The organism is Blastocatellia bacterium (assembly GCA_025054955.1).
GTDB lineage: Bacteria > Acidobacteriota > Blastocatellia > HR10 > J050 > JANWZE01.
Window position 1 is genome coordinate 1 of sequence record JANWZE010000057.1, and the last position, 50278, is coordinate 50278.

Genomic DNA, 50278 nt, shown 5'->3' on the forward strand with positions numbered 1-50278 from the left:
AGGGCATACAGCAGCACATTCAAGGCCCGCACCCGCTGGCTCCGCTGAGAATGCGCCTTGATCCCCTCCGGTTGACACGTCCAGGTCCGCCCACACCGCCCACACTGCATCCGCCACTTCAGCACCCGCCCCAGCCGGATATCCACCACCCCTCGCTCCTCTCGCTGATGGATATGCCCGCTCGCTCTCTGACAGGTGGGACATCGCCGATCCACTTGCGCTTCTTCCTTTACAATGGGAATAATATATCGCCGCATTTGGTTTCCTCCGGTAAGCATTTTTCTTAAGTTTTACAGCTTGCCAGAGGAACCCCTCTCTTTCAAGCACAAAATTTGAAACGATTACCGGGTTTTGACGGGAATGCAAAAAAGAGCCGTTTCGGTTATAATCACACGCCTTTTGTGACATCGCACTGGAATGCAGAGCAGGCTGGGCTACGATTCATACGCACCATAGCTTGTGAGTTAGCATGGTGAGGCTGGGAAGATGCGATTGATACACACCGCTGCACGACAGCAACGACGAACGCCCGCGAGGACGTTGATCAGACAGTTGAGGCGTTTCCTTGCCAGCAGAGCATATCGGCGGGTTATACAAACGCCCGCAAGGACGTTGATCAAACGGTTGACACTGGCTGCGTGGCTGGCATGCATTTTCTTGCACGTGCCTGCATCGGCGAGCCAAGCGACCGGCAAGCTCAACGGCACGGTGACCTATCAATCGAAGCAGCAGTCGCTGCCTCTGGCCGGCGTTGAGGTGATCATTCGCAGCCCCGTGCTCCCAGACGGATTAACTTCTGTGATCACGGGCGAACGTGGCGAGTTTCAACTTGGCGGACTGGTTGCTGGCAACTATACCATCACCGTCGAACTAGAGGGTTTCAAACCCCTCAGTCAAACCGTCATCATCAGGCCGGACGCGACGACATCTGTTTCGTTGGTGATGGAATTGGCGCGAACGATCAGCGAAGAGGTGGTCATCGAAGCCGGAGCGACGACGATTAACACGATCGAGTCATCGCAACAGACGGAGATCAGTCAGCGTCAGATCACCTACGCGCCGCTGGTGAGCGAGAAGTTTCAGGATACGCTGCCGCTGGTGCCCGGCGTCGTGCGCGGCCCCGATGGGTTGATCAACATCAAAGGCGCTCGCTCGAACTTATCGGCATTGCTTGTTAACAACGCCAACGCCACCGACCCGGTCACCGGCGAATCCGGCATCAGCTTGCCGATTGATGCTGTGCAATCCGTCGAGGTCTTGAGCAGTCCCTATCTGGCCGAATATGGCAAGTTGGCCGGCGGCGTCACCCAGGTCGAGACCAAAGCGGGCGGCGACAAGTGGCGTGCTTCGTTCAATAATTTTATGCCGCGTTTGCGCCGGCGTCAGGACCCACTGACCGGCGACACAGCGATCGTTGGCATCGAATCGTTTACACCACGACTGCGAGTGAGCGGCCCCCTGGTCAAACAGAGACTAATCCTGGCACAAACGTTTCAGTATCGCTTTGTGCGAACCAAGGTGGATGTATTGCCCGACCCTCAAGAGCCGCCCGTGAAAGTTGACGCCCGCGGCGAAATCGAACGCGATACACAACTGGAGAGCTTCGACTCGTTCACCGAACTCGGCTATCGCATCAACGACAAACATGAATTGACGGCAACGTTGTCGCTCTTCCCGCAGAACCATCGGTTTGTCAATCTCAGCGCATTCAATCCTCCACTGGTGACGCCGAATCTGCGTCAACGCGGCTTTCAACTGGGATTGAACGAACGTGCGTTCCTCACCGCCAACCTGGTGTTGAATTCGCTGCTCACCATCCGCACATTCGACATCGAAATTTTTCCCAATGGACATCGGCCAATGATCTTCACCCCCGAAGTCAACACGGGAAGTTTCTACAATCGGCAAAATCGCAAGACGGATCGGATTGAATTGCTCGAAACGCTCAGCTACCAACCTTCGATGCGACATTTCTTCAAATTCGGGCTGAACGCGGCGCATACCAAGTTCGACGGCTTTCATCACAGCTCGTCGGTGCATATTCTCAGGGCCGATGGTACGCTGAGCCAACTCATTGAGTTTGTCGGCGACCCGTATGTGGAGCGGGATACAACCGAGATCACGCTGTTTGCGCAAGACAAATGGATGGTGCATCGTCGCGTGACCTTTGATGTCGGTTTGCGCTATGACCATGAAACAATAGCCGATGAGCATCTCCTCGCCCCTCGATATGGATTCGTCATTATGCCCACGCGCGACGCGCGCACGGCGATTCGCGGCGGCGTCGGATTGTTTTGGGGCAAGATGCCGTTGAGCGTCGGCGCGTTTGATCAACTTCAACAGCGCGTCGTCACATTGTTTGGCGCAGACGGCCGCACGCCGCTTGGGCCGGCTCGCCGGTTCACTCACGTCATCGGCGCCGGTCGCCCACGCACCCCATACAATGTTGCTTGGAACATTGAGGTGGACCGCGAGCTGACGCCGCAACTGACCCTGCGGCTGGGCTACGCGCAACGCGAGGGCCGTCGCGAGCTGATTATCAATCCATTCGACGATCCGCGCGATGGGACTCGCGGCGTGCTCCAGTTGAGTAACGGCGGACGGTCACACTACAAGGAATTTCAGGTGATCGCGCGTTACCGGTTTGGCGAAGCGAGCAATATCTTTGCCTCTTACACGCGCTCAGCAGCGACCGGCGACTTGAATGCGTTCAACGAGTTCTTTGGCAATTTCCAAAATCCGATCATCCGCCCCAACGAAGTCTCACGATTAAACTTCGACGCGCCTAGTCGGTTGCTCGTGTGGGGCAGCGTTGATCTGCCCTGGAAAATAACCGTCTTTCCGGTGCTCGATGTGCATGACGGATTCCCCTATTCGCACATTGACGAGAACCGAAACTTCATCGGGCCACGCAATCGCGCCGGACGCTTCCCGCTGTTTGTCGCTCTGGACATGCAGATCATCAAGCGATTTCAGGTGCGCGTGCGCGGCAAACTCTACAACCTACATGCCGGCGTCAAGCTATTCAACCTGACCAATCATTTCAACCCGCGCGATGTGCAAAACAACATCAACAGCCTGACGTTCGGCCGCTTCCATAACAGCGTTGGCACATTGTTGCGGGGATCGTTCAACATTGACTTCTAGCCGCGCTCCATGCCGCATGCAGCATGATCGTCCGATCCATCATCCTTCATTTCGTGCGTCGTTCATCACGGATCGTTCAGTGTGGGTCATCCTGCTGCTGATTCTGCCCTACTGGATCAATTTGACCGGCCCTTCGTTGTGGGATTCGACCGAAGCGTTCTACACAGAAACGCCGCGCGAGATGATTGAACTGAAGAGTTACCTCGTTCCGTTCTTCAACTATCAGCCAAGGCTAAATAAGCCGCCGCTGGTTTACTGGTTGGTGATTCCGTTTTATCACCTGTTCGGCGCTGAGCATCTCATCGCTCGCGCTGTCAATGCACTGGGCGCGTCGTTGCTGGTGGTGGTGACCTGGGCGATGGCTCGCCGATTGTTCAGTGAGCGCGCCGGATTGCTGGCCGCTGCGATGATGGCAACAACGCCGCGAATGCTATTGATCGCGCAGAAGTCACTCATTGACACGTACTTTACTTTGTTCGTGGTGGCTGCGCTGTTCTTCTTTTGGCTGAGTGTCGAGCGGGAGACCTCGACGAGAACGACACTCATGTTCTATGCCATTGTTGGTCTGGCCGTGCTGACCAAAGGACCGCTGGCGCTGGTATTGACCGGCGGCATCGGGTTCTTGTTTTTGCTGGCGACCGGACGTTGGGCGCTGATTCGTCGCATGAAAATTCCTATCGGCGCGCTAATCCTCGTCAGCATCGTCGCGCCGTGGTACGTGGCCGTTTATCTGCACGTTGGTTGGGAACCCATTGCCGCATTCATTTTTCGAGATAACATCGGGCGATTCACATCAGACATTGATTGGTCTGAGCGCGGCCATTTCTTCTACGTCTCGGTGCTGCTGGCCGACTTCTTTCCGTGGTCGTTCTACCTGGTGCCGGCCGCTGTGGTCGGTTACCGACTCTACCGCGGTCGAGCAGGCGAGCATGCGCGGGTGATCTTTTTGCTCGTCTGGATAGCGTTCATGCTGACGTTCTTTTCGCTGGCGCGCAACAAGCAAGAGTATTACCTCCTGCCTCTGTATCCGGCAGCCGCGGCGCTGATCGCGCATTGGTTCGACCGATTGATGGACAGGGCCGTGAGCGTGTGGGAGCAGCGAAGCGCGCAATTGATCACGCTGCTTGTTGGCGTCAGCCTAACCATCGGGGGGGTCCTCATCGCGTTGTTCATGCAACGTGTGTTGATGCAGCCGCAGGCTGCGGCCATGATGCTCGTGCTGGTCATTGGCGCAGGATGGTTGCTGTGGCATGCGCGTCAGCAGAATCTGAAACGGATGCCGGTCGCGCTCGCCGGCGTCATGTTGTTTGGGGTTGTACTGTACCACGCTGTGTATCTTCCAGCGATTGAGCCGTTCCGTCCGACGCGGGCGCTAGCCGAGGTGATCGCGCGACGCGCCAGACCCGATGATCTGATTGGCGCCTACAACTACGCTGCGCCGAGCTTGACGTTCTACTTGCGACGCCGCACGTTTGAAGCCTTCTTGCCGGAAGTGATGAGTGAAATCCTACAGTCCAAGCAGCGCATCTTCTGTCTGGTACAGGAGCGCGATTTGCCTCAACTCGAACAGATGGCGTCGGGCCGGCTCAGGATCCTGGAACGGCGACCCCTGTTGACGTGGCGGTTGAGTGCGTTGTGGGACGCGCGCGTCCGTGAGCAGATGCCGCACGTGCTGTTGATAGTTGCTGGGGACACCGGTTCAGACTAAAGTTGTCTTCGTTTGAGTTGACCTGACATGTGACCGGTTTTTCTGCGACCTTCAGGCGGCGCACTCAGCTCGGGAAAACGTGCGGACGATTCGTCATGGATAGCGTCGCTGCCATTGCCTGCTGCCAGGATGGACGCCCTTGCTCGGCGGCGACTCGCGCTGCGACCGCCAGGTTCACCGAATGACACGGGATCAGCTCTGAGTGATGAACTTGACGCGTGCAGGCTGGCGTGGTAGCGTTCATTTCTCAACAGATGAAGACGGGACACGGGGGAGCCGGAGTGAGTCCGGCTGAGAGGGCGTCGCAGTCCGACGCCGACCCCACGAACCTGATCTGGGTAATGCCAGCGAAGGAAGCGGTTCACGAGCTAAACATTCAGGGCCGCCATCTTGATACGCTGGCGGCCCTGTTGCTTGATGGAGGAAATGACAATGACCAAACAAGCTGTAGCGCTCGGCGCTCACTATCAGTTTCCGGCCAGCCGCAAAGTCTATATTCAGGGCTCACGTGAGGACGTGCGTGTGCCGATGCGCCAAGTCACACTTTCGCCCACATCGGGACGGTACGGTCGTGAAGAGAATCCGCCAATCCAGCTCTATGACACGAGCGGCCCATACACGGACCCAGCCATACCTATTGATCTGCGACAAGGGCTAGCGCCTTTGCGCCGGAAGTGGATTCTGGAGCGCGGCGATGTCGAAGAATACGAAGGTCGAGAGGTGAAACCCATTGACGACGGCCTGACCAACGAGGCCCGTCGGACCAACACTGAGATATTTCCCGGCTTGAGCCGCAAGCCGCTACGAGCCAAGGCCGGTCGCGCTGTGACACAAATGCACTACGCGCGTCAGGGAATCATCACGCCGGAGATGGAGTTCGTCGCCATCCGTGAAGGCGTTGATCCGGAATTTGTGCGTAGCGAAGTCGCTCGCGGGCGAGCCATTATTCCCGCCAATATCAATCATCCTGAGAGCGAGCCGATGATCATCGGTCGCAATTTCCTGGTCAAGATCAATGCCAACATTGGCAATTCAGCCGTCACCTCCTCGATTGAAGAAGAAGTGGAGAAGATGATCTGGGCCATCCGCTGGGGCGCTGATACGGTCATGGACCTTTCGACCGGTAAAAATATCCACACGACGCGCGAGTGGATCATTCGGAATTCGCCGGTGCCCGTGGGCACAGTCCCCATCTATCAAGCGTTGGAAAAAGTCGGCGGTAAGGCCGAAGAACTGACCTGGGAGATTTATCGTGACACACTGATTGAGCAGGCCGAACAAGGCGTAGACTACTTCACGATTCATGCAGGCGTGCTGCTGCGCTACATTCCGCTGACCGCTCGACGTGTGACCGGCATCGTCTCGCGCGGCGGCTCGATTCTAGCGGCATGGTGTTTGGCACATCATCAGGAGAATTTCCTCTACACGCACTTTGAAGAGATTTGTGAGATCATGCGAGCTTACGACATTGCGTTCTCGCTGGGCGATGGCTTGCGTCCTGGCTCGATCGCCGATGCCAATGATGAAGCGCAATTCGCTGAACTGGAGACGTTGGGCGAGTTGACGCAAATCGCTTGGAAGCATGACGTGCAGGTGATGATCGAAGGGCCAGGCCACGTGCCGATGCACAAGATCAAAGAGAACGTGGACGTTCAAATGCAGATTTGCCACGAAGCGCCGTTCTACACGCTGGGGCCGCTGACGACCGACATAGCGCCCGGCTACGACCACATCACCTCGGCCATCGGCGCGGCGATGATCGGCATGTACGGCACCGCGATGCTCTGTTACGTCACCCCAAAGGAGCATCTGGGGCTGCCCAACAAAGAAGATGTGAAAGCCGGCGTAATTGCCTACAAGATCGCCGCTCATGCAGCAGATTTGGCCAAGGGACATCCGCGCGCCCAACAGTGGGATGACGCGCTATCGAAGGCGCGATTTGAATTTCGCTGGGAAGATCAATTCAACCTCTCGTTAGACCCGGAAACAGCCCGCGCGTTTCACGACGAGACGCTTCCGGCTGAAGGCGCCAAGCTGGCCCATTTCTGCTCGATGTGCGGGCCAAAGTTCTGCTCCATGCGCATCACACAGGACATCCGTGAGTACGCGCAGCAAAAAGGGCTGGATGAAGAACAAGCGATTCAAGTTGGCCTGGAGGAAAAGGCAAAAGAGTTCCGCCAGGCCGGCAGCGAGATTTACATCCCTGCTTAGCTGATCCGCGAATGGATGCCACTGGGCGCGAATAGGTTTCGCGTGTCTGCGCGTTCATTCGCGGTTCAAATCACCAGAGAAGTACGGCTCGACCGGCCAAACTTCTTCACATACTTGCTTCGGCGTTCACTGGCTGTTGGTGGACGCCACGTGATCCAGTACGTCGTCCAGCGCAAGAAGAATCTGCCGTCGAGGACAAAGCGCTCGTCATACTCGTATTCGGCCCGCGCCGCGCCGATCTTCATCCCGCACTCGTGGCACATCACGTCTGTTCCCGGATCAAGGTGAACCACGTCAGCAGGCGTTTCCGCTGGAGGAGTGATGCCAGACCAACTGGCCGCAGTACATGCAATGCCGATAGGCTTTCGCGTCTTTCACAAAAATCTTCGCCATACTTGCCTCAGACTTGGGCGGTGACCAACACCTCTTCGCGCGGCATGTCTACAATCTTCACGGCTATTTTTCCATTGCGCCACCTTGTCACTTTGGAAAAAGATTGCGGATTGAGCCGGCTCAAACGTCCCGACCAACTGGGCTGGGAGGGCGGTGACGTGGTGTAGCGAACGTTTGCCGACCCACGTGAGCATCGGTCACCTTTTGGCGGGTTTGATTTCCAGCTTGGCTCCGTTGGACATGTTTACACCTTCGGAGTACTACCCAGCCACTACACTTAAGTGCAATTTGAGCGACGCGAATTGCACTTTTTGTCCTCAAGGTGCAACGCCGCCCGCTTCTATTTCGCCTCCACCGATGATTCTGAGAATTTCTTGCGACTGGAAGACTCTCCCATAAGAAGTGTCACCAACCGGCTGCAAGATGCCCGCTGCCACCAGCTTCTCGACGCTCTTGCGGGCGCTATTGTAATGTCTCACACCCAAACGGCGTTGCGCCTCCGGTATGGTCAGCATAGGAGATTCAAATAGGCTGTCGGCCAACCGAAGCAGCAAGGCTGAAGCGCGGGCTTGCGTTAGCCGCTCGCGCCACTCTGATTGCAAATCCTGGAGGCGTTTGGCTCTGGTGATGGCGTCCCGCGACTGCTCGGCCACGCCGCGCAGAAAGAACAAAACCCACTCGCGCCACGTCCCGCGCTCACTCACGGCCAGCAACAAGTCATAATAGTCTTGCCGACGGCGTTCAAAAAACGCGCTCAGGTAAAGCACAGGCAGCGGCAGCAAATTCCAACTGACCAGCAACAGTGAAATCAGCAGCCGCCCGATGCGCCCATTGCCGTCCAAAAATGGATGAATCGCCTCAAACTGATAATGAATGAGCGCCAAGCGGACCAGCGGCGGGAGCTCGTTCTCGACGTGCAGGTACTTTTCGAAAGCATCCAACGCCTCGTGCATGTCCGGCACAGGAGGTGGAACATACGTCGCCTCATTCAACGTGCAGCCGGGCCGTCCAATCCAATTCTGACTACGGCGAAACTCGCCAGGCGTGGCTTGTCCACCGCGCACGCCTTCCATCAACCGTTCATGGAGTTCGCGCAGCAGGCGCAACGAAACAGGCAACGTGCTGAGTCGTTCCAGCCCATACTCTAGCGCCCGCACATAGTTCAGAACTTCTCGTACATCCGATTCGGGTGGCGATGGCTTCGCGCCGGGAAGCGGCAATTGCCCGACCTCATAAGCATAAAGATCAACAATGTCGGCCTGCGTCCCTTCAATGCGCGAGGACAACACGGCCTCACGGTGGATGAAGGGACGTACAAAGAGACGCGGGTTGGCCATCGTTCGCGCTAACCCGGACAGCTCGCCAAGCGCCCGGTCAGCCTCTGACAGCGTGCGCACAAGTTCGGCGTCAAACGGGAGCGCCGGCGGCAGCGGATGAGGCACAAACGCCCAATATGCTGTCTCCCCCTGCCCAATCCACACCAGCCGCCCCGTCGGACTTTGTTGAAAACGTTCCATGTTCATGTGTGCGCCCCTGCCCATGCCTTTCACTTGCCAAAGGTCGGTAAAGGATACGCCGTTTTCTTTTATTCTGGAAGGCCGGACCACTGGCCACGAACTCCATGACCTCTTGAATCCACTCAGAGATTGGCCGCTGGCTGCTCATGGCGCACCTTGAACCACAGGGCGCTCAGTGCTAGACTTCGCCCTCGTTTGCAACCCGACAGAGAAGGATAGGTTCTTGCTATGAGCGTGAAATCTGACCGATGGATTCGCCGTATGTGCGCTGAGTATGGCATGATTCGGCCTTATGAAGAACGCCTGATCCGCCAAGTCAACGACCGCCGTATCATCAGCGCCGGCGTCTCCAGCTACGGCTATGACATGCGCCTGGCCAAAGACGGCTTTCATGTTTTCTCGCCGATCAAAGGCAGAGAGATTGATCCGAAAAATTTCGACAATTCGAGCCTCATTGACTCGCCGCTGCGCACGGCAGAAGACGGCTCACAGTATTGGCTATTGCCGCCACTCTCTTACGCGCTGGGCGTGACCGTCGAGACGTTTAACATTCCGCGCAACGTGATAGGACTTTGCTTTGGTAAAAGCACCTACGCGCGCTCCGGTTTGATCGTCAACGCGACGCCGCTCGAACCCACGTGGCGCGGGCGACTGGTGCTGGAAATCTCCAACTCGGCGGACTTGCCCGTGCGCATTTATGCTGAAGAAGGCATCGCGCAGGTGATCTTCTTCGAGAGCGATGAGCTCTGTGAGATTGCTTACGAAGATCGCCAGGGCAAATATCAAGATCAGGCTGGCTTGGTCACGGCCAAAGTGTGACGCCGCGCCGGGCGCTCAATGCTCGGCCGTCGCTTGCGAGCGGTCCAACCGTAATTCGATACTGATTCTTTGACCAGACGTGGGCCGGCGCAGGCGTTCAACACGAACCATGAGATGGTCTGTCCGATCAAACGGGTCTCCGTTCTTGGGAAAGCGAAAATAGACAAGCCCCTGACGGCGCTCGCCCGGTTGTAGATCCTGTTCGAGCTGGAGCGCCGCTTGATCAAACTCAGCTTCAATCTCTTTGCGCGCAGCGATGCGGTAGGTGCTGATCTGATAGTAATCATACAACTGCTCAACCGCACGGCGTGGCGTCAACCATTGGAACGTTTGTCCTTGAGCATCCTTCAAACGCAATTGCAGCCCGCGAAGACGAATCGGCTCGTCTCCTTGATTGGACAAACTAACCCGCACGACAAGCAGGCGAGCCAGAATCAAATTGCCATTGAACAGGCTCATTAACTCATCTTCATCCATCAAGGCATGCGCCTGAACTGCTAACTGATGTGAGGCCGTTTGGCCTGCCAGCTCGCCCGGCACAGATTGAACCTGTGGAGAAACGCGAAACGGTTTTCCGCATCCGGCCACGATCAGGATGAGTAGAAACAGCGCTGCGCACCGGCTGATCATGGCGATTCAGCTCTCCCATCCCGGTTGGCGGTCACTGATCCAGCCGCCGCCGACGACAACATCGCCGTGATAAAACACGACCGCTTGTCCTGGCGTGAAGGCGCGTTGCGGTTGATCGAAGCGGACAGCGACGCGATCATCATCAAGCGGCTCAACTGTGGCTGGCGCTTCGTGATGCTTGTAACGGATTTTGGCTGTCACGCGTAGCGGCTCGGTCAACGCTGGGATTGAAATCCAATTCATCCGCTCGGCATGCAATGTCGAACTGAGTAACTCGCTTTCGCTGCCAACGACAATGCGCTGACGCTGGCGATCAATGCGCAATACATAGAGCGGCTGGCCGACAGCCAGATTCAATCCACGACGCTGCCCCACCGTGTAACGATGAATGCCTTGATGATAACCGATGACCTCGCCCGTGGAAGTGACGATCTCCCCTGATCCATCAAGCGATGGGAGCTCGGCGACTCGCTCGCTCAGCCCATCAGCCTTGCCGTCCACCTTCAAACCGGTACGGCGGTACTCTTCCACAAATCGCGCATACTGGCCATCGGGGACAAAGCAGATTTCCTGGCTCTCACCTTTGTGGGCAACAGGCAAGCCGGCCTCTGCGGCGATGCGCCGCACGTCTTGCTTGCACAGATGACCGAGCGGGAAGAGCGTGCGAGCCAACTGCTCTTGCGTCAGCTCGAACAGGAAATACGACTGGTCACGGCTTGCATCCACGCCTCGCTTGAGCAGGAATCGGCCGGTTTGCGAGTCTAGCTCAACGCGCGCGTAGTGCCCGGTGGCGACTCGATCAAAGCCAAGCTGGTCAGCAAACGAGAGTAATGAACGAAACTTGACGTAGGTGTTGCAGGCAATGCAAGGAATGGGCGTCCGCCCGTTAAGATACTCCTGCACAAACGGCAACACCACGCGCTGCTCGAACTCCTCCTCCATGTTCAACACGTAAAACGGAAACGCCAGGTGCGCAGCAACAGCGCGCGCGTCATACACGTCGTCCAGCGAGCAGCAACGCGATGGCAAAGGCTCACCATCGAGCCCGGCGCGACGCCGTTGGTTCCAGAGTTGTAACGTGAAACCAACAAGCTCATGGCCTTGCTGCTTCAACAGGACTGCGGCAGTGGAACTATCCACGCCGCCGCTCATGGCTACGGCGATTCTCATATCAATTGTGACCCTTCTGACAACGTGTTATTATAGCAACCTATGATTGAAACGGCAGCCGATAAGTATCGGATCACGCAAGAACCATTCTACATACCGGTCAATCACGAAGTGGAATTGTTGACGGCTGCCTACCACGCCAAGTTGCCGGTGATGCTCAAAGGGCCGACCGGTTGCGGGAAAACTCGTTTCGTGCAATATATGGCGTGGAAATTGGATCGCCCACTGATCACTGTGGCCTGTCATGAAGACCTTTCGGCTACCGATTTGGTCGGGCGTTTCTTACTCGAAGGCCAGGAAACAGTCTGGCATGATGGCCCGTTGACAACAGCCGTCAAGCACGGATGCATTTGTTACCTGGATGAAGTCGTCGAAGCTCGCAAAGATACGATTGTGGTGATTCATCCGCTCACCGATGACCGCCGCATCTTGCCAGTGGAAAAATTGGGCACGTTGATCCAAGCGCCGGATGAGTTCATGCTGATCGTCTCGTATAACCCAGGTTACCAAAGTGTGCTCAAAGACCTGAAACATTCGACGCGACAGCGCTTCATCAGCCTGGAATTTGACTATCCCTCGCCAGAGATCGAAACCCAGATACTGATGCAAGAAGGCGGCATTGATGCGCCGATGGCGCGCGACTTGGTCAGAATCGGCCAGAAGGTTCGCAACCTTAAAGGTCATGGCCTGGAAGAGGGCGTCTCCACGCGATTGCTCGTGTATGCGGCGCAGCTCATCGCCAGTGGGATTGCGCCACGCCAAGCTTGTGAAGTCGCCATCACCAATACCGTCACCGATGAGCTGGAGATTCAACGGAGCATTCACGAAATTATCACGACGATTATCTAGAGAAGTTGGTTCAACGAGCGTGTTGGAGCAGGTTGTACGGCATTCACGAAATGATCACGACGATTATCTAGAGAAGTTTGCGATGAACTGCACGTATCCATTGCAATAAGCGACACGATCAACTGTGATGGACTCGATCAAAGAGATTCTCGATCATAACCTGCCTGGCGTCGCGCCATCCAAAATCGAGATGCTGGCCGGCAAGTTGCGACGATTGCCGGTGGAGCGGGCGCGGATCATGCTCGATGCCGGATTATTGCTTGTCGGCTCGTCGGCGCGCGCGGCTATCGAATTTTTGTGGCACAGTCCTGACGTTGCGCGACAGTTACCGTTGGACGATGTGCGCGTCTGGGGCAAGATCGCGCGCCATCTGGTTCATGGTCATGCCGACGGCGCTATCCGGTTTTTCCAGAGCGCCGCGCCGGTGCTCCAGTCGCTGCCCGCGTCTGTGCGTAGCCTTGTGCTAGGCGTCTGCGAACGACAGACCACCATGTCTCCACCGCTGGCCATAGACTGTTTCATGGCCGCGCCGCAATTGATCAGCCACATCAACGATCAACATGTTGCCACTCGCCTTTATGCGATTGCCTATGAGATCAGCCGTCGCAGCGCCACGCAAAGCGCCGAACTGCTCAAAGCTGCGCCGCGAGTCCTTGCGTTCTTGCGCGCCGAGCATCGCGGCCCAATCCGAAAGCCAGCCCAGGACCGTCACCAATCGGACGAAGATCAGTATCAACTTATTGACGAAGTTCTAGCGCTGACAGAAGCGTTCGCTCAACGAGCCGGCGGCCTGGCCACCGAGTTTTTTGCCACGTTGCCTCAGGCACTGCCAGAAACACCTGTGCCACTGCAAATGACGCTGCTACACGCTACTCGATGCTTTCTCGAACGAGGGGGTGGCGCCGCCTTGCAATACTTTCTCGTGGCTGGACGCTTGTTGGTCAGCGCCGGCCCTGGTGCGCTCAGTCGCTGGACGGCGCTGGCGCAGAAAATTGCCGTGCAGGGAAATGCCGCTGTCTACCATTTCTTGAAGGTCACGCCGCCGGTGATCACAGCCTTAGTGGCGCTCGGTCGTCATCGCGCCGATGCGTTCACGAGCGGCGTGCTCGACGTGGTCAATGAGATAGCTGATGAGAATATCTCGCTGGCCATCGAATGTTTCAAGTCGAGTCCGACGGCGCTACAATCAAGTTCGCTCGAACAATTCGCTCGCTGGGCGCATGCCGGCTTGCGCTTGCGTCAGCGCGACATGCGCCACGCTCAGGCCTATTACGCGCTGGAAACAAAGTCCAGTCAACAGTCCTTGAATCAGCTCACGGGCGGCCTCTCACTTGACAAAGTGTTAAACACATTGCGTCTCTACATCGAAGGGTTGGCAGGTCAGCAGATCATGGTCAAACCATCACCGACGTTCGCGCTCTCACGCCTGCCCGATGAGCTGCGCCTGCATGAGGCCGCGACCGTGTATCTGCCCTCGCTGATCCACGAATTCGAAGACGAAGCGTCAAATTTCAGAATCTATAAGGCGCTGGCCGCGCACATGGCCGGCCATATCGAGTTTGGAACATACGCCACCGACACACCGCCGCTCCAATCCGTGATGACGCGCATCCAGGCAGATGGATCGCAGCAACACGCGCCGTCAACATCGGCTCAACCTGATGCCGAACCCATCAGTTATGCGACGGTGTTGTCGCAGTTTCCTGACCGTGAGTGGGCAATGCGCGTGTTCACCACGCTGGAAATGGCTCGCATTCACCAGCAGTTGAGACGTGTCTACCGCGGCTTGAGAGATGACCTTGATCTGTTTCAAACTAGGCTGCGCCAACATCGCCCCCATCTTGACACAATGAGCTCCGACCAACTGCTTGTCGAATTCCTGTTCCAACTGACGCTGTGTGGCGAATGCAGCAAGACGCTACACTCCATGTTTGCCCCGCTTGCGCCGCGCCTGCAAGACATCCTCACCCAAACCATCTATCGTCCAGAAGCCACTGTGGCCGACACCTTATTGGCGGTCTATCACATTCATCAATTAGTGGCCGGCGCGCGTCAACAACCATCTGAGTCGCTCGATTCGGATCAACGCGCGGGTCAAGCTGAGACCCAACCAGAGCCGCAATCAATGAGTGAGAACATGGCTTCGATCCATGAAGATGCGCTGGGCGACCGAGCCGACCACATTCAAGACATACACGCCGACCCTTCACAATCATGGATGGAGCTGATGGGCAAGCGTCTGCCATCTACGCTTCATTCGCAGCTCTGGTCAAACCACAATCTTTCCGAAGAGTACGCTCTTGAGCCGGGTGATCAGGTTTATTTTTACGACGAATGGGACCGTGAACTGGGCGATTATCGCGCTGATTGGTGTCGGGTCGTGCAGAAATCAGCGCGGCGTGGAGGACAACAATTCGTTCAGTACGTGCGCTCCTACTACGGGCCAATGATCGGCTCAATCAAACGGCAGTTTCAACTGCTTCGCCCTGAAGCGTTGCGACGCATACGCGGCGAGCTTGATGGAGAAGAGTTCGATCTGCAAGCAGTGATTGATTACGCGCTCGACCGTCGCACATCGGGTCGCGTCTCGGAACGACTCTACGTCCGGCGGCTGCGTAAACAGCGTGATGTGGCTGTCTCGTTTCTGCTCGATATGTCCAGTTCAACTGCGCGCACGGTCGGCCCCGCTCGCGCCGAGCGCGGGCGAGTCGCCAAGCGAATCATTGACATTGAGAAAGAAGGGCTGGTGTTGATGAGCGAGGCGTTGGAAGCGGTCGGAGACATCTACTCAATTCAAGGCTTCACCAGCGAAGGGCGCCATCATGTCAAATTTTTCGTCATTAAAGATTTTGAAGAGCCGTATGGCGCCGAGATCGAATCGCGGATTGGCGGCATCACCTACCAGAACAACACGCGACTGGGCGCAGCGATTCGCCATGCCACAGCTCGGCTCAAGCGACAAACCGCTCATACCAAACTGCTCATCGTGCTGAGCGACGGACGACCTTACGATCATGATTACGGTGACGCCCGCTATGCTCGCGACGATACCAAGGTTGCGTTGAGACAAGCGCGCCTCGATGGCATCATCCCATTCTGCATCACGATTGATCGCGAGTCCGAACCGCAACTGCGCGATATGTACGGCGAAGTGGGATACACGATCATTGATGACATTCTGCATCTTCCTGAGCGCTTGCCCGGCATCTACCGTCGTCTCACCCAGTGACGTTGCGAAACACAGCGAGAAGAATCACTGTCCCTCACGCTGGACTGGTATTTGCCTTCACATCACTGGACGATGCCCGGAAACAGGCTTGCAGAGAGCGTTTGCAGCCTGAAAGGATTTTTCTTCCGATTGCACGCAGGATTGATTTTTCATTTTTTCGATCACACTTCGCTTAACTCTTGAGAAAAAAGTTGTTGACATTTGATGCGAAAAGGTTTATAAGATGACAAGATATTGTGTGTGTGGTTCAATTGTACACAATGCGAGACTAGCCACAGGATATTGTGGTTAGTGAAATTTGAATAAGGAGAAACACTATGGCAACAAAGACGAAGAAACCAGCGAAGAAAACCACGAAGAAAGCTTCGAAGCTAATCTCCACGGCCGTTGCTCCAAAGAAGGCGGCGCCGAAGAAGAAAGCGACGAAGAAAGCAGCAGCACCCAAGAAAAAAGCGGCTGCCAAGAAAGCCACCAAGAAGAAATAAGTTTGAGGGTGGTCTCACAGCTCTGAGAGCGTTTCGCCTCAGCGAACATCAGAGCACACCCGGTGTTCTCACATCATCCGGACAAAGAACGAACCAGGCCGATGCGAGAACACCGGGAGCGATTGATAGGGATGGGTTGCCATCCCTTTTCTTTTTCTCCTGTCCACGCACGTCTTGCTCAATGCTCAACTGCATGCAACGCGCGGATGAGTCGCCATCCCTTTGTTCTGTTCTCACGGCTCCTGCTCGCTTGATCGGCGTCGCCGTGCTCGCGGATTCGCGTTGAATCTCCTGCCGGCCTGATCGTCTCGGTTCGGCACTCACCGATCGGATTGAGTTGAGCGAAGCCTCGGCTCGTTCTTTGCCAACGGCTGACGGTTCAGTGTAGAATGGCAGCCTCAGCGTGAGCGTTAATGCTAAGGAGTGAGAGCGTGAAAGTTTTCGTCACAGGTGGAGCTGGGTTCATCGGCTCGAATTTCATTCGCTATTGGCTGAACCAGTATCCGCATTCGCAGATCACCAATTTCGATAAGCTCACCTACGCCGGTAATCTCGATAACCTCACTGATGTCGCCGCGCAAGCGAACTATCGCTTCGTCCACGGCGACATTTGTCAGTACGAACAGGTGAGCGAAGCGCTTGAGCCGGACACTGATCTGTTGATCAATTTCGCTGCCGAATCGCACGTGGATCGCAGCATCGAGGATGCGACCGACTTCGTTCAGACGAATGTCGTGGGGGTGCAAACGCTGCTCGATGTGGCTCGGCACAAACGAGTCAGGCGCTTCGTACAAATTTCGACCGATGAGGTCATGGGCAGCGTCGAGCCAGGCCGCTACTTCACCGAAACAAGTCCGCTCGAGCCCAACAGTCCTTATGCTGCTTCCAAAGCCGCTGGCGAGATGTTGGTACGAGCTGCGCATCGAACGTATGGTCTTGATGTCGTCATCATCCGATCGGGCAATTGCTATGGCCCGTATCAATTTCCCGAAAAGCTCATCCCGCTGATGATCACCAATGCGCTGAACTATATGCCACTGCCGATCTACGGAGACGGAATGCAGATCCGCGATTGGGTCTACGTGGATGATTACTGCCGGGCGGCTGATCTCATTAGCCGACATGGCCGCGCTGGTGAAGTCTATTGCGTCAGTGCCCGTTCGGAAAAAACTAATTTGGAAGTGGTTGAAACATTGCTGCGGTTGCTGGACAGGCCGCGTTCGTTGATTCAGTTTGTCGAAGATCGGCCGGGTCATGACCGTCGCTATGCCATTGATCCATCCAAGTTGGAACGAGAACTGGGATGGCGACCCAAGGAATCATTTGAAAGCGGCATCGCTAAGACAGTCGCCTGGTATCAAGCCAATCCCCACTGGGTTGAAACTGTGCGTAGCGGCGCCTATCGTGATTACTACCAGCGCATGTATGGACATCGAAAGATCATCCGATGACCGAGCTGCGCCTCGACGCACGATTCTGATCACCGGCGCAAACGGATTACTTGGCCGACAGGTCGTTCAGTGGTTCTCCCCGCGCCACCATGTTGTGGCCGCATCACGAGTGGATCTTAACATTGCCGATGCCGACGCAGTGAACCGATACGTTGACGAGTGCAGCCCCGATCTCATTATCAATTGCGCAGCTTTGTCCAATGTGGATGCGTGCGAGAGCGATCCACAGGCGGCCTTTGTTGCCAACGCTGACGGGCCGCGCCATCTGGCGCAAGCTGCCCAGCGTATCGGCGCTGAACTCATTCATATCAGCACCGACTACGTCTTTGATGGGCAGAAGACAATCCCGTATACGATTGAGGATGAGCCGCGCCCTATCAATGTCTACGGAGCGTCTAAGCTGGCTGGCGAACAGTTTGTGCGTGAGGCCTGCCCGCGACATTACATCGTTCGCGTGGCTCGTTTGTTTGGGCCCGGCGGACGCAACTTTGCTAGCACGGCGCTGGAAACGGCCAAACAACATAGCCGATTGTTGGCCATCGTTGACGAGATCGGTTCGCCCACTTACGTGGTGGATTTAGCTCAGCGCCTTGAGGTGATTGCGCAACATGGCCATTATGGCACGTATCATGTCACCAATCGGGGCGCTTGTTCGTGGGCTGATTTTGCGACTTATGTCATCGAACTTGGCGGGTTGTCAGGCGTCACGATACAACGAGTACGCAGCGGCGATTTACATCGGCCAGCTCGACGCCCTGCCTATACTGAAATGCGCTGTCTGCTTTCGGAACGACTGGGATTTGAACCGCTGCGACCGTGGCAGCAGGCATACAGTGAATTTATCAACTCAGTGATAAGTTCAACGGAGCGCAATGCGCCGGCTGGGCATATAACGTAAAGGATACGTCACTTCGCTTGCAGAGATTGGAGAATTGTCCGGCGAAACTCTTGCGCCTTAGCGATGATTGTCGGTTGATCCAGCGTCAACAAACGACGGTTGCTCATCACCACGCGCCCATTGATGATAACCGTGTTGACATCGGTCGCATCAGTGGCATAAACCAATTGCGAATAGAGATCGTAGACAGGCACCTGATGTGGCGCATTCAAATCAACCACGATGATGTCAGCGCGTTTGCCGGGTTGGAGGCTGCCGATTTCTCGGTCCAGATGGAGAGCGCGCGCGCCGTTGATAGTGGCCATGGCCAAGGCCTGGCGCGCGCTGACAACTTTGGGGTCGGCTGAGGCGACTTTGTGCAGCAGCGCCGTCGTTTTCATCGCTTCAAACATGTCGAGCGTATTATTGCTGGCCGCGCCGTCCGTGCCCAGTCCCACGGCAACATCAGCGCGGAGCAGGCGGGGCACCGGCGCAATGCCCGATGCAAGTTTCATGTTGCTTTGCGGATTATGAACCACGCCGACCTGATGACGCTTGAGCAGGGCGATTTCTTCATCAGTCAGGTGAACCGCATGGGCTGCAATTAACCGAGGCGTCAAGAGTCCGATCCGTTGCAAATAGAGCACAGGACGCGCGCCGAATCGCTGACTGACATCGTCAATTTCGGTTTGCGTCTCGGCCACGTGCATGAGCACAGGAACGTCATGAGTCTCAGCGAATGATTGCACCTTTTTCAAAGTCTCCGTGGATAACGTGTAGGGCGCATGAGGCGCGATCGCCGGAACGATCAAAGGATGATGGCGATATTGGTTAATGAACCGCGCGGCATATTCCAGTGCCGCGTCCGGTGTGCGGCTATCGGGGCTGGGGAAATCAATCACTGTTTGACCGAGCACACCACGCATGCCGGCAGCGGCGGCAACGGCGGCAATTTCATCTTCAAAGTAGTACATATCGGCAAAGGTGGTCGTGCCGCCGCGGATCATTTCCACACACGCCAGCCGCGTTCCCCAGCGAACGAACTGGCGCGTGACGTTCTTGGCTTCAGCCGGAAAGATGTACTCGGTGAGCCACTGCTGCAAATCGAGGTCATCGGCGATGCCACGGAACAACACCATCGGCGCATGGGTATGTCCATTGATGAGTCCAGGTAGAACGGCTTTGTCGCGTGCATCAATCGTTTGTCGAGCGAGGAACCGCGGAGCCAGCGCGCGCCGCTCGCCGACGGCCACGATTCGATCGCCTCGAACAGCGACGAAGCCGTCATGGAAGCTGCTCCAGTCAGCATCCATGGTCAACACAGTGCCGCCTTGAATCACGAGATCAACCCGTTCACGTTGAAGCCCCGCGCGCGCGACAGCGCAACCGGCGGTCGTTACCATCACCGCCAACAAGGCCACAAGCACCGAGTGAACCGTCCGCATCATGATGATTTCGCCTTGGGAGATTTTTTGATCATGGTGATTTGATTGCCGCGCTCATTATACCGGACTTCATCCATGATGTGCCGCATCATCAGCAAGCCACGCCCACACTCGCGGAAGATATTTTCACCTTCGGTGGGATCACACACCGACGCAGGATCAAATCCATTGCCCTCGTCGGTGATAATGAAGACGGCTTGCTGCGCGTCGAGTTCGAGCACGATCTCCACTTTCTTGGTGGCATCCAGCTTATTGCCGTGACGCATAGCATTGGTGATCGCTTCATGCAGGGCAACGGCCGTGTGACAATCTTCATCAGGGTAGCCGAACCGTGTCAGATGATCGCTGAGATACATAACAACTGGGTCAACGTACTGCAACTGACTGGGAAGAACGATCGTGATCCGCTCGGTGATAAATTCTTCAATGGGCATCGCCGCCTGCTTGGCATCCATAGCATGAGCCATTGTACTCGATGGTTTTGACTCGCTTCAAGCATACCCATAGCCGCGGTGATGAGCGATTGACAGCCGCGGTGATGAGCGGTTAACAGCCGCGGTGATGAGCGGTTGACAGCCGGGAAGCGGTTGCCTATGATTGGAGCCGGATTGAGTCGAGCGGGCGTGGCGCAATTGGTAGCGCATCAGCTTCCCAAGCTGGGTGTTGCGGGTTCGAGCCCCGTCGCCCGCTCCATTCATTGAGGCCATCAACGCAAATTCATCTGGCCAAGCACGGTTTGCGCCAATGCGCCTGTCTGCTGTCCGGTCACGCGAATAATGATCGGCGTAGATGAAATCATCTCGTCCGTTACAGTGAAGCTCGCCACGAACGTGCCATCGGCGCGAGCATGCACGGGCGACGGAAAGACCACCGGACGATCGTTCACGCAGATTTCGAGAGCTTCTTCACGGCCGAACCCTGTGCCACTGACGGTGACTGTTTCTGCAGGTTTGAGCATCGCCGGTTCAACGCGCGTGATCTCTGGTAGCACTTTGAAGGTCGCATGAGCCAGTTGGTGAGCTGCTTGCGAGACGCCAATGATGTTGTTCTCACCATACGGCGCGGGCGGAACCCGAAAGACCGTCACAAAGCTGCCACGATTGTTCGTCGTCCCCGGCTTCAACCACTGGCCGTCAAACTCAATGCGATAGCTCACGTTCGGACGAAAACCGGTGCCGATCAGTTTGATCTCTGTCCCAACCGGCCCTTCGCGTGGTTGTAGTTTTAATGATGGCATAATCTCACCTCAAGCGCTCAGGAATCAGCACTCACCGGCCGAGCATCCTTCCTCGAGCCTGCGCAGGTGTAGCCAACTGCGCTCTTCATGCTCAGCCCTCTGAGGCTTCGCCGCTGCGTTCTGCTTGCTGTTCTACAAACAGCTCCCTCAAGCGGAATCGTTGCACTTTTCCTGAGGCTGTCATAGGAAATGACTCAACAAATCGTATGAACCGAGGAATTTTGAAGTGCGCCAGTTGTTCCCGGCAAAATGCCTTGATGTCGTCTTCTGTCGCCGACGTATCGGGCTTCAACCGAATCGCAGCGGCCACTTCTTCGCCAAATCTCCGGTCAGGCACGCCGAAGACGTAGACGTCGGCAATAGCCGGATGATGGCGCAGCACGTCTTCAACTTCTTTCGGCGAAATGTTTTCTCCGCCACGAATGATGATCTCTTTGATGCGTCCTGTAATCCGCACATAGCCATCCTGATCGAGCGTTGCCTGATCGCCAGAATGGAGCCAGCCCTCGGCATCAATCGCTTTGCGTGTTTCGTCGGGTTTGTTGTAGTACCCCTTCATGGTGTTGTAGCCGCGCGAGCACAGTTCGCCAGGCGTATTGGGCGGTAGCGTTTGACCGGTGACCGGATCAATGATTTTGACTTCAATCTCAGGTAGGACTTTGCCAACCGTTTGCGTTCGTCGCTCAATCGAATCGTGACGCGGGGTCATCGTGATGGCAGGGGACGCTTCGGTCAATCCGTAGGCAATCGTCATCTCCGGCACGTGCATATCGTGGATGACCCGCCGCATGAGCGGTTCAGGACACACCGCGCCCGCCATGATGCCCGTGCGCAAGCTGGTCAAGTCAAACTCAGCGAAATCGGGTTGCTCCAGCACATTGAGAAACATCGTCGGCACGCCGTAGATAGCCGTGGCCCGCTCTTTGTGAACGTATTCGAGGACCTTGTGCGGATCGAAATACTCAAGCGGGATCAGACACGTCGCATGCGTGTATGCGCCGAGCACGCCGATGACACAACCGAAACAGTGAAACAACGGCACCGGCAAACACAATCGGTCGGCAGGTGTAAACCCAAGGCCTTCACCCAGCCAATACCCGTTGTTGACAATGTTCCGACTTGTCAACATGACCCCCTTGGGGAAACCTGTCGTGCCTGATGTGTACTGCATGTTGATAACATCATCGAGTTCAACCTGCGCTTCGCGCGCGTCCAAGGCCTGATCAGGTACTGTCTGGCCTGCTTGAAAGACGTCCCTGAGGTTGATCATTCCATCCGGCGTTTCATCGCCAATGTAGAAAACGTGTCGCAGATGAGGCGGCCGCCGAATCTGGCCGACCGTCGCCACGTAATCCACGTCTTTGAACCCGCGGACCAGCGCCAGCGCGCATGATTCAGACTGAGTCAGCAAGTATTCGAGTTCCGGCGCGCGAAGCGACGTATTGACCGTCACTAAAATCGCGCCGATCTTGGCCAGCGCAAATTGCAGGATGATCCATTCAGGCACATTGGTCGCCCAGACGGCGACACGCTCGCCTTTCTGCACGCCGAGTTGCAGCAGCCCTTTCGCGCACTGCCGGGCTACGGATTCGAGTTGTCCAAACGTGTATCGCAGGTCACGGTCCACGTAGACCAAGGCTTCGTGATCAGGATAATCACGCGCCAGCGCCGTCAGCAACGCGCCGACAGTCAGATCACGATAGGATTTAGCTTGGCACGCATTCATGATGATTGAAGTGGCTTTGGCAACGCCGAAGCAGAATTCTAGAGAGAGCGCCAAACGTTTGGCAACCGGCATTCAGCATTTCATGGTGAGTCACTCGGTCTGCTGGACTGTGGCGTTTTTTCGGAGGCAGGCGGTTGTCGCCGTTGGTCTGGCTCACTGCGTGGGAAGGAGTTGGCTGGCTGTGGACGTAGCCGGTCGGACGCGGACGGAATGTTCCGCGCGTTGTGTGACCATTGAGAAGGTGGCGCAGGCGTTCCCGCCTGCGATCCGCGCGTTGTATGACCATTGAGAAGGTGGCACAGGCGTTCCCGCCTGCGATCCGCGCGTTGTATGACCATTGAGAAGGTGGCACAGGCGTTCCCGCCTGTGATCCATTCGCATCGTTTCTGGGCAGCGTGAATACTCTGTGCACAACTCCTCCGCAATTGGTATTATTCAGCCGCGATAAGGGAGGCGGTTCACCTGGTTATGTGTTGTCCTGTTCCTCAATGCCGAAGTACCGCATCCATTGATCAATATCCTGGGCATTGAGCTGGACATCTTCTTTTTCAGCACTGTCGGTCGAAGCGAGTGCCGTCCAAACGCGCTCAGCGAACTGTTCGCAGGTGATGACTTGAGCGCCGCATGAGCGCACGTAGTTGTACAACTCTCGGTCCGAGGTGACGACCGTCAATCCGCGACGGTCCCGCTGCTGTTCGACTCTTTGTTTAATGCGCGCGTCGGCGGTGGAGTTGGGCAATGAATAAATGATCTGCACACCTTGAAACACGCTGCCCTCGGGGAAGAGCGGCTCCGGCGCGCCGTCAAACACGACTGTCACGCGGCGCGCTTTGTGGCCAGGCTGATTGCGGAACGCGGCCAGCCATCTGAGCAACTGCATCCGCGCGTCGGGCGCCTCTGGATCAATATCATGCAGGCGTCCCATCAGGTTATTGCCGTCGATCAAGTATGACATTGCGTCGGCTCCTTGATCGCTGACGTGTTGTTTGATGTTTAGCTAGACAGCGGCGACTCGCCAGCTTTGACAGCACCGCCGGTCAGTAAGTAGAGCACAGCCATGCGCACGGCCACACCATTGGTGACTTGATCGAGTATGAGCGAGTACGGCCCATCGGCGACTTCTGATGAAATTTCCACACCGCGATTGATTGGCCCCGGATGCATCACCAGCACATCAGGCTTAGCCAAGCGGAGTCGCTCCAGCGTCAATCCAAATCGAATCGCATACTCTTTGAGTGAGGGAAAGAAACTTTCTTTCTGGCGTTCCAGTTGAATCCGCAGCATCATCACCACGTCTGCGCCTTCAATCGCTTCTTCCAACCGGGGCGTCACCGTCAGTCCATCTTCGACCAATCGTTCGTATCCGGGCGGCAATAGCGTTTGCGGGCCGCTGACGGCGACCTGCGCGCCCAGCTTTGTCAACAAATACGTATTGGAGCGCGCCACGCGGCTATGGCGAATATCGCCCAAGATGGCTACTTTCAATCCGGCGATCCGACCTTTGTGTTCTTTGATCGTCATGGCATCGAGCAGGGCCTGCGTCGGATGCTCATGCGCGCCGTCGCCCGCATTGATGATTGCTGCCTTGACCCATCGCGCCAACTGGTGCGGCGCGCCCGAACTGGCATGGCGAATCACAATCACGTCCGGCGCCATCGCTTCCAGGTTGCGCGCCGTGTCAATTAACGTCTCCCCTTTGACGACGCTGCTTGTGGAGACAGAAATGTTGATGGTGTCGGCAGAGAGCCGCTTGCCAGCAATTTCAAAACTGGTGCGCGTGCGCGTCGAAGGCTCATAGAAGAGATTGATGATGGTCTTACCGCGCAACGTTGGGACTTTTTTGATGTCCCGCGTGGAGACATCTTTGAACGCTTCCGCGGTCTGCAAAATCAGATGGATTTCATCAACGTCGAGTTCTTGAATGCCTAACAGGTCTTTTCGTTTGAGCGCAGTCAGCATCGCTGCCATGATCGCCTCATGCCGATTCCACAATCACAACCTGATCCACACCGTCAACCTCTTGGAGCATGACTTTGATAATTTCACGATCGGTTGTTGGCACCGACCGCCCGACGTAATCTGCCTGAATCGGCAACTCGCGATGCCCGCGATCAATCAGCACGGCCAGTTGAATGCGCCGCGGACGACCATAATCCATGATATGATCCAGCGCCGCGCGCACGGTTCGACCGGTGTATAACACATCATCAACCAGCACAATCGTCTTATCGGTGATCGGAGCAGGCAGCTCGCTTTTATTGACCACCGGATAAGGCGCAATGGTGCTCAGATCGTCGCGGTACAAGGTGATGTCCAGTGCGCCAACCAGCACGTCGGCGGCTTCAAGCTGTTTGATCTTGGCTGCCAATCGTTCAGCCAGCGGCACGCCGCGCCGGCGAATGCCCAGCAACAGCAGGCCGTCCGTGCCTTGATTCCGCTCGACAATTTCAGAGGCCAATCGCGACAACGCTCGATCAATTTTCGGCGCATCCATGATCTTTGCTTTTTCACGAAGCTGCATTGTTTCTACTCCGGTTATGATTCAGGCTTTTCGGGCTTGACCAATCTCACACGGATGTCGCCAAAGGGCGGCTTGGCGGTGATGAGCACGGGCGTTCGTTTCTCATCGTGGCTCAACCAGACGCGCACCCGATAGTCATCGTTGATGCGCCGGCGCCGTCGTCCTTGCGTCTCTTCGACACGTAAGGCAACGCTGACGGCTTCGACCGGAGCGCCGCCAACATCAATGACCGATTTCTGTTCGGGGCTGACCAGTATTGTCACTCGCTGATCATCGCTCAGCACATGCAGCCTGTAATGTTTGCCGGAGCTCAGATCAAGTGTTCGCAGGAAGTACCAGAACGAGACGATGTCGCGCGTCTCGGCTTCAATAGGAATTTTCTTTTCACCGACCTGGGCAACACGCCGTTCATGATCGAAGATCGTCGTGAGATCAACACGTCGGGTTCCTTCGCGGCTATGCTTCTCGTGGCGCGTAGGCAGCGCCGACGATCCGTCAATCCACGAGACCAATTCGTGCTCCAGCGCCATCACCAGCGATTTGACCACGCCGACGGTTTGCGCCTGCATCTGTAGTTGCAGCCCTTCCGGCGGCAAGGACGCGCCGGCTGGTTTGACCTGCATCGTTATGCGAGCGGCCACCACGTAGTCGGCCCATGAGACTACGTAGTCCAGTTGTTCGCCAACCAGCGTCGAGAGTTTGAGCGTCGTGGGCGCCGTCCAGCGGCCGGCGGGACGAGCCGATGCATCGCCGAGGGCTGGACGGTGGTGTGGTAAGGAGGAAGCCTGCCAGTCCGCCGTCACCGGCAGGCTGGCCACCAACGTGACCAAACACACCACGATGAACCAATGACGCTTCATCAAAAAACTCTTGTATGGGCGCTCACGTCAACAACTGTCATTCGCGCGCCCCTCACCGGCGGCGCATGGCAAGCTGCCTCAGCGGCGAGCATCGCGACGCGGAGGACGCCGATCCTCGCTGCGACGCCGTCGTGGAGCGCCCTGCTCACCGCGCTCCCGTCGCTCCCGTCGTTCACCGCGTTGGGCCAACTCAGTTACGCCGGACCGCGCCTGCTCATCTTCATACAACGCGCGGCGACTCAAGCGAACCTTGCCCTGTCCATCGTTCGAGATGCACTTGACGAGAATCTCCTGCCCTTCTTCCAGCACGTCGCGGATGTCGCGCACGCGATGGTCGGCCACTTCTGAAATGTGCAAGAGCGCCTCAGTGCCGGGAAACACCTCGACAAACGCGCCGAAATCAGCCAAGCGGGTCACTCGACCGATGTACGTCTGACCGACTTCCACTTCCGCCGTCAGGTCTTGAATCGCTTTCATCGCGCGTTCGGCTGCCTCCTGATTGGCCGAGGCAATGTGAACCGTGCCGTCGTCACCGATGTCAATTTTGCATTTCGTCTGTTCGACAATCCCGCGGATCACTTTTCCACCGGGCCCAATGACGTCGCGAATCTTCTCGACCGGGATCGTGATCGTGTAGATGCGCGGCGCGTGTGGGCTTAGTTCAGCGCGTGGCGCGGCAATTGTCTGTTCCATCTTCTCGATGACGAACAGCCGGCCTTCATGCGCCTGTTGCAGCGCTTCAGCCATGATCTGTGGCGTGATGCCAGCAATCTTAATGTCCATTTGCAATGCGGTGATGCCTCGGCGCGTGCCGGCGACTTTGAAGTCCATATCGCCGTAGTGATCCTCGGCGCCGGCAATGTCAGTCAGGATGGCATACTTGTTTCCTTCCTTGACAAGTCCCATCGCCACGCCGCCGACGTGGGCCTTGATCGGGACGCCAGCATCCATCAACGAGAGGCTGCCGCCGCAAACTGACGCCATCGAAGATGAGCCGTTCGACTCCGTGATGTCAGAAACCACGCGGATGATATAGGGCCAGGCCTTCTCATCGGGCACAACCGCTTCCAAGGCTCGACGAGCCAGCGCCCCGTGTCCGATCTCGCGTCGGCCAGGCGCACCGATGCGTCCCGTTTCACCAACCGAAAAAGGCGGGAAATTGTAATTAAGCATGAATCGCCGCTGAATCTCGCCCAGCTCTAAGTTATCCACATACTGAACGTCTTCCGACGTGCCGAGGGTGGTCGTCACCAAGGCTTGCGTCTCGCCACGAGTAAACAACGCGCTGCCGTGCGCGCGCGGCAACACGCCCACTTCACACTCAATCGGTCGGATCTCAGTGAACCGCCGGCCATCAGGGCGACGCCGGTGATTCAAGATATCGTCGCGGAAGAATTTCTCTTTGAGGTAATCGAATATCCGACCGGCCATTACGCGCGATTCGGCTGGGTCTTCAGGATATGATTCAACCACCTGTTGCCGGAGTGCATTGATGGCCGCCTGACTCTGCAGCTTGGTTTGCTGCCTGACGTCTAGAGCCTGACGGAGCGCAGCGCCATAGGTCTGTTCGATGTGTGTCATCATCTCCTGATCCAATGTCGGCGCGGGCACGTCCGGCTTTTGCACACCGAGTCGCTCGCCCAATGCTTTCTGCCACGCGCACAGTCGCTTGATGTCTTGATGCGCCACAATCAAGGCTTCGATCATCACCTGTTCAGAGACTTCATTGGCTCCTGCTTCGACCATCACGATTGCATCCTCAGTGCCAGCAACGACCAGGTTGAGTTCAGAGGCTCGGAGCTGCTCGTAGGTCGGGTTGACGATGTAGCGTCCATCCACCAAGCCGATGCGCACGCCGGCAACGGGTGTGTGGAAGGGGATCGGTGAAAGAAACAAAGCCGCCGAGGCAGCGGTGACACTGAGAATGTCGGGATCATTGTCTGCATCAGCCGAAATCACATTGGCAATAATTTGAGTCTCGACATGAAACCCTTCGGGAAACAACGGCCGCAACGGCCGGTCAATCAGCCGACTGGTGAGAATTTCTTTTTCAGTTGGTCGGCCTTCACGCTTAAAGTAGTTGCCGGGGATACGTCCGGCGGCGTAGTTATTTTCACGGTAATCCACCGTCAACGGAAAAAACTCAACGTCCTCTTGCTGTTCTTTGGCGGCCACGGCCGTTGCGAGCACCATCGTTTCTCCATACGTCACCACAACGGCGCCATCTGCTTGCCGAGCAACTTTGCCTGTTTCGAGCGTCAGCAACCGCCCGCCAATTTCTATTGAATCTTTGATATACATGTTACATCCTCCAATGCGCTCAACAAAAAAGCCACGACAGCCTATCCCGCTTGCTCGTGGCTTGACTTGAACCTAATTGTTCGATCCTGTCCGCCCCTTGCGGAACCACTCACTGGGCTCACATGCCCACTCTCACTGGTAAAATCACAACCTTGCGCCGGCCCAGCTCTCATCCACTTGCTGGCTAGGCCAACCCACAGGCGCTCTATTTCCTCAGCCCTAACTGGGCAATCAACCGGTAATACCGCGTGGCATCTCTTCGCTTCAGATAATCCAACAACTGCCGGCGCTGGCTCACTAACTGCAACAAGCCCCGCCGCGAATGATGATCTTTTTTGTGGGTCTTGAAATGCTCCGTCAATTGAGTAATCCGCTGCGTCAACAGTGCCACTTGCACTTCCGGCGATCCGGTATCCGATTCGTGCATTTGAAACTGACGAATCACCTGTGTTTTTACATCCTTCGTTAATGCCACAACTACATTCTCCCTGATTCCATACGAACTGTCGTCATTAGGCGCAAAAAGTAGCATATCAGGCCTTTGATTGTAAAGACGAGCGACCGGCTCCGGCCTTGCGCGAGCGCTCATGGCATACTATGGGAGGGTTGGCCCTAGGCGGCGGGCGGCGGCTAACTGAGTTGACCTGGGTCATTGGCCTTCGGATGCTCAGACTTTTCAGTGGACAACCGAGAGGGATCGGGCTAGCATCTCTGGTCGCGGCATTGAAATGTTTGATCGAACGAGATCGGGGATGTACAAGGGATCGCCTCGGCGCTTACCCACACCACCCGCTATTGACATCAATCGAGTGCTGAGGAAACCGTATTTGTTCGGCTCCCGCCGAGCGTATCAGGGTGGAACCGGCATGTTTTACTTTGAGGGAGGGATAATTCTATGATTCGACATGACACATTTTTTATACCACTGGCTGCACTGCTCGCCGCAGTGCTGGTCTTCGTAGGCGCACCGATGGGGATCGCCTCTGAAAATCACATTGTCCCGCCAGGAACCGTGCTGGCGCTGAGAATGGATACGGCGCTCAATTCCAGAACGGCCAAGGCAGGCGATCGTTTCACGGCAACTGTGATCAAAGATGTAACCGTCAACAATCAGGTGGTCATCCCGAGTGGCAGCCGTGTGGAGGGACATGTCACCGCCGCCGTGCCGGCGCGACGGATGAGCCGAGCTGGTACCATCGCGGTTGATTTCGATCGCCTCATCTTACCCGACGGACGGTCGTATGCCGTAGATGGGAATCTGACCTCAACCGATCCCAATGAGAAACAGAAGATTGACGAAGAAAGTCGTATTTCTGGCGGCTCGTCCAAGAAACGGAGTATTGTCTTCATTGGAGGCGGCGCGGGCGTTGGCGCCGTCATTGGGGTGATTGCCGGCGGCGGCAAAGGCGCGGCTGTCGGCGCGGGCGTTGGCGCAGCCGCTGGCACAGCCGCGGTGTTGCTGGCCAAAGGCCACGAAGCCGTTGTCCAACCGGGCGCTGAATTCGGGTTGGAATTGGTGCGGCGACTTGAGATGGCTGCCTTCACCCCGAGCAGCAGCGGCGGAGCAGGTGTTCGGCGCGAAGATTTTTCTTCGTCAGAAATGATTCGACGAGCACAGCTCAGCTTAAAGCAGCAAAATTATTATGACGGCGCGATTGATGGCGTCATCGGCCCACGACTGCAACGCGCCATCCGCGATTTCCAACGCGACCGCGGCTTGCCGGAGACGGGTGAGTTGGATGAACGAACAGCCATCCGATTGGGTATCACCTCTGAACCAATCTCTGCGGATGCCCGCAAAAATGCGCGAGCCATTAAAGTCACCGATGCCTATGCCGAGCGGATTGATGACAATGCGATTCGCGTGGTCATCAACATTGAAACGCCGACTGGTGGCTGGAAGACGTTTGTCGAACACAGCATTGTCAACGATCAAGTTCACGTGTGGGCGCGTGGTATCCCGCCAAGCGGCACGGTGACGCAGGCCATCGTTCCCGGACGCCTGGAAACGACGATTACGAACGCCGGCTCATACATTGAACGAGTGATCGTGCATGGCGCCGGCTCAGATCAAACCATCAAGGTATTGCCTGCTGGCGGTTATGTGGGCGCGATCAGTCGCCGCACAAATGAGCTGCTGGCTCAGTACGAGCAAGCGCTTGGCGTGAGCCGCCGAGGCGATGAAATCATCTTTGCCCCCGGCCGCAATTACACTGAAGACGAAGTCGAGCTGTTATTGGCGCTGCAAAGCTTGCAGAAGCTGGCTGATTCGTATGGAGCCACGGGTGAGGCCGACAACAATCCGGCGACCCGACGCGGGGTTGCACGCGCCGTGCTGCGTCAAGCCCATGATGTCGAACGACTCGTTCAGCAGGCCAACACGGACGCCATGAAGGAAGTTGCCCGCCATTGGCCAGCCCTGGAAGCAGAACTCAAGCAACTGGCCGCTGCCAACGGCATGACATGGAAGCGCAGCGGGTTTGCCCCGCGCAGAAAATCGTAGCAGACACGGCCTTGAGGACCGAGGATGGCGACGCCGATTGGCTGCCGTCCTCGCTCTTCAGTCGTCTATCCTCGATTTTTCTGATGTGTTACACTGCCTGCGCATGGTGAGCAACCGATTCAATCCGACGCCGATGACATACCGCGACGCTGGCGTGGATATTGACGCGGCTGACGCCGCCAAAGTCCGTATCCGTCAGTTGGCGCGACAGACGTTCACGCCATCGGTATTAACCGACATTGGTGGCTTTGGCGCGTTGTTCCGCGCTGACTTCAGCCACTTGCGCGAGCCGGTCTTGGTCTCCAGCGTGGATGGTGTCGGCACCAAGTTAAAGGTGGCGTTCATGACCGGCATTCACGATACGGTGGGCTATGATCTGGTGGCGCATTGCGTGAACGATATTCTGGTGCAGGGTGCGCGGCCGTTGTTTTTCATGGATTACATTGCGCTCGGCAAGATGGAGCCTGATGTTGTGGCGAGTCTCATTGAAGGATTATCGCGCGGCTGCCAAGAGGCTGGCTGTGCGCTGATCGGCGGTGAGACAGCGGAGATGCCGGGATTTTATGCGCCTGGCGAATATGATGTTGCTGGATTCATTGTCGGCGTCGTGGACCGCTGCCGCATCATTGACGGTCACGCGATTGAGCTCGGCGATGTGTTGCTTGGCCTACGTTCTCTGGGCCTGCATACAAACGGCTATAGTCTGGCACGCAAGTTGTTGTTTGAGATAGCGGGCTATCAAGCAAATACCTATCTTCAGGAGCTCGGCTGCACTGTGGCCGAAGAATTACTCAAACCGCATCGCAATTATCTGCCGTTACTCTCAGGTTTGCTCGATAGCGGCTACATCAAAGGACTGATTCATCTGACTGGCGGCGGTTTTCCCGGCAACATCCCGCGCGTGTTGCCCGATGGCTGCGCGGCCCAGATCAACGAAGGCTCCTGGCCTGTGCTGCCGGTATTTGAACTGTTGCAACGGCTGGGTTGCGTGGCTCGTGACGAAATGTACCGCACGTTCAACATGGGTATCGGGATGATTATGGTTGTGGCGCCGCAGCACGTCGAAACCGTCACAGCGCATCTGGCGGCGCAGAATGAACCGGTGTACTCGATTGGCCGTGTCGTTCCGGCAGCCGCCGACAAAGTGCAATTTGTCAACGCATGAGCGAACGGGCACGCTTGGGCATTCTGATTTCCGGGCGCGGCAGCAATATGCTGGCGCTCATTCAAGCCGTCCAGAGCGGACGACTGGACGCAACCGTTGCGCTTGTCCTGAGTAATGTGCAGGGGGCTGCTGGCTTGGAAAAAGCTCAGGCTCACGGCATCGAAACGCTGGTCATCTCTCACAAAGGCATGTCGCGTGAAGAACACGAACAGCGGGTCGTTGCAGCATTGAAAGAGCGGCGGGTTGATCTGGTCTGTCTGGCCGGTTATATGCGCTTGCTGAGTCCTTATTTCATCAGCCAATTTCCTCAACGCATTCTGAACATTCACCCGTCGCTGCTGCCGGCGTTTCCCGGACTGGATGCTCAGCGCCAGGCTCTAGCCTATGGAGTGAAGTATTCCGGTTGCACGGTTCATTTCGTGGATGAAACGCTCGATGGCGGGCCTATCATCGCGCAAGCGGTCGTGCCTGTTCACGACGATGATACGGTCGAGTCGCTCGCAGCCCGGATACTGGAGCAGGAACACAAAACCTATGTTGAAGCCGTTGCCCTCGTCCTGAGCGGCAACTATCGGATCGAAGGCCGCCGGGTCATCTGGAGCAGGAGCCCCGCTTAGAGCGAGTTTCAATCGTCTTTAGCTTAGGGGCCTGCATCTTGCTAGCCAAAGCACGCTGGAGCGTGCGCAGGGTACACACAAGCGGCTCTAATAGAGCGAAGCTTCGACCAGTTTCTTCAAATTCTCCCGCGTGAAGAATGACAGCGGTATGTTGGGATTGTCATCAGCCTCCATGGTTTCAAACACGATTCGCTTTTGATACTTGCGATTGTCAACCTCGGTGCGCACGTCGCGCCATCGGCCATTTTGTTGCATCCAGAGCGTTGAGCGAAGACGAACCAACTGATTCTCCGCGTTGTACAATTCGATTCGCGCCGGCAAATAATTATCCTGACGAAAATAGATGACCATTTTGTAAAACCGCGAGGTCGCATCGGGTTTCAGTTGACCCTCAACCTTATATGTTTGCAGCGGGCCGATCTGTTCCATGCCGATGAGCCGGTATTCGTACAGATCATAGCCGCCCACCGATTCTTGCAGTGTCATACCAAACTGCGAATCCTCTTGCCGTAGGTCTTGTACCTCAACGAACTTGGCCATGCCGGGCAGGTAGGTGACGCTCTGGATGGGTTGGCCCGGCGCCTGTATCGTCAGCAATACACGCGCTGGGTCGCCTTTGCTGGCCAATTGCTGGCGTATGGTGTATTGCGTGTCGTCAACGCATTTCTGGTAATTCATGATGATGAATTCACGCTCGGTTCCATCTGCTTCTTTGACGCGCGCTTTGATCTTGGTCTTCGCATCACGACAACGGTCGCGATTTAGATACTGCTGGACAATTTGCTCACCGGTGGGCAATGGCGGCGTCTCAGGGGTTGAGGCCGTTTGTTCGCGTTGGCATGCTTGCCCGACGGCAACCAAGAGCAACACAACAACGCATCGTGGAAGAGTGTTCAGCATCAGGTCGTCTCTCCTAATCACTGACGGCGGCGCTCACGGCAGAACCGGCCGACGGGTTCGGCGCCGGCGCGCCACCGACTTGCAACAACCGTGAGTTCATCAACACAGGTAGAAAGATCATATTTGAGATTAGGCAGGCCATGATTGTCACCGCGGAGAGCAATCCGCCGGTTCGCACTGGCACGAATGACGAAAACGCGAAAATAGCAAACGCCAACGCCAATGTCAGGTTGGCGAAAATGATCGGCGCTCCACTGTGCTGAATGCTGATCGCCACGGCGCGGCGTTTATCGGCCATCTCGTGGCAACATTGCCGATAACGACGTATTAAATGGGCAGCGTTATCCACCGCCAATCCCAATACAATGGATGCGACTAAGCTGGTGTTCAGATTCAGATCAATGCCCATCCAACCCATGAAGCCAAAGAAAGCGATGATCGGCACAGCATTTGGCAGCATGGCTACGAAGCCAGCCTTGATCGAACGAAACAGCAGCGCCATCATGGCGAAAATGGAGAGAACCGCGATGATGAGGCTCCGCGCCTGCTCCCTGGCCACGCTGTTGGATGTGCGGTTTAGCAGAATCAGCAGGCCTGTCGGATAGGCCGTCCACGCTGGCGGCAAATTCGTTTGTGTCCATTCATCAATGCGGCGCAGCGTTTGATCTATCCGGGTAGAGTCGAACAGATGTGACCGAACCATGATCTGGGTCCGAGAAGCGTCGTCGCTGATGAAGCGAATCGGCGAATCGGCAGCCGAGGCTCTCAGTTGCGAAAAGAGCTGGTCGAGCTTCGCTTGATCTGAAGGGATCGCTTCATCGCGCTGCTCACTACCGCTGAACAGACGATTTGTCGTTACGACCAAATCGGCCACCGAGAGCGCGCGATCAATCCCCGGAAGCGTTTCGACGAAATGCTGCAACGCAACGATCATGTTGAGCGCGTCAGCTTGCCGAAATTCGTTGGAACGATCGCTGTTGACGATAATGCGAAAGCCGGCCGTGCCGCCCAGATGCGCGTTGATTCGCTCAGCGCCAATGCGCTCAACAGATTCATTGGGATAAAACGACAGGTAATCCGTCTTGATACGCAGCCGGCCAATGCCGGCGACCGCCAGCAACGCCACACTAAAAGCAGCGACGTAGATCACCATCTGACGACGTGTCACAAATTGCCCGACGTGTTCCAACAAAAAGTCTATCGTGGTTCTGCCTGAGTGCTGGCCGACGCTTTTCGGAGGCGAAGGTTTGAGCAACACAAGCCACGCTGGGACCAACGTCAGCGTCACAATCATCACTACGCCGACGCCCAGAGATGCGTACATCCCCATCTGTTGCGTGCCGACAATCGTTGTGAAGGCCAGCGAGCCGAAACCAGCCATCGTGGTTGTCGCTGAAACGATCACCGGCGGACCGATGAAACGCAAGGCATGCAACACCATGGCGCGTTGTGTGGGCGCGGGTAAATTGCGCGTTGCCGCCAGCGCTGAGCGGTCGCACTGGGAGAGGTTATACTGATTGATCACATGGATCACATACGAGCTGCCGATGGCCATCAAAATCACAGGCAGCATCATGCTCACCAGCGTGAGCGACTCGCCCATCAGCGCCATCACGCCAAAGGTCCAGATCAAGCCGATGGCCACCGTCGCAAGCGGCATCACGACGCCGCGCCACGTGCGGAACGCAAAGTAAAACGTCAATAAAATGAGCGACACGGTGAGCGGCGCAAACTTCAATAAATCACCGTGAACATGCACGTCATTGCGATAGTCCATGTAGGGCAGACCAGCGAAATGAATCTGATCGTCCCTGAACTCGTTTTCGATAATTCGCTCGATTTCCGCCACTGCCTTCTTCTCAGCCTCACCGCCAGCGGCGGAGAAGAAGACGTTCAGTGCTACCATGCTTCGATCCGGCGAAACGAGATTGCCAACAATGAATCGGCTGCCTTCGATTTCCTGAGCAATTTCTTTCAGCTCATCTGCCGAAGCTGTGGCCGGAATCAGTGGACCGACGCGCAGGCTGTCATGAACATTGCGGGCGTGTTGAAGATCGGGCAGGCTGATGACCTGCTTGACGCCAGCCACGCGTTCGATGCGGCGCGTCAACAGGCGGACGCGCTCGATGACAGCCGGCACGAATACGTCGTCGGCCAGCAATGCCACAATCATCACCCGGTCATCGCCGAAGGTCTTCACCGCTTCTTGGTATTGAGTCAACGCCCGGTCGTGGCTGACCATCAACGCGTTCGGTGAATTATCGAGCGGGACGCCGCGCGTGACCAATTGATAAAAGAAAAAAGACGTGATCAGCAAAACGCCGGCTAGAACAGCGCGCGGGCGATTGACGATCGCCTGCCACACCTTGTCCAACACGCGACTCGGAAACTTCATGATGAAGGGCTAAGTATAGGCCACGACTCAACGGAAAAGACAGCCTGCGAACCACGCGGACCTCTGCGTCTCGGCAAGTTCAGTTTTCATCCTTCGTAGCGTGCTGGCGCTCATGAGCGATTCTTCCCGAAATTGACGCTATGACAGAAAAGAAATCAACCTGCAATCCCCATTCTGGGAGGAATCGCCGATGAGCAGCAACTCGCTGATGAGGTCGTTGGAAGGTCTCATCCTCGCCAACGCGGTGGCACGACGCCCTTGAGCCGATAATAGGGCACTGTTTGTCCGCGATGATGAGTCATGTGGTCGCGCGTGTACCAAAAGATTTTGCGTCGCGGGCGACTTCCTTCGGGGAATGCGACGACTTCATCAGCCTCTTCATCGGATAACTCACGGGCGACTTGGGCAACGTAATCAAGAGCGCGCTCTAGATAAGCGATGATCTGCGCCTTGGTTTTATACGCTGAGAGGTCATCATCGGGCGGCTTTTCACCTTTGACAAACCGGGCGATGTTCACGATGCTCGATTCAGCAATGTGCAGCATGTGCTCGGCAAATGATCGCAGTTCCGGCGTTGGCTTATAGTCATAATACTCTTCGGGCATCGCCTGAGCGAATTCCAGCGTGACTTGCTTGGACAATTCCCAATCAGGCAGAAAGTCGCGTCCAAATCGGGTATTGGGCTCTGCTCGGTGCGGCCCATCGGATTTACAGGCAATGGCAGCGACCACCGAAATGGCTGTCCCCACCAGTTCGCGGCGTGTGATTCGTGTGTTCGTATCCATGACCTTTATCTCTCCATCTGACGAGCTACTTCATTCACGATCCATTGCTCGTCGGGAAATTGCCCGGTCTCCGGTTTGCAATTTGGGTCATTGGCATTTGTTTCGGATTTCGTGCTCCGGATTTTTTGGAGTTTGTTCATTGGCATTTGTTTCGGATTTCGGATTTGGTGCTTCGGATTTCCCCGCAGGTGCTTCGGATTTCGGATTTGGTGCTTCGGATTTCCCCGCAGGTGCTTCGGATTTCCCCCGCAGAGGCTTGGAATTTTTGATTGTCGGTTCCTGCTATTGGCCGCTAAACTCGACAGCGCTGAGGGCGTTGACAACACCCCAACCGAGGAAACGGTCTGGCTGATTAGCTTGACTGGCTGTGCGACGCAGCGCATGGAGCACCTGCATTGGCGACCAATCAGGATGGGCGGCGCGAATCAACGCGGCGACACCGGCAATCAGCGGCGCTGAGAACGACGTCCCACTGACGGGTTGATACCCGCGCAGGTCAACACCCGCAGCCGCCACCACGCCCACGCCGAGCGCGACCACATCTGGCTTGATGCGTCCGTCAACGGTCGGGCCGACTGAGCTGAACCCAGCCCTGACGCCATTGAGATTGACCGCGCCAGCAGCAATCACGCCATCACCATCGGCGGGCGCAACTAGGGTATTGCGGGACGGGTGATCGCCATTGTTGCCTGCTGAATTCACGATGACGATGCCACGCTGCACGCCCATGACAGCCGCGCGCGTAATGGCTGCCGTCCGGCCATCCATATCCCGCCACGTATAGCTTCGGAACGGCGCGTCGAATTCCAGATAACCAACCGAGCTGCTGACAACGTCTACGCCCAGGCCTTCGGCCCACTCCAGCGCCGCGATCCAGTGATCTTCCTCGCGGGGCGTTTCACTGCCCGGATGGTTCTCGGTTTTGGCCAAGATGAATTCAGCGGCGAACGCCGGTCCAATCAATCGGCCTTCGGCAAAGCCGCCCAGCACGGATAAGACCGCCGTGCCGTGCTGTCCGAACCGTCCCATGTCTTTGCCGTCTGAGACATCCTCATCGCCGTTCACAAAATCGTACTTGGCGATGATTTTCATCTGTCTGAACGCTTCATGATCCAGGTTATTGAAGCCGGCATCAAACACACCGATGATGACCCCTTGCCCGTAATTGCCCAGTTGATGAACCGCCGGCACATTGATCTGTCGGAGTTGCGCTAGTGACGGGCCATAGTCGAATGGGAACGCTCCGCGCGGCTGAGCATGCTCGTCGTGAAGTTGCCTGCTCGGCTCAGCGATCAGCTCTGGCTTGCTCACGCGGTAGCGCGCCACCAGGTCAATCGCTTTGACGAAATCCAATGAGTGCATCCACGCAATCTGCTGCTTAGTCGCGCGAACGCTGATGGCGTTGAGCCACTTTGACTGGTGGCGAACCTGCCGAACAGCTCGCCGAATCGCTTCGACGTAGCTCGCTTCCAGTGGCACATCGGCCATATCAACCAGATGCTGAGGCGCGCGCACGGTCAGCCGACGCTGAACGACCTTCGGCGAAAGCGCGTGTCGGAGGGCGGCTAGCTTGGCGCCGGCCTGAGGACCTTTATCGGTGAAATAGACCCAGACGAGCAACGGCTCGTCATCTTGAGCCAGGTGGTAGGCATGCCACAGACGCAGACTGAATTTGTCTGGTTGGGCTGTATGTTCTCCGATCAACCATGTTGTGCACAGCAGGGTGAGCAATAGAAGCGTCAGTGTTCGTTTCATGGTCTTTGTTCCTTATCCTTCACCTTTACACAAGAGTTTGCTTTCTTTGCCAACGCGCCGACGGCCAACGAGCAAGGACTAATACCGATGGAGTTCCCGCGCGGCCTGCACAATGTCTTCCACCTGCGGTAGGATTTCGTTTTCCAGCGCCGGACAATACGCAACAAATGTATCTTCTGAGCCAATGCGTCGCACTGGTCCGTCCAGATACTCAAATAATTCGTCGGCAATGCGCGCGGCGATCTCCGCGCCAAAGCCCCACGAAATCATATCTTCATGAGCGACGATCACTTTGTTCGTTTTCTTCACCGATGCAGCAATGGCATCCCAATCATAAGGGTTCAACGTGCGCAGGTCCAGAATCTCGACATCAATGCCTTCTTCCTGGAGCTGCTTGGCCGCCACCACGGATCGTTGCACCAGCGCGCCGTAGGTGACGATGGTCAGATCAGTGCCCGGTCGCACAACGTTGGCCTTGCCGAAGGGGATCATGTAATTCGGACCCGGATACGGACTCTTGTTGTAGGTTTGCCGGTACAGATGCTTATGCTCGAGGAACAACACCGGGTCATCGCACCGAAGCGCTGTGCGCAACAGCCCGTTAGCGTCCAGCGCATTGGAAGGGATGACCACGTGTATGCCGGGTGTGTGCGTGAAGAGGACTTCGCCACACTGACTGTGATAGATCGCTCCGCCTTGCAAGTAACCGCCATAGCTGACGCGAATGACCATCGGGCATGACCAAGCATTATTGGAACGCCAGCGCATCACGGCAACTTCGTCGCGCAGTTGCATCATGGCCGGCCAGATATAATCAAAGAACTGAATTTCAGGCACCGGCTTGAGCCCGCGCAAGCTCATCCCCAACGCCCGTCCGATGATGCTGGCTTCGGCCAACGGCGTGTTGAACACACGATGGCTGCCAAACCGTCGTTGCAGATGGTGAGTGACCTTGAAGACGCCACCTTTGCCGGTAACCCGATCCAACACTTCCTCACGGCTACAATCGGCCACGTCTTCCCCAAACACGACGATTCGCGGATTGCGCGCCATTTCGTCACGCAAACACGCATTGATCAAATCCACCATCGTCTTCGGCTCGCCTTGCAGATTCGGCTCGGTTTGAAATGCCGCTGATCGAGGATCAACGTCAGGCGAATAGACATAGAGCTTGTATGAGCCTGATGCCGGTTTGGGCGCGGCCAACGCTTCATCGGCGGCTCGATTGACTTCCTCGTCAACGGATGCTTTGAGTTGTTGCAGCTCGTCCTCGGTCAGCAGTTTTTCGCGCAATAGAAATTCAGCGTACGTTTTAATTGGATCACGCCGCGCTTCTGCTTCACGTTCTTCGCTTGTCTTGTAGAGTCGTTCATCGTCCGAGAGCGAATGCGAATACGGGCGGATGACGTGAGCATGCACCAATGCCGGACCGTGCCGCTCACGAGCATAGCGCACCGCCTCCTTCATCGCGCTGTAGCTTTGCAGTGGATCGCACCCGTCAATTTCTTGCACGAACAAACCGGGGAAGCTTTGCACCAATCGGGAGATGCTGCCGCCGGCGGTTTGAACTTCGATGGGCACAGAGATGGCGTAGCCGTCATCCTGGATCAGATACACCACCGGCAGCTTCAAATTGCAAGCGGTGTTGAGCGATTCCCAAAACTCGCCTTGGCTGGTGGCGCCATCACCAGAAGAGACGTAGACAACTTCGTCATTGTGGAAGTGCTGCGCCCGATCTTCAATTTCCTCAATCACCGAATAGCGCCAGCCGGCTTCGGCGACGCCGACGGCTTGCAGATACTGTGTGCCCGTCGGACTGGAACGGGAGACAACATGAAGCCGACGGTAGCCCCAATGCGACGGCATTTGCCGACCACCTGAGCTGGGATCGGCCGCTGCGCCGACGGCTTGCAAAAACATCTCGGTGGGAGTCACGCCCAGCATCAGCATTAACGCGCGATCACGATAATAAGGCAAAAACCAATCATAGGCCGGTTTGAGCACCAGCCCAGCCGCGACTTGAACAGCCTCGTGGCCGGCGCCGCTGATCTGGAAGAAAATCCGCTGCTGCCGCTTCAACTGAATTTCTTTGTCATCAATGCGACGCGACAGGTAAATCGTTCGGTACAGCCCGACCAGCGTCTGCCGGTCAAGCCCATGATACTTTTCCACTGCGATTCTGGTTACCATACGGCCCCCGTGAACGATTGAATGAACGCAAACAACCGATCCTTAAGCCCAGCTCGACAAGCTCACAAACCGACTGCTTTGTGCCAACCCTGTCCTTGTCCGGGCGACCTATCTTAACATAAACCGCTGATCGTGGAGAATGGGCTCCAAGCCAGCGAGCGCATACCCGGCATGAGCATGTTGCATGCGAGCAGTCCACACTTCGGAGAACACCGACAAAACCGTGCAATCAGCCTCTTCATCGTCTCGGCGTTTCGAGAGAAACTGCTGGCACTGATAGGTCGAAACCAAGGGATCTGGCGCCTCATCGTCTCACCCACTCGGTTGATCACCGACTGGCCAACTGGTCGGTTATTTCAACTTGACAGCCGTGCCGCTGGCGCTGACCATGAGCATCGAGTTCGACTGACCGAGCACTTCGTAATCCAGATCAACGCCCACCACAGCGTCAGCGCCAAGCAGCGCCGCTTTCTGCTTCATTTCATCCAAAGCCAATTCCTTGGCCTTGACCAATTCTTGCTCATAAGCGGCTGACCGCCCACCAACGATGTCGCGAATGCCGGCGAATAAATCTCTGAAGATATTGGCGCCCATGATGGCTTCGCCGGAGACAATGCCCAGATAAGCGATGATCTGTCGCCCTTCAATCGAGGGAGTTGTTGTCACGATCATAGAACCTCCCGTCTGCATGATAAACAGCCAGCGATTATAGTGAAAACGGCGACCTCTTGTAGAGGCTTTCGGCAACTTCTTCTGCAAGGGCGGCGGATGACCGAACGTGAAGAGGCAATCGTTCGCCTGCGCGACTGGCAGCGTCATTGGCTCAACATGAATTGAGTGACAGCCTGAACGAACTCGCGTGGTTTCTCAATCTGCGGCACATGACCACACTCAGGAAACACGACCAGTTGCGAGCCGCTGATCTGCTGATGAATCCACCGGCCATGGCTCAACGGAATCAGCTCGTCGTTGGCTCCCCAGATGATCAATGTGGGTAACTGCACGCGATGCAAATTCCTTTCAAGCGTTGATAAATCCCACTGTCGAGCAACGGCTAAGGCTGCTCGTTGCCCATGACGCGTTCGGAGCGGACGATAGTAACTTTCCAGCCGTTCAGGCGTAGCCAGCGACTTATCATAGATGCTTCGCTGCAAGCCAGCTTGCACCAGCTCAGGCGTTGTCAACGCCAGCGCGCCCAGAATTGGACCGATGACCGGCTTGAGCAGCAGGGGCGGCACCAGGCCTGACTCCAAAGCCGCTTGATTGCTCGCGACGCTGTCCACCAAAATCAACCGCTCGACGCGGCTCGGCTCGTTCAGCGCGCAGAACAACGCCACCGCGCCGCCCATCGAATTGCCGCACAGCGCAGCGCGTTGAACGCCCAGTTGCTCCAACCACTTCATCACCAGCGCCGCTTGCGCCGGTATCGTGTAATCGCCAGCCGGTTTGTCGGAAAAACCAAATCCTTTCAAATCCACAGCCAGCACACGGAACCGTTCTGCCAGCGGCTCGAACACGGCGCTCCAATCCTGCGTGGACGCTCCGTAACCATGAATCAACACGAGCGCCGGTCCCGCGCCTTTCTCCTGATAGTGGAGCCTGATCTGATCCACACTGGCAAAATGACTGTAGGCTTGATGAGGGATCGGGGATGGAAGCTCTTCCAGTCGAATGTCAGCCGGTCGAACGAACCAGAAGATGGTTAGTACACCGGCTCCCACCAACAGTACGCCAACGACGAATTTGAATAATTTCTTCACTGCGGTTCGCGCTCCCAGATGGGGATGTCGTAGATAGTTCGCTCCGGCGGATTGCTATAGACCGCGTCGAGCAACTCATCCGGATTGGGCGGGCATTCAATCGCGCTGCGTTGCGCTTCTTGGCAGGCGGCTTCAACTTCGGCTTCGACTTCGGCTTCGATCCGCTGTAACACGGCAGCATTCCGCGCCGCCAGCTTCTTACCTTTGAGTCCGTCGCCCGCCTCGGCCAAATCCAGGTGGCTTTCGATCAGGTAAGTTTCGTACATGCCGATAGGGTCTCGCTTACCCCAGTAGGCAAACTCCTCCGGCGGAATGATACGTCGCGCGTCGCTCACATCGTGCGTGGCATGGCCGCCCATGCGGAACGTTTCGGCCACCAGCAGGTAGGGACGACCACCGCTGCGCACATGATCGGCAGCAATCTTGGTGGCGGCATAGACATCCAACACGTTATTGCCATCCATCGCCGCGCCCTCGAAGCCATACGCTTTGTGCAGCGCCATGAAATCGCCTTTGTGATGAACTTCCAGACGTGTGCCAAGAGCAATCTGATTATTCTGCACAATCACAATCAACGGCACATGAAAAGCCGCTGCGCAACACATGCCTTCGTGAAACGCGCCTGTCTTCGTGCCGCCGTCGCCAATCCAAGTCAGCGCCACGCGCGGTTGCCCTTTGTATTTGAAGCCGAGCGCAATGCCAGCGGCCACCGGCACCATATCGCCAATGTGACTGATCGGTGGGATGACGCCGTAGCGCACATCGCCCAGATGCACGTCCCGCCCACGCGAAGGCGAATCACCCGTGCCCAGATAGGTCTTGAAGATCGAAGACATTGGCATGCCCATCTCATGACAAGCGCCGCCGTTACGAATCATCGGGAGCACATAATCGTAGGGCTCAGTGCCTTCAAATCGCTCGCGATTGAGCGCATGCACCGCGCCGATGGTCACCGCTTCTTCGCCTGTGCCGAGCCACGCTTTACTGATGATACCCTGCTTCACCCAGCGAAACAGCGCAATCTCGTGCAACCGATGACGCAGCAATCCACGATACAAATCGAGCAGGGCGCGGACACTCAATTGCCGAATGATTTCCCACCGCTGAGGATGACGCCGAATCGTTTGGCGAAACTGCTTCATCACCTCCGGGTCAGGCGTCCAATTGACGTATTCGGGTGGATCATAAGCCGGATACCGTTTCATGACGGGCGAGATTATAACCAATGATCGCGCGAAGTGACGAGCGGCTCTCTATCAGTGGCCATTGTGACGGCTCACCTTTCAGACCGTGCTCGACACAATGAGGACTTCACAAACCTGCATCTGCCCGTGGAAGCCGTCTCGCAGCATTCACAAGCCAACGGCATTCAGTGAGGCCGGTCGGTCGCTCGACCGTCAGGGAGTGCATGTCATACCAATAGTCCAAAGACGAGCCATGTTCAGCAACACGGACTGAAGTTTGGCGTCTTGAAGTGAGCGACCTGCGAGCAGCGGCGGCGGCAGCCGCCCACCAGCGGGTAGCCAGACGTGCAACGTCTGGGAGGCCGTCATCCCCAATCCCTCGCGCCTTGAAGAGTCGCCAGCAGTGCTCCCATCGGGTCGGTCGTGCAACTGAACCGCTCGCCGCGAACACCCATGGCTTGGCGCGACGGCAGACGCGCCACGATTGTTTGGTCTGCTGCTGGTGACGTTGCACGCCTGGCTATCATCGTGTGGGCGTCCACACAGCGACACTGCTACAAACGCGCGTTGCTGCAACACTAAAACACCACACGTCAGCAGGCATCCACGCAGCGACGCCCCTACAAACCTGGTCTTTGCCTCCGCGATGGGTATAATCTGCCGCCGCAGGTTATGATCCCAGAACATCAAATTATCCACATCGGAGTGACCAAGCTGCGGCGCTATGTTCACAAGCTTCGGACACAGCCAGCGCGCGAGCAGCGGCATCAACAAGAGCACGTAGAAACGGTTGAGCAAATCTTCAGGCGGCTGGTTGTATTGACCACCAATCTGGCGCATCACATGGTGGGCCGATTGCGCTTGCCGGTGCCTGACGACTCGACAGAGGTCTTCCATGTGCTCGGACGAGCCGGTGTGCTCCCAACAGATTTAGCTGAACGATTATCTGGCGTCGCTTTGCTACGGGCAGAGCTGGCGCACGGTTACTGCCAGATTGAGAGCGAAAAGATTGATAGCTGGGTGCCACAGCGGCTTGATGATTTCCTTGCCTTCGCCGATTGCACAGCCAAAACGCTTTTGTCAGAATGATGAGCGGACGGGATATTGAACGCTCATGGACGCAGCTCAGCTCAGATCGTCAGCCGAACCGCTGGTCGTAATCGTGGGCCGGCCTAATGTCGGCAAATCCACGTTGTTTAATCGTCTGGTTGGCATGCGTCGCGCGATTGTCGGCGATGAGCCGGGCATTACACGCGACCGCATTCATGGCCATGCTGAGTGGAATGGCCGGACGTTTGAGGTCGTAGATACCGGCGGCATCATTCCCGATGAGGATGCTGAAATTCCGGCGGCGATCTTGCGGCAAGCTCGCGTGGCTATCGAAGCGGCGCAGGCAGTCTTGCTGATCGTTGACGTGCGCCAGGGTGTTACGCCCGTAGACCGCGAGCTGGCTCGGCTCTTGCACAAAATGGATCGGCCTGTCATTGTCATTGCCAACAAAGCCGACCACAGCGCCTTGCAGATGCAGGCCGAAGAATTCCGCCAGCTCGGCTTCGATCAGCTCTTCGCCATCTCGGCAGAACACGGAACTAATGTCGGGGATATGCTCGATGCCTTGATGGAGATTCTCCAGTTGACGAAACCGGCCGAGCCATCAGCCGTCCAACCCGAAATTAAATTGGCCATCATTGGTCGGCCCAATGTCGGCAAGTCTACCTTAGTGAATCAACTGTTGGGGGCCGAGCGTGTCATCGTCTCAGCCCAGCCAGGCACGACCCGCGACGCTGTGGATACAACCATGAGCATGGGTGATACGCGATTTCGCATCATTGATACGGCCGGCATCCGCCGGCGCTCGCGCGTCAATCTCAAGGCCGAGCAGATCGCTGTGATGATGGCCCGCCGTCACATCGAACGAGCCGATGTAGCCGTGCTTCTGATTGACGCCGTCGAGGGCGTGACCACGCATGACGCGCGCATCGCCGGATTCACGCAAGCAGCCGGCAAGTCACTGATCATTGCTGTCAACAAATGGGACCTGGTTGAAAAGAAATCAGAGGCGGCTGCCGCTTTTGAATCGGCCATCCGCGCGCGGTTGAAGTTCCTTGAGTACGCTCCGATTCTGTTTATCTCAGCGCTCTCTGGTCAACGCACCAACAAGGTACTGGAGCTGGCTACCAAAGCTTACGCGGCACGGCATCAGCGTATCAGCACCGCTGAGTTGAATCGGTTTTTCCTGCGCTATTTGAAGGAGCCGCGCGTGTTGCCCGAAAGTTTCAAGATCAACTACATCACACAGGCGGCGGTTGATCCACCGACGTTCGTCATTTTCACCAACAGCCGCAGGCAAAGACTGCCGCTTTCTTTGGAACGCTATGTGATCAACCGCTTGCGTGAGGCTTATGAATTCTTCGCCACGCCGATTTGCGTCAAACATCGGCCCAAGACGACAACCTAGCATGACGCCGTGTTGCTTGAGCTTCAGGTATAGCTGCTCGGCAGGTTTTTCGACCGGCGCCATGAAGGCTACATCAACAGGGTTATACCAATCGCCGAGGGAAAGAGCACGTTCAATGGAGCTAAAGGGAGCCAAAAAGCACGGCGGGACCTGAACTGACTGAGCGGCAATCTGCAATCTTCACTCGGCATTGACGCCGCAGCGGCAACCGCCCACGCTAGGGTAGCCGGTCGTGCAGCGTCCGGCTATCATCGTGTGGGCGTCCACACAACGACGCCCCTACAAACGCGCGTCACCGCAACACAAAACACCACACGTCAGTGGGCAGTCCCACAGCGACGCCCTTACAAAGAACGTGCTCTTTCCCTCCGACTTGGTATGAGATTAAGTAACCCTCAGGTCAAATTCAATGAGCAGCGGAGGTCTATAGACTCACACAGGAGCGTGCTAAAATGGCATGGCTGATTCGATAGCCCTGAAGTGGAGGAAGCAGATGGCTGTGGAAATCGCGCCACGAATTACGGTAGATAAGAAAGTTCGCTTTGGACGCCCGGTGATTAAAGGCACTCGCGTCCCGGTCACCGTTGTCCTGGAGGAGTTGGCTGCCGGACTGTCCACCGACGAGATTGTCAACGAGTATGGCATCACGCCCGAAGACGTGCAGGCCGTTCTGCGATACGCAGCGAAGGTCGTCGGCGAAGAAGAGATCCACCAGCAATTGCCGGTTGAAGGTAGAGAGAGGCAACTCTGAAGAGTGTGAAAAGAAGAGAGAGGTTTAAGACACAGTCACACTGAGCCGCTCACGGGCTCACCGATGAGTTGGATTGTGGGGTGTATCTGCTTGGTATCGCCTCCTTGACGGGCGTCGGTGGGACGCTGTCGGGCTGAGATGGTTCAAAAACGGCCGCCTCTGACTGGCCCCGGGCGCGGGCCCGTCGGCATCACGACTGGCACCCTCATCGGCCAGATAGGTTAACAACGGGTCCGGCCAACTCTCCACCAACACCAGTCGCATGGTGGCCCGCAGGGCATTCCACAACTGGCGGCGCGAGTCCTGCGCCCGGCACTGCTGATAGGGGCGGTCGCCCATCTCCAAGATGGCATGAGCCACGAACGCCACTAGAGTAAGCAGGTAAAAGACCATCCTCAAGGTCTGCTGCCCATGCCCATAGTTGTGCTCCAACTGATAGCCGTGGTTCTTATGCACCTTGAACTGCTCGTTTTCGATCTTCCATTTGGAGCGCCCAATCTGCACGATCACCGCCACATTCCCTTGCTCCACCTCCGGCTCGGTGACCCAGCTATTGTGGTACACCACCTTCCCCGGTTGGTTCGTTTCCCACACCTGGACGAACGTGACCCAGGTGGCGAGCGCCGCCGACAGCGACACCTGCCGCCCGATCCGGTCTTGGACATATCGCCCCTGGCAGGCGGGCCCCTGGTGCCACGAGCCGTGCGCCGCGCCGCCGGCCCGCTCCACCACCTGTAACACACTCAAACAGGTGTTGGTGCAACGCCGGTTTGGCCACCAGCACAAACGGCAGACGGTTCTCCCTCAACTGTTGCCCAGCCGGCTCGTGGGCCTACAGGTCATCTCCATTAGCCGGGCCTTCATCTGCCGATGCTTCAGCCGAAAGCGCTCAATCAGCCGCTTCCCGGCATTGATCTCGCCGTCCTGTTTCATCTTGCCATCGCTGTTGTGCCCCGCTTCCACATCGGTGGGCAACACCCGATGTGATCCAGCCCGCACCAGCGTCGCTCTCACCACCGTGTGGCTGTAATGCACCGTCCCCCTGGGCGTCGGTCCGCCGCAACCAGCCGGCACATTCAATCGTTCTCCAGTGAAAGTACTCACGGCCATCCAACACCACCGTGGAGTCATCGCCCTGCTGTTGCCCACTCGGCACTTGAATCTTGAACTGATGCGCCCAACCCGCCCGTCGCACCCCTTCAACCAACTCCGGCCGCAGCCGACGCACCGGCTGCTGCCGGCACCCCATCCAAAATCTCCCGCATCTGGGTCTCCGATAGCACATCCTTGACCTTGAAGATGGTCGCCCGATTACACCGCTCCCGCTCCTGCTTCATCACCCGCTGAAACGGCAATGGGATGTTGGAAGAACCTCAGGGCAAACCCACTCATCAACGTCTCGTGCCACACGTAATCAACCAACCGCTCTGCCCGCGGGTCAGAAATCTGGGCGAAGGCGTCTGACCGTCGGCCAATCATCCCGTCCAAGCTCATGCTCTTGAGTGGTCGCCTAGGCCCCAGCGTGTATCCAAGCGCAAAAACTCTGGCTACCTCCCAGCCTATTTTTCGGGGTTTACAGCTCTACTGGGAATTGCTGCCCGCAATTGGTATCACTTGACGGTTGGCGGGATATTCGTTAGAGTCCCTCAAGGCAGAAAGGGAGCAAAGAGGAGAGATTGGGTAAGGGGGAGATCCTGATTGCGATGAAGATTGACCGCTGGAAGAAAGCGGCTCTCTGGCGACCAAAGACGAGTTACCCGGATAGGTGGCGCAGGGACGCACGGTCGTGGAGGCAATGGAGATCGCCCAAGATGTGGCACGGAAACGGACTGAGTCGGGCGTCCAACACGGGGGTTCGGGACCCACAGAAATGACGAGATGAGTGGATCGGGTTGTGTTAAAAAGAAAACCGGAGCGGAGCTAGCCCGACCGCCCCGGGGACTTCGAGGGCTAGGAAGGACTGTCCATGGAAATACCCAGAAAGATCGTTTTGGATGAAAGCAACAAGCCTATAGCAGTGCAAATTGACATAGAGACGTTTGCCAAGATAGAACAGGCGCTAGAGGATTATGCCCTCGGTCAGTTGATTGCTGAGGTGGAGGCAGACGAATCACTTGATCTTGAGGCGGCAAAGGCGTATTACGAACAGTTGCCTGAAGAAGAATAATGTGGCGCGTCACCTATAAGAAAGTGTTTTTGCAAGAAATGAAAAAGCTGCCGAAGGATATCCGAGACAAGGTAGAGGAATTTGCGTTTGCCACCCTTCCTACGATAGGCAACTCTCTCGCTCTACCTGAGATCAGGAAACTCACGGGATATCGAGAGTAGTATAGAGTCCGGGTGGGTGACTATCGCATTGGTCTGCGGATTGACCAACAGGCACAGGTAGTAGAATGTTGTCGTGTCAAGCATCGGAGAGATATCTATCGCTTCTTTCCATAACAAAAGACATCATCAGGCGGTGCAACAAGACGTTCTTTTGGGGGATTTCCCGTGTCTGAGAATAGCTTTAGCGAAGCGGAACTCAAATTTGCCTACAAGCATTCATCCAATTGACAAAGAAACGATGCGCTGGCTGCGGCAATTTCCACTAGTGGCGATCACTAACTACAAAAAAGCTTCGGCTCTGCTCCGGCGGTTGACCGAAGTCCGAAATCAGAAAGCCCCCATTCCACACTCCGCCACAGTCGGTATCACTTGACGGTTGGCGGGACATTCGTTAGAGTCCCTCAAAACTGAAAGGCAGCAAAGAGGAGAGTTTGGGCGAGGGTGGAGATTCTGATTGCGATGAAGATGAACCGCTGAAAGAAGGCGGCTCTCTGGCGACCAAAGACGAGCTACCCGGATAGGTGGCGCAGGAACGCACGGTCGTGGAGGCAATGGAGATCGCCCAAGACGTGACGCGCAAACTGTAACAAGCGATGTTATATTGTGGAGGAGGTCAAGCGATTGATGGAGAAGAAGCATGAGACATCGTCAGAGATCATTAATTCAATGGAGCGACTCCATAGGGAACCAGACATCTTCCTGAGAGTAATCGTTCCAAATTTAGTGCTTGAGGGAGAGAGGTTCCTCTGGCAAGCTGTAATACTTTTAAGGAAAATGCTTGCCGGAGGAAGCCAAATGCAGCGATATATTATTCCCATTGTAAAGGAAGAAGCGCAAGTGGATCGGCGATGTCCCACCTGTCAGAGAGCGAGCGGGCATATCCATCAGCGAGAGGAGCGAGGGGTGGTGGA

General features: G+C 56.4%; 41 protein-coding genes, 1 tRNA gene, 1 pseudogene and 1 riboswitch. Of the genes and pseudogenes, 17 read left to right on the forward strand and 26 right to left on the reverse strand.

Features of this window, described 5'->3' with window-relative positions; translation table 11 throughout:
- Window positions 1–257 (reverse strand): hypothetical protein (locus NZ823_07915; GenBank protein MCS6805054.1); only part of this gene is annotated, 257 nt, incomplete at its 3' end.
- Between the two features lie 355 nt (window positions 258–612).
- On the opposite strand from NZ823_07915, the gene NZ823_07920 reads away from it, so the two are divergent.
- The 3 genes from NZ823_07920 (at window position 613) to thiC (ending at window position 7066) form a co-directional block, all read left to right on the forward strand.
- Complete coding sequence (locus tag NZ823_07920) at window positions 613–3147, forward strand: TonB-dependent receptor (protein ID MCS6805055.1); 2535 nt, start codon at window positions 613–615, stop codon at window positions 3145–3147.
- A 16-nt stretch (window positions 3148–3163) separates the two neighbouring features.
- Window positions 3164–4855 (forward strand): glycosyltransferase family 39 protein, encoded by a 1692-nt coding sequence (locus NZ823_07925; GenBank protein MCS6805056.1) that lies wholly within the window; start codon window positions 3164–3166, stop codon window positions 4853–4855.
- Between the two features lie 259 nt (window positions 4856–5114).
- Window positions 5115–5228, forward strand: a riboswitch (TPP riboswitch).
- A 44-nt stretch (window positions 5229–5272) separates the two neighbouring features.
- A complete protein-coding gene (gene thiC / locus NZ823_07930) occupies window positions 5273–7066 on the forward strand; it encodes a phosphomethylpyrimidine synthase ThiC (protein ID MCS6805057.1) in 1794 nt (597 codons plus the stop codon).
- Between the two features lie 65 nt (window positions 7067–7131).
- Here thiC and NZ823_07935 read toward each other — a convergent pair whose 3' ends face one another.
- Together NZ823_07935 and NZ823_07940 are read right to left on the reverse strand one after the other, a co-directional pair.
- Window positions 7132–7311: a hypothetical protein gene (locus tag NZ823_07935; protein MCS6805058.1), complete on the reverse strand. Its 180-nt coding sequence runs from the start codon at window positions 7309–7311 to the stop codon at window positions 7132–7134.
- A 465-nt stretch (window positions 7312–7776) separates the two neighbouring features.
- A complete protein-coding gene (locus NZ823_07940) occupies window positions 7777–8982 on the reverse strand; it encodes a Fic family protein (GenBank protein MCS6805059.1) in 1206 nt (401 codons plus the stop codon).
- Between the two features lie 222 nt (window positions 8983–9204).
- Here NZ823_07940 and dcd point away from each other — a divergent pair, with 222 nt between their 5' ends.
- Complete coding sequence (gene dcd, locus NZ823_07945; GenBank protein MCS6805060.1) at window positions 9205–9795, forward strand: dCTP deaminase; 591 nt, start codon at window positions 9205–9207, stop codon at window positions 9793–9795.
- 15 nt (window positions 9796–9810) lie between these two features.
- Here the strand turns inward: dcd and NZ823_07950 are convergent, their stop codons facing one another.
- Together NZ823_07950 and mnmA are read right to left on the reverse strand one after the other, a co-directional pair.
- Window positions 9811–10425, reverse strand: coding sequence for a DUF4352 domain-containing protein (locus tag NZ823_07950; protein ID MCS6805061.1), 615 nt, complete (start codon window positions 10423–10425; stop codon window positions 9811–9813).
- Window positions 10426–10431: 6 nt separating this feature from the next.
- Window positions 10432–11607 (reverse strand): annotated as a pseudogene (mnmA, locus tag NZ823_07955) (tRNA 2-thiouridine(34) synthase MnmA).
- A gap of 30 nt (window positions 11608–11637) precedes the next feature.
- Between mnmA and NZ823_07960 the strand changes: the two are divergent.
- From NZ823_07960 to rfbD, 5 genes are all read left to right on the forward strand, one after another.
- On the forward strand, window positions 11638–12444 hold the full coding sequence (locus tag NZ823_07960; protein MCS6805062.1) for a CbbQ/NirQ/NorQ/GpvN family protein: 807 nt from the start codon (window positions 11638–11640) through the stop codon (window positions 12442–12444).
- A gap of 127 nt (window positions 12445–12571) precedes the next feature.
- Window positions 12572–15673, forward strand: a complete 3102-nt coding sequence (locus NZ823_07965) for a VWA domain-containing protein (GenBank protein MCS6805063.1) — start codon at window positions 12572–12574, stop codon at window positions 15671–15673.
- Between the two features lie 317 nt (window positions 15674–15990).
- A complete protein-coding gene (locus NZ823_07970) occupies window positions 15991–16158 on the forward strand; it encodes a hypothetical protein (protein MCS6805064.1) in 168 nt (55 codons plus the stop codon).
- A 431-nt stretch (window positions 16159–16589) separates the two neighbouring features.
- Complete coding sequence (gene rfbB, locus NZ823_07975; GenBank protein ID MCS6805065.1) at window positions 16590–17609, forward strand: dTDP-glucose 4,6-dehydratase; 1020 nt, start codon at window positions 16590–16592, stop codon at window positions 17607–17609.
- Window positions 17584–18507, forward strand: coding sequence for a dTDP-4-dehydrorhamnose reductase (gene rfbD / locus NZ823_07980; GenBank protein MCS6805066.1), 924 nt, complete (start codon window positions 17584–17586; stop codon window positions 18505–18507). The genes rfbB and rfbD overlap by 26 nt, the downstream gene beginning before the upstream one ends.
- An 8-nt stretch (window positions 18508–18515) precedes the next feature.
- Here rfbD and NZ823_07985 read toward each other — a convergent pair whose 3' ends face one another.
- Window positions 18516–19934, reverse strand: coding sequence for an amidohydrolase (locus NZ823_07985; protein MCS6805067.1), 1419 nt, complete (start codon window positions 19932–19934; stop codon window positions 18516–18518).
- Window positions 19931–20365, reverse strand: coding sequence for an ATP-binding protein (locus tag NZ823_07990; protein ID MCS6805068.1), 435 nt, complete (start codon window positions 20363–20365; stop codon window positions 19931–19933). The genes NZ823_07985 and NZ823_07990 overlap by 4 nt, the downstream gene beginning before the upstream one ends.
- A 183-nt stretch (window positions 20366–20548) precedes the next feature.
- On the opposite strand from NZ823_07990, the gene NZ823_07995 reads away from it, so the two are divergent.
- A tRNA-Gly gene (locus tag NZ823_07995) sits at window positions 20549–20624 on the forward strand.
- A 13-nt stretch (window positions 20625–20637) separates the two neighbouring features.
- On the opposite strand, the gene NZ823_08000 is transcribed toward NZ823_07995, so the two are convergent.
- The 8 genes from NZ823_08000 to rpsO form a co-directional block, all read right to left on the reverse strand.
- Complete coding sequence (locus NZ823_08000; GenBank protein MCS6805069.1) at window positions 20638–21168, reverse strand: hypothetical protein; 531 nt, start codon at window positions 21166–21168, stop codon at window positions 20638–20640.
- Window positions 21169–21259: 91 nt separating this feature from the next.
- A complete protein-coding gene (locus NZ823_08005; GenBank protein MCS6805070.1) occupies window positions 21260–22894 on the reverse strand; it encodes an AMP-binding protein in 1635 nt (544 codons plus the stop codon).
- A gap of 466 nt (window positions 22895–23360) precedes the next feature.
- Window positions 23361–23849 (reverse strand): NYN domain-containing protein, encoded by a 489-nt coding sequence (locus NZ823_08010; GenBank protein ID MCS6805071.1) that lies wholly within the window; start codon window positions 23847–23849, stop codon window positions 23361–23363.
- Between the two features lie 38 nt (window positions 23850–23887).
- Window positions 23888–24862, reverse strand: coding sequence for an aspartate carbamoyltransferase catalytic subunit (locus NZ823_08015; protein MCS6805072.1), 975 nt, complete (start codon window positions 24860–24862; stop codon window positions 23888–23890).
- Window positions 24863–24869: 7 nt separating this feature from the next.
- Complete coding sequence (gene pyrR / locus NZ823_08020; GenBank protein ID MCS6805073.1) at window positions 24870–25415, reverse strand: bifunctional pyr operon transcriptional regulator/uracil phosphoribosyltransferase PyrR; 546 nt, start codon at window positions 25413–25415, stop codon at window positions 24870–24872.
- A gap of 14 nt (window positions 25416–25429) precedes the next feature.
- Window positions 25430–26275 (reverse strand): DUF3108 domain-containing protein, encoded by an 846-nt coding sequence (locus NZ823_08025; GenBank protein ID MCS6805074.1) that lies wholly within the window; start codon window positions 26273–26275, stop codon window positions 25430–25432.
- A gap of 78 nt (window positions 26276–26353) precedes the next feature.
- Window positions 26354–28576 (reverse strand): polyribonucleotide nucleotidyltransferase, encoded by a 2223-nt coding sequence (pnp, locus tag NZ823_08030; GenBank protein ID MCS6805075.1) that lies wholly within the window; start codon window positions 28574–28576, stop codon window positions 26354–26356.
- Between the two features lie 205 nt (window positions 28577–28781).
- Window positions 28782–29051, reverse strand: coding sequence for a 30S ribosomal protein S15 (gene rpsO / locus NZ823_08035; protein MCS6805076.1), 270 nt, complete (start codon window positions 29049–29051; stop codon window positions 28782–28784).
- Window positions 29052–29471: 420 nt separating this feature from the next.
- Between rpsO and NZ823_08040 the strand changes: the two genes are divergently transcribed.
- From NZ823_08040 to purN, 3 genes are all read left to right on the forward strand, one after another.
- On the forward strand, window positions 29472–31079 hold the full coding sequence (locus NZ823_08040) for a peptidoglycan-binding protein (protein ID MCS6805077.1): 1608 nt from the start codon (window positions 29472–29474) through the stop codon (window positions 31077–31079).
- 103 nt (window positions 31080–31182) lie between these two features.
- Window positions 31183–32244: a phosphoribosylformylglycinamidine cyclo-ligase gene (purM, locus tag NZ823_08045; GenBank protein ID MCS6805078.1), complete on the forward strand. Its 1062-nt coding sequence runs from the start codon at window positions 31183–31185 to the stop codon at window positions 32242–32244.
- Window positions 32241–32861, forward strand: a complete 621-nt coding sequence (gene purN, locus NZ823_08050) for a phosphoribosylglycinamide formyltransferase (protein MCS6805079.1) — start codon at window positions 32241–32243, stop codon at window positions 32859–32861. The genes purM and purN overlap by 4 nt, the downstream gene beginning before the upstream one ends.
- An 87-nt stretch (window positions 32862–32948) precedes the next feature.
- Here the strand turns inward: purN and NZ823_08055 are convergent, their stop codons facing one another.
- From NZ823_08055 to NZ823_08090, 8 genes are all read right to left on the reverse strand, one after another.
- Window positions 32949–33761, reverse strand: a complete 813-nt coding sequence (locus NZ823_08055) for an outer membrane lipoprotein-sorting protein (GenBank protein MCS6805080.1) — start codon at window positions 33759–33761, stop codon at window positions 32949–32951.
- A 13-nt stretch (window positions 33762–33774) separates the two neighbouring features.
- Window positions 33775–36156, reverse strand: a complete 2382-nt coding sequence (locus NZ823_08060) for an MMPL family transporter (protein ID MCS6805081.1) — start codon at window positions 36154–36156, stop codon at window positions 33775–33777.
- Window positions 36157–36383: 227 nt separating this feature from the next.
- A complete protein-coding gene (locus NZ823_08065; protein MCS6805082.1) occupies window positions 36384–36941 on the reverse strand; it encodes a DinB family protein in 558 nt (185 codons plus the stop codon).
- A 282-nt stretch (window positions 36942–37223) separates the two neighbouring features.
- Window positions 37224–38696, reverse strand: a complete 1473-nt coding sequence (locus NZ823_08070; protein MCS6805083.1) for a S8 family serine peptidase — start codon at window positions 38694–38696, stop codon at window positions 37224–37226.
- 78 nt (window positions 38697–38774) lie between these two features.
- Window positions 38775–40886 carry a dehydrogenase E1 component subunit alpha/beta gene (locus NZ823_08075; GenBank protein ID MCS6805084.1) on the reverse strand — a complete coding sequence of 704 codons (2112 nt, stop codon included), beginning with the start codon at window positions 40884–40886 and terminating at the stop codon, window positions 38775–38777.
- A gap of 351 nt (window positions 40887–41237) precedes the next feature.
- The gene (locus tag NZ823_08080) at window positions 41238–41558 is read right to left on the reverse strand and encodes a heavy metal-binding domain-containing protein (GenBank protein MCS6805085.1); all 321 of its coding nucleotides are present in this window, start codon (window positions 41556–41558) and stop codon (window positions 41238–41240) included.
- Between the two features lie 143 nt (window positions 41559–41701).
- Window positions 41702–42646 carry an alpha/beta hydrolase gene (locus NZ823_08085; protein MCS6805086.1) on the reverse strand — a complete coding sequence of 315 codons (945 nt, stop codon included), beginning with the start codon at window positions 42644–42646 and terminating at the stop codon, window positions 41702–41704.
- Window positions 42643–43851 carry a thiamine pyrophosphate-dependent dehydrogenase E1 component subunit alpha gene (locus NZ823_08090; protein ID MCS6805087.1) on the reverse strand — a complete coding sequence of 403 codons (1209 nt, stop codon included), beginning with the start codon at window positions 43849–43851 and terminating at the stop codon, window positions 42643–42645. Before NZ823_08090 ends, NZ823_08085 begins: the two co-directional genes overlap by 4 nt.
- A gap of 651 nt (window positions 43852–44502) precedes the next feature.
- Here NZ823_08090 and NZ823_08095 point away from each other — a divergent pair.
- The 3 genes from NZ823_08095 (at window position 44503) to NZ823_08105 (ending at window position 47039) form a co-directional block, all read left to right on the forward strand.
- The gene (locus NZ823_08095; GenBank protein MCS6805088.1) at window positions 44503–44919 is read left to right on the forward strand and encodes a DUF86 domain-containing protein; all 417 of its coding nucleotides are present in this window, start codon (window positions 44503–44505) and stop codon (window positions 44917–44919) included.
- A 25-nt stretch (window positions 44920–44944) separates the two neighbouring features.
- The gene (gene der / locus NZ823_08100; GenBank protein MCS6805089.1) at window positions 44945–46288 is read left to right on the forward strand and encodes a ribosome biogenesis GTPase Der; all 1344 of its coding nucleotides are present in this window, start codon (window positions 44945–44947) and stop codon (window positions 46286–46288) included.
- A gap of 493 nt (window positions 46289–46781) precedes the next feature.
- On the forward strand, window positions 46782–47039 hold the full coding sequence (locus NZ823_08105) for a DUF433 domain-containing protein (GenBank protein ID MCS6805090.1): 258 nt from the start codon (window positions 46782–46784) through the stop codon (window positions 47037–47039).
- A gap of 57 nt (window positions 47040–47096) precedes the next feature.
- Here NZ823_08105 and NZ823_08110 read toward each other — a convergent pair whose 3' ends face one another.
- The 3 genes from NZ823_08110 to NZ823_08120 all read right to left on the reverse strand — a co-directional run bounded on the left by NZ823_08110 (window position 47097) and on the right by NZ823_08120 (window position 48376).
- Window positions 47097–47786, reverse strand: a complete 690-nt coding sequence (locus NZ823_08110) for a hypothetical protein (GenBank protein ID MCS6805091.1) — start codon at window positions 47784–47786, stop codon at window positions 47097–47099.
- A gap of 57 nt (window positions 47787–47843) precedes the next feature.
- Entirely contained in the window at window positions 47844–48149 is a 306-nt protein-coding gene (locus tag NZ823_08115; protein ID MCS6805092.1) for a hypothetical protein, read from the reverse strand.
- A gap of 89 nt (window positions 48150–48238) precedes the next feature.
- Window positions 48239–48376, reverse strand: coding sequence for a hypothetical protein (locus NZ823_08120; GenBank protein MCS6805093.1), 138 nt, complete (start codon window positions 48374–48376; stop codon window positions 48239–48241).
- A 629-nt stretch (window positions 48377–49005) separates the two neighbouring features.
- On the opposite strand from NZ823_08120, the gene NZ823_08125 reads away from it, so the two are divergent.
- Window positions 49006–49206 carry a hypothetical protein gene (locus NZ823_08125; protein MCS6805094.1) on the forward strand — a complete coding sequence of 67 codons (201 nt, stop codon included), beginning with the start codon at window positions 49006–49008 and terminating at the stop codon, window positions 49204–49206.
- The last annotated feature ends 1072 nt before the right edge of the window (window positions 49207–50278 follow it).

Bases quoted from the DNA above. Each gene is read 5' to 3' on its own strand.
- NZ823_08070 (MCS6805083.1), bottom strand. From the start codon at position 38,696: ATGAAACGAACACTGACGCTTCTATTGCTCACCCTGCTGTGCACAACA.
- NZ823_08065 (MCS6805082.1), bottom strand. From the start codon at position 36,941: ATGGATACGAACACACGAATCACACGCCGCGAACTGGTGGGGACAGCC.
- NZ823_07985 (MCS6805067.1), bottom strand. From the start codon at position 19,934: ATGATGCGGACGGTTCACTCGGTGCTTGTGGCCTTGTTGGCGGTGATG.
- NZ823_08075 (MCS6805084.1), bottom strand. From the start codon at position 40,886: ATGGTAACCAGAATCGCAGTGGAAAAGTATCATGGGCTTGACCGGCAG.
- NZ823_08105 (MCS6805090.1), top strand. From the start codon at position 46,782: ATGGCTGTGGAAATCGCGCCACGAATTACGGTAGATAAGAAAGTTCGC.
- NZ823_08095 (MCS6805088.1), top strand. From the start codon at position 44,503: ATGATCCCAGAACATCAAATTATCCACATCGGAGTGACCAAGCTGCGG.
- NZ823_07960 (MCS6805062.1), top strand. From the start codon at position 11,638: ATGATTGAAACGGCAGCCGATAAGTATCGGATCACGCAAGAACCATTC.
- NZ823_08025 (MCS6805074.1), bottom strand. From the start codon at position 26,275: ATGAAGCGTCATTGGTTCATCGTGGTGTGTTTGGTCACGTTGGTGGCC.
- NZ823_07935 (MCS6805058.1), bottom strand. From the start codon at position 7,311: ATGAAGATCGGCGCGGCGCGGGCCGAATACGAGTATGACGAGCGCTTT.
- pnp (MCS6805075.1), bottom strand. From the start codon at position 28,576: ATGTATATCAAAGATTCAATAGAAATTGGCGGGCGGTTGCTGACGCTC.
- NZ823_08010 (MCS6805071.1), bottom strand. From the start codon at position 23,849: ATGTCATACTTGATCGACGGCAATAACCTGATGGGACGCCTGCATGAT.
- NZ823_08005 (MCS6805070.1), bottom strand. From the start codon at position 22,894: ATGAATGCGTGCCAAGCTAAATCCTATCGTGATCTGACTGTCGGCGCG.
- NZ823_08115 (MCS6805092.1), bottom strand. From the start codon at position 48,149: ATGGCCGTGAGTACTTTCACTGGAGAACGATTGAATGTGCCGGCTGGT.
- NZ823_07940 (MCS6805059.1), bottom strand. From the start codon at position 8,982: ATGAACATGGAACGTTTTCAACAAAGTCCGACGGGGCGGCTGGTGTGG.
- purM (MCS6805078.1), top strand. From the start codon at position 31,183: ATGGTGAGCAACCGATTCAATCCGACGCCGATGACATACCGCGACGCT.
- der (MCS6805089.1), top strand. From the start codon at position 44,945: ATGGACGCAGCTCAGCTCAGATCGTCAGCCGAACCGCTGGTCGTAATC.
- NZ823_07965 (MCS6805063.1), top strand. From the start codon at position 12,572: ATGGACTCGATCAAAGAGATTCTCGATCATAACCTGCCTGGCGTCGCG.
- pyrR (MCS6805073.1), bottom strand. From the start codon at position 25,415: ATGCAGCTTCGTGAAAAAGCAAAGATCATGGATGCGCCGAAAATTGAT.
- NZ823_08055 (MCS6805080.1), bottom strand. From the start codon at position 33,761: ATGCTGAACACTCTTCCACGATGCGTTGTTGTGTTGCTCTTGGTTGCC.
- NZ823_07970 (MCS6805064.1), top strand. From the start codon at position 15,991: ATGGCAACAAAGACGAAGAAACCAGCGAAGAAAACCACGAAGAAAGCT.
- NZ823_08000 (MCS6805069.1), bottom strand. From the start codon at position 21,168: ATGCCATCATTAAAACTACAACCACGCGAAGGGCCGGTTGGGACAGAG.
- NZ823_08040 (MCS6805077.1), top strand. From the start codon at position 29,472: ATGATTCGACATGACACATTTTTTATACCACTGGCTGCACTGCTCGCC.
- thiC (MCS6805057.1), top strand. From the start codon at position 5,273: ATGGAGGAAATGACAATGACCAAACAAGCTGTAGCGCTCGGCGCTCAC.
- NZ823_07925 (MCS6805056.1), top strand. From the start codon at position 3,164: ATGCAGCATGATCGTCCGATCCATCATCCTTCATTTCGTGCGTCGTTC.
- NZ823_08125 (MCS6805094.1), top strand. From the start codon at position 49,006: ATGGAAATACCCAGAAAGATCGTTTTGGATGAAAGCAACAAGCCTATA.
- purN (MCS6805079.1), top strand. From the start codon at position 32,241: ATGAGCGAACGGGCACGCTTGGGCATTCTGATTTCCGGGCGCGGCAGC.
- dcd (MCS6805060.1), top strand. From the start codon at position 9,205: ATGAGCGTGAAATCTGACCGATGGATTCGCCGTATGTGCGCTGAGTAT.
- rfbD (MCS6805066.1), top strand. From the start codon at position 17,584: ATGGACATCGAAAGATCATCCGATGACCGAGCTGCGCCTCGACGCACG.
- NZ823_07950 (MCS6805061.1), bottom strand. From the start codon at position 10,425: ATGATCAGCCGGTGCGCAGCGCTGTTTCTACTCATCCTGATCGTGGCC.
- NZ823_08120 (MCS6805093.1), bottom strand. From the start codon at position 48,376: ATGAAGCAGGAGCGGGAGCGGTGTAATCGGGCGACCATCTTCAAGGTC.
- NZ823_08090 (MCS6805087.1), bottom strand. From the start codon at position 43,851: ATGAAACGGTATCCGGCTTATGATCCACCCGAATACGTCAATTGGACG.
- NZ823_08015 (MCS6805072.1), bottom strand. From the start codon at position 24,862: ATGGCAGCGATGCTGACTGCGCTCAAACGAAAAGACCTGTTAGGCATT.
- NZ823_08080 (MCS6805085.1), bottom strand. From the start codon at position 41,558: ATGATCGTGACAACAACTCCCTCGATTGAAGGGCGACAGATCATCGCT.
- NZ823_08060 (MCS6805081.1), bottom strand. From the start codon at position 36,156: ATGAAGTTTCCGAGTCGCGTGTTGGACAAGGTGTGGCAGGCGATCGTC.
- NZ823_07990 (MCS6805068.1), bottom strand. From the start codon at position 20,365: ATGCCCATTGAAGAATTTATCACCGAGCGGATCACGATCGTTCTTCCC.